Annotated in this window: 55 protein-coding genes and 1 pseudogene (2 of these 56 running past the window's edge); 22 read left to right on the top strand and 34 right to left on the bottom strand. The window is 70.7% G+C overall.

The window, feature by feature from the left end; genetic code table 11:
• Window positions 1-1095, top strand: the 3' portion of a protein-coding gene (locus SS2_RS01795; protein WP_066460674.1) for a ParB/RepB/Spo0J family partition protein. It extends 270 nt beyond the left edge of the window; the window shows 1095 of its 1365 coding nt (coding positions 271-1365); its start codon lies off the left edge, out of view; its stop codon occupies window positions 1093-1095.
• Window positions 1096-1275: 180 nt separating this feature from the next.
• On the opposite strand, the gene SS2_RS01790 is transcribed toward SS2_RS01795, so the two are convergent.
• The 8 genes from SS2_RS01790 to SS2_RS01755 form a co-directional block, all read right to left on the bottom strand.
• Window positions 1276-2220 (bottom strand): D-alanine--D-alanine ligase family protein, encoded by a 945-nt coding sequence (locus tag SS2_RS01790; protein ID WP_066460673.1) that lies wholly within the window; start codon window positions 2218-2220, stop codon window positions 1276-1278.
• The gene (locus SS2_RS01785) at window positions 2217-3527 is read right to left on the bottom strand and encodes an aminotransferase-like domain-containing protein (RefSeq protein ID WP_066460672.1); all 1311 of its coding nucleotides are present in this window, start codon (window positions 3525-3527) and stop codon (window positions 2217-2219) included. Before SS2_RS01785 ends, SS2_RS01790 begins: the two co-directional genes overlap by 4 nt.
• Window positions 3528-3575: 48 nt before the next feature.
• On the bottom strand, window positions 3576-3929 hold the full coding sequence (gene trxA / locus SS2_RS01780; protein WP_066460671.1) for a thioredoxin: 354 nt from the start codon (window positions 3927-3929) through the stop codon (window positions 3576-3578).
• A complete protein-coding gene (gene trxB, locus SS2_RS01775; protein WP_066460670.1) occupies window positions 3926-4927 on the bottom strand; it encodes a thioredoxin-disulfide reductase in 1002 nt (333 codons plus the stop codon). Before trxB ends, trxA begins: the two co-directional genes overlap by 4 nt.
• Window positions 4928-5048: 121 nt before the next feature.
• A complete protein-coding gene (locus SS2_RS17285) occupies window positions 5049-6959 on the bottom strand; it encodes a protein kinase family protein (RefSeq protein WP_066460669.1) in 1911 nt (636 codons plus the stop codon).
• Between the two features lie 147 nt (window positions 6960-7106).
• On the bottom strand, window positions 7107-8801 hold the full coding sequence (gene murJ / locus SS2_RS01765; RefSeq protein ID WP_066460800.1) for a murein biosynthesis integral membrane protein MurJ: 1695 nt from the start codon (window positions 8799-8801) through the stop codon (window positions 7107-7109).
• Window positions 8779-11007: a DUF6049 family protein gene (locus SS2_RS01760; protein WP_169796243.1), complete on the bottom strand. Its 2229-nt coding sequence runs from the start codon at window positions 11005-11007 to the stop codon at window positions 8779-8781. The genes murJ and SS2_RS01760 overlap by 23 nt, the downstream gene beginning before the upstream one ends.
• Window positions 11004-11612: an NUDIX hydrolase gene (locus tag SS2_RS01755; protein ID WP_083941568.1), complete on the bottom strand. Its 609-nt coding sequence runs from the start codon at window positions 11610-11612 to the stop codon at window positions 11004-11006. Before SS2_RS01755 ends, SS2_RS01760 begins: the two co-directional genes overlap by 4 nt.
• A 104-nt stretch (window positions 11613-11716) precedes the next feature.
• Here SS2_RS01755 and SS2_RS01750 point away from each other — a divergent pair, with 104 nt between their 5' ends.
• Window positions 11717-13177, top strand: a complete 1461-nt coding sequence (locus tag SS2_RS01750) for a CCA tRNA nucleotidyltransferase (RefSeq protein WP_066460798.1) — start codon at window positions 11717-11719, stop codon at window positions 13175-13177.
• A gap of 87 nt (window positions 13178-13264) precedes the next feature.
• On the opposite strand, the gene SS2_RS01745 is transcribed toward SS2_RS01750, so the two are convergent.
• Window positions 13265-14023, bottom strand: coding sequence for an SDR family NAD(P)-dependent oxidoreductase (locus SS2_RS01745; protein ID WP_245643279.1), 759 nt, complete (start codon window positions 14021-14023; stop codon window positions 13265-13267).
• 175 nt (window positions 14024-14198) lie between these two features.
• On the opposite strand from SS2_RS01745, the gene SS2_RS01740 reads away from it, so the two are divergent.
• A complete protein-coding gene (locus tag SS2_RS01740; RefSeq protein ID WP_066460666.1) occupies window positions 14199-14702 on the top strand; it encodes a MarR family winged helix-turn-helix transcriptional regulator in 504 nt (167 codons plus the stop codon).
• Window positions 14703-14709: 7 nt separating this feature from the next.
• On the opposite strand, the gene SS2_RS01735 is transcribed toward SS2_RS01740, so the two are convergent.
• The 4 genes from SS2_RS01735 to SS2_RS01720 all read right to left on the bottom strand — a co-directional run bounded on the left by SS2_RS01735 (window position 14710) and on the right by SS2_RS01720 (window position 18310).
• On the bottom strand, window positions 14710-16005 hold the full coding sequence (locus SS2_RS01735; protein WP_066460665.1) for an MFS transporter: 1296 nt from the start codon (window positions 16003-16005) through the stop codon (window positions 14710-14712).
• Window positions 16006-16050: 45 nt separating this feature from the next.
• Window positions 16051-16389, bottom strand: coding sequence for an Imm51 family immunity protein (locus SS2_RS01730; protein WP_066460664.1), 339 nt, complete (start codon window positions 16387-16389; stop codon window positions 16051-16053).
• 158 nt (window positions 16390-16547) lie between these two features.
• On the bottom strand, window positions 16548-17639 hold the full coding sequence (locus tag SS2_RS01725) for an inositol-3-phosphate synthase (protein WP_066460663.1): 1092 nt from the start codon (window positions 17637-17639) through the stop codon (window positions 16548-16550).
• Window positions 17636-18310, bottom strand: a complete 675-nt coding sequence (locus SS2_RS01720) for a PadR family transcriptional regulator (RefSeq protein WP_066460662.1) — start codon at window positions 18308-18310, stop codon at window positions 17636-17638. The genes SS2_RS01725 and SS2_RS01720 overlap by 4 nt, the downstream gene beginning before the upstream one ends.
• Window positions 18311-18629: 319 nt before the next feature.
• On the opposite strand from SS2_RS01720, the gene SS2_RS01715 reads away from it, so the two are divergent.
• The 6 genes and pseudogenes from SS2_RS01715 (at window position 18630) to SS2_RS01690 (ending at window position 24172) form a co-directional block, all read left to right on the top strand.
• Window positions 18630-21098 carry a penicillin-binding protein gene (locus SS2_RS01715; RefSeq protein WP_169796242.1) on the top strand — a complete coding sequence of 823 codons (2469 nt, stop codon included), beginning with the start codon at window positions 18630-18632 and terminating at the stop codon, window positions 21096-21098.
• Between the two features lie 173 nt (window positions 21099-21271).
• A pseudogene (gene rpsF, locus SS2_RS01710) lies at window positions 21272-21553 on the top strand (30S ribosomal protein S6); the annotation flags it as partial.
• Window positions 21554-21687: 134 nt separating this feature from the next.
• The gene (locus SS2_RS01705; RefSeq protein WP_066460659.1) at window positions 21688-22182 is read left to right on the top strand and encodes a single-stranded DNA-binding protein; all 495 of its coding nucleotides are present in this window, start codon (window positions 21688-21690) and stop codon (window positions 22180-22182) included.
• A 79-nt stretch (window positions 22183-22261) separates the two neighbouring features.
• On the top strand, window positions 22262-22498 hold the full coding sequence (gene rpsR, locus SS2_RS01700; RefSeq protein WP_066460658.1) for a 30S ribosomal protein S18: 237 nt from the start codon (window positions 22262-22264) through the stop codon (window positions 22496-22498).
• 16 nt (window positions 22499-22514) lie between these two features.
• Window positions 22515-22964: a 50S ribosomal protein L9 gene (gene rplI, locus SS2_RS01695; protein ID WP_066460657.1), complete on the top strand. Its 450-nt coding sequence runs from the start codon at window positions 22515-22517 to the stop codon at window positions 22962-22964.
• A 92-nt stretch (window positions 22965-23056) separates the two neighbouring features.
• Window positions 23057-24172, top strand: a complete 1116-nt coding sequence (locus tag SS2_RS01690) for a winged helix DNA-binding domain-containing protein (RefSeq protein ID WP_066460656.1) — start codon at window positions 23057-23059, stop codon at window positions 24170-24172.
• Window positions 24173-24190: 18 nt separating this feature from the next.
• Here SS2_RS01690 and SS2_RS01685 read toward each other — a convergent pair whose 3' ends face one another.
• Complete coding sequence (locus SS2_RS01685; RefSeq protein WP_245643278.1) at window positions 24191-25522, bottom strand: MATE family efflux transporter; 1332 nt, start codon at window positions 25520-25522, stop codon at window positions 24191-24193.
• 340 nt (window positions 25523-25862) lie between these two features.
• Between SS2_RS01685 and dnaB the strand changes: the two genes are divergently transcribed.
• Window positions 25863-27242: a replicative DNA helicase gene (gene dnaB / locus SS2_RS01680; RefSeq protein ID WP_066460654.1), complete on the top strand. Its 1380-nt coding sequence runs from the start codon at window positions 25863-25865 to the stop codon at window positions 27240-27242.
• On the opposite strand, the gene SS2_RS01675 is transcribed toward dnaB, so the two are convergent.
• The 5 genes from SS2_RS01675 to SS2_RS01655 all read right to left on the bottom strand — a co-directional run bounded on the left by SS2_RS01675 (window position 27243) and on the right by SS2_RS01655 (window position 30990).
• Window positions 27243-27623, bottom strand: a complete 381-nt coding sequence (locus tag SS2_RS01675) for a DUF2255 family protein (RefSeq protein WP_066460653.1) — start codon at window positions 27621-27623, stop codon at window positions 27243-27245.
• Window positions 27624-27745: 122 nt separating this feature from the next.
• Window positions 27746-28558 carry a cytochrome c oxidase assembly protein gene (locus SS2_RS01670; protein WP_066460652.1) on the bottom strand — a complete coding sequence of 271 codons (813 nt, stop codon included), beginning with the start codon at window positions 28556-28558 and terminating at the stop codon, window positions 27746-27748.
• A gap of 10 nt (window positions 28559-28568) precedes the next feature.
• Window positions 28569-29060: a DUF2243 domain-containing protein gene (locus SS2_RS01665; RefSeq protein ID WP_066460651.1), complete on the bottom strand. Its 492-nt coding sequence runs from the start codon at window positions 29058-29060 to the stop codon at window positions 28569-28571.
• A gap of 113 nt (window positions 29061-29173) precedes the next feature.
• Window positions 29174-30340, bottom strand: a complete 1167-nt coding sequence (locus SS2_RS01660; protein ID WP_066460650.1) for an SGNH/GDSL hydrolase family protein — start codon at window positions 30338-30340, stop codon at window positions 29174-29176.
• Between the two features lie 50 nt (window positions 30341-30390).
• Window positions 30391-30990, bottom strand: a complete 600-nt coding sequence (locus SS2_RS01655) for a TetR/AcrR family transcriptional regulator (RefSeq protein WP_066460649.1) — start codon at window positions 30988-30990, stop codon at window positions 30391-30393.
• 120 nt (window positions 30991-31110) lie between these two features.
• On the opposite strand from SS2_RS01655, the gene SS2_RS01650 reads away from it, so the two are divergent.
• Entirely contained in the window at window positions 31111-31617 is a 507-nt protein-coding gene (locus SS2_RS01650; RefSeq protein WP_157607151.1) for a GNAT family N-acetyltransferase, read from the top strand.
• A gap of 37 nt (window positions 31618-31654) precedes the next feature.
• Here the strand turns inward: SS2_RS01650 and SS2_RS01645 are convergent, their stop codons facing one another.
• Complete coding sequence (locus SS2_RS01645; protein WP_066460797.1) at window positions 31655-32224, bottom strand: dihydrofolate reductase family protein; 570 nt, start codon at window positions 32222-32224, stop codon at window positions 31655-31657.
• A gap of 92 nt (window positions 32225-32316) precedes the next feature.
• The gene (locus tag SS2_RS01640) at window positions 32317-32940 is read right to left on the bottom strand and encodes a LysE family translocator (protein ID WP_066460647.1); all 624 of its coding nucleotides are present in this window, start codon (window positions 32938-32940) and stop codon (window positions 32317-32319) included.
• A gap of 126 nt (window positions 32941-33066) precedes the next feature.
• On the opposite strand from SS2_RS01640, the gene SS2_RS01635 reads away from it, so the two are divergent.
• Complete coding sequence (locus tag SS2_RS01635) at window positions 33067-33519, top strand: Lrp/AsnC family transcriptional regulator (protein WP_066460646.1); 453 nt, start codon at window positions 33067-33069, stop codon at window positions 33517-33519.
• 42 nt (window positions 33520-33561) lie between these two features.
• Here the strand turns inward: SS2_RS01635 and SS2_RS01630 are convergent, their stop codons facing one another.
• Window positions 33562-34011, bottom strand: coding sequence for a GNAT family N-acetyltransferase (locus SS2_RS01630; RefSeq protein WP_066460796.1), 450 nt, complete (start codon window positions 34009-34011; stop codon window positions 33562-33564).
• Between the two features lie 165 nt (window positions 34012-34176).
• Here SS2_RS01630 and SS2_RS01625 point away from each other — a divergent pair, with 165 nt between their 5' ends.
• Entirely contained in the window at window positions 34177-34491 is a 315-nt protein-coding gene (locus tag SS2_RS01625; RefSeq protein ID WP_217995555.1) for a YbjQ family protein, read from the top strand.
• 9 nt (window positions 34492-34500) lie between these two features.
• Here the strand turns inward: SS2_RS01625 and SS2_RS01620 are convergent, their stop codons facing one another.
• Genes SS2_RS01620 through SS2_RS01610 form a run of 3 tightly spaced genes read right to left on the bottom strand, consistent with a single transcriptional unit; the run spans window position 34501 to window position 37322 of the window.
• On the bottom strand, window positions 34501-34881 hold the full coding sequence (locus SS2_RS01620) for an MFS transporter (protein WP_217995554.1): 381 nt from the start codon (window positions 34879-34881) through the stop codon (window positions 34501-34503).
• A 54-nt stretch (window positions 34882-34935) separates the two neighbouring features.
• Window positions 34936-36831 (bottom strand): alkyl/aryl-sulfatase, encoded by a 1896-nt coding sequence (locus SS2_RS01615; protein WP_066460643.1) that lies wholly within the window; start codon window positions 36829-36831, stop codon window positions 34936-34938.
• A 56-nt stretch (window positions 36832-36887) separates the two neighbouring features.
• A complete protein-coding gene (locus tag SS2_RS01610; RefSeq protein ID WP_066460642.1) occupies window positions 36888-37322 on the bottom strand; it encodes a DUF1622 domain-containing protein in 435 nt (144 codons plus the stop codon).
• Between the two features lie 146 nt (window positions 37323-37468).
• On the opposite strand from SS2_RS01610, the gene SS2_RS01605 reads away from it, so the two are divergent.
• Both SS2_RS01605 and pdxY read left to right on the top strand, forming a co-directional pair.
• Complete coding sequence (locus SS2_RS01605; protein ID WP_066460641.1) at window positions 37469-38752, top strand: M18 family aminopeptidase; 1284 nt, start codon at window positions 37469-37471, stop codon at window positions 38750-38752.
• Window positions 38753-38853: 101 nt separating this feature from the next.
• A complete protein-coding gene (gene pdxY / locus SS2_RS01600; RefSeq protein WP_066460640.1) occupies window positions 38854-39687 on the top strand; it encodes a pyridoxal kinase in 834 nt (277 codons plus the stop codon).
• Window positions 39688-39707: 20 nt separating this feature from the next.
• On the opposite strand, the gene SS2_RS01595 is transcribed toward pdxY, so the two are convergent.
• Window positions 39708-40520 carry a putative protein N(5)-glutamine methyltransferase gene (locus tag SS2_RS01595; protein ID WP_083941518.1) on the bottom strand — a complete coding sequence of 271 codons (813 nt, stop codon included), beginning with the start codon at window positions 40518-40520 and terminating at the stop codon, window positions 39708-39710.
• A gap of 160 nt (window positions 40521-40680) precedes the next feature.
• On the opposite strand from SS2_RS01595, the gene SS2_RS01590 reads away from it, so the two are divergent.
• Window positions 40681-41682: a tetratricopeptide repeat protein gene (locus SS2_RS01590; RefSeq protein WP_169796241.1), complete on the top strand. Its 1002-nt coding sequence runs from the start codon at window positions 40681-40683 to the stop codon at window positions 41680-41682.
• A gap of 25 nt (window positions 41683-41707) precedes the next feature.
• Window positions 41708-42298 (top strand): 1-acyl-sn-glycerol-3-phosphate acyltransferase, encoded by a 591-nt coding sequence (locus SS2_RS01585; protein ID WP_174523179.1) that lies wholly within the window; start codon window positions 41708-41710, stop codon window positions 42296-42298.
• Window positions 42299-42310: 12 nt separating this feature from the next.
• Here the strand turns inward: SS2_RS01585 and SS2_RS01580 are convergent, their stop codons facing one another.
• Complete coding sequence (locus SS2_RS01580; protein ID WP_083941514.1) at window positions 42311-43363, bottom strand: ABC transporter ATP-binding protein; 1053 nt, start codon at window positions 43361-43363, stop codon at window positions 42311-42313.
• Window positions 43364-43416: 53 nt separating this feature from the next.
• Here SS2_RS01580 and SS2_RS01575 point away from each other — a divergent pair, with 53 nt between their 5' ends.
• From SS2_RS01575 to SS2_RS01565, 3 genes are all read left to right on the top strand, one after another.
• Entirely contained in the window at window positions 43417-44088 is a 672-nt protein-coding gene (locus SS2_RS01575) for an ABC transporter permease (RefSeq protein WP_066460638.1), read from the top strand.
• Window positions 44085-44771, top strand: a complete 687-nt coding sequence (locus SS2_RS01570; RefSeq protein ID WP_217995553.1) for an ABC transporter permease — start codon at window positions 44085-44087, stop codon at window positions 44769-44771. Before SS2_RS01575 ends, SS2_RS01570 begins: the two co-directional genes overlap by 4 nt.
• 106 nt (window positions 44772-44877) lie before the next feature.
• Window positions 44878-45900 carry a glycine betaine ABC transporter substrate-binding protein gene (locus SS2_RS01565; RefSeq protein WP_066460636.1) on the top strand — a complete coding sequence of 341 codons (1023 nt, stop codon included), beginning with the start codon at window positions 44878-44880 and terminating at the stop codon, window positions 45898-45900.
• A 6-nt stretch (window positions 45901-45906) separates the two neighbouring features.
• Here the strand turns inward: SS2_RS01565 and SS2_RS01560 are convergent, their stop codons facing one another.
• The 7 genes from SS2_RS01560 to SS2_RS01530 form a co-directional block, all read right to left on the bottom strand.
• Window positions 45907-46530: a hypothetical protein gene (locus SS2_RS01560; protein WP_066460635.1), complete on the bottom strand. Its 624-nt coding sequence runs from the start codon at window positions 46528-46530 to the stop codon at window positions 45907-45909.
• A complete protein-coding gene (locus tag SS2_RS01555; RefSeq protein WP_066460634.1) occupies window positions 46527-47099 on the bottom strand; it encodes a TerD family protein in 573 nt (190 codons plus the stop codon). Before SS2_RS01555 ends, SS2_RS01560 begins: the two co-directional genes overlap by 4 nt.
• Before the next feature lie 11 nt (window positions 47100-47110).
• Window positions 47111-47566 (bottom strand): hypothetical protein, encoded by a 456-nt coding sequence (locus SS2_RS01550; RefSeq protein ID WP_066460633.1) that lies wholly within the window; start codon window positions 47564-47566, stop codon window positions 47111-47113.
• A gap of 61 nt (window positions 47567-47627) precedes the next feature.
• Window positions 47628-48827 (bottom strand): toxic anion resistance protein, encoded by a 1200-nt coding sequence (locus tag SS2_RS01545; protein WP_066460632.1) that lies wholly within the window; start codon window positions 48825-48827, stop codon window positions 47628-47630.
• Between the two features lie 160 nt (window positions 48828-48987).
• Window positions 48988-50505 (bottom strand): dihydrolipoyl dehydrogenase family protein, encoded by a 1518-nt coding sequence (locus SS2_RS01540; protein WP_066460631.1) that lies wholly within the window; start codon window positions 50503-50505, stop codon window positions 48988-48990.
• Window positions 50506-50620: 115 nt separating this feature from the next.
• The gene (locus tag SS2_RS01535) at window positions 50621-51397 is read right to left on the bottom strand and encodes a VOC family protein (RefSeq protein ID WP_066460630.1); all 777 of its coding nucleotides are present in this window, start codon (window positions 51395-51397) and stop codon (window positions 50621-50623) included.
• A 135-nt stretch (window positions 51398-51532) separates the two neighbouring features.
• Entirely contained in the window at window positions 51533-53134 is a 1602-nt protein-coding gene (locus tag SS2_RS01530; protein ID WP_066460629.1) for an MFS transporter, read from the bottom strand.
• Between the two features lie 75 nt (window positions 53135-53209).
• Between SS2_RS01530 and SS2_RS01525 the strand changes: the two genes are divergently transcribed.
• Together SS2_RS01525 and SS2_RS01520 are read left to right on the top strand one after the other, a co-directional pair.
• Entirely contained in the window at window positions 53210-53764 is a 555-nt protein-coding gene (locus tag SS2_RS01525) for a TetR/AcrR family transcriptional regulator (RefSeq protein ID WP_066460628.1), read from the top strand.
• A 198-nt stretch (window positions 53765-53962) separates the two neighbouring features.
• Window positions 53963-55212 carry the start of a glycoside hydrolase family 9 protein gene (locus SS2_RS01520; protein WP_245643277.1) on the top strand. Its footprint extends 2170 nt past the window's final position, so only the first 1250 of its 3420 coding nucleotides appear in the window; it begins with the start codon at window positions 53963-53965; its stop codon lies beyond the right edge, outside the window.

Here is a 55212-nt window from a genome sequence, read left to right as displayed (position 1 = left end):
GCGACAGAGCGCGGCGCGGAGCGCGATGCGGTGACAGCGCGGAGTGCGCCCGCCAGCCTCGGGGGAGCGATTGCCGGGCTCGACGGACCCGCGAGTGTCTCAGCCCCCGCCACAGCGGCACGGGTGAAGTCCGAGTCGAAGTCGGGCAGCACGCGGACCAGCATTCCCTCGCTCACTCAGCGTGAGCGCGGGACCATCCGGATCGACTCTGTTTCACGTGAAACCTACCTCGCGGCGACCGGAGCGGAACCAGCCTCCGACCTGGTCCCGGTGCCCGGTGCCACCTTCGCCGAGCTCCCCGTGGAGAGCATCCACCCGAACGCTCGTCAGCCGCGGACCGTCTTCGACGAGAACGACCTCGCTGAGCTCGTCGGGTCCATCACGGAGATCGGCGTGCTTCAGCCGATCGTCGTGCGCCCGTCCCGGGACACTGAGGGCTACGAGCTCATCATGGGGGAGCGGCGCTGGCGCGCGACCCAGCAGGCCGGCCTGTCCACCATCCCCGCGATCATCCGGGAGACCGAGGACGGGGACCTCCTGCGAGACGCCCTGCTCGAGAACCTCCACCGGTCTGCGCTCAACCCCCTCGAGGAGGCTGCCGCATACCGCCAGCTCCTCGACGACTTCGGCTGCACCCATGAAGAGCTCGCCACGCGGATCTCTCGATCGCGTCCGCAGATCTCCAACACGCTGCGTCTGCTCAAGCTGCCTCCGCTCGTCCAGCGCCGCGTCGCCGCAGGCGTCATCTCCGCCGGGCACGCGCGTGCCCTGCTCGGCCTGGCCGACGGGAGCGAGATCGAGCGACTGGCTCAGCGGATCGTCTCAGAAGGGCTCTCCGTCCGGGCGACCGAGGAAATAGTCGCGCTCGGGGGACTGGACGAGGAGAAGAAGGCCGCTCCGCGCCCCCGGGCCGGTGCTCGGATCCAGGCGATCGAGGAGCTGGCCACGCGCCTCTCTGACCGCTTCGAGACCCGCGTCAAGGTCGACCTCGGCAAGACCAAGGGCAAGGTGACCGTCGAGTTCGCCTCTGTGGAGGACCTCAACAGGATCCTCAACGTCATGGCACCGGAAGAACCGGGTCTGTTCAAGAAGTAGCCGAGCGCAGCAGACCAGGCTGCAGGCGATCAACGAGAGAAGGGCACCCGCTACGGCGCGGGTGCCCTTTCTCTCGTCTCCGGTGGCCTCTCGGCCAACCCTGGCAGGCCCTACCGGGCCTCAGCAGGCCTGGTCAGCGTCGCCTGACCACCCCGGACCGACCACCCCGGACCGCCGCCCTCAGTGGGTGTCGGCGGTCTCCACGATGGAGCGGTAGAGCTCGGGGAGCGTGTGGCCACCGGCGAGGGCGGCCTGGGGGAAGAGCGACGTCTCGGTCATGCCCGGGGCGACGTTCACCTCGAGGAACTGGATCGTGCCGTCTGCCTCGAGGATGAGGTCCGTCCGGGAGATGTGTCGCAGTCCCAGCGCCTTGTGCGCGTCGATGGCGGTCTGGGCCACGGCCGCTGCCTGCTCGTCGCTCAGGCGCGCGGGGGCGAAGTACTCCGTGCGCCCGGGGTTGTAGCGTGCGTCGTAGTCGTAGGGTCCCTCGGTGACGATCTCCACCGAGGGCAGCGCCTGGCAGCCGTCCGCTGTCTCGATGACCGACGTCGCCAGCTCGATCCCGGTCACCGCGCGCTCGAGCAGCGCGACCTCGCCGTAGGCGAAGCAGGTGACCATGGCGTGCGGAAGCTCGGCGGGGGTCTGGACGAGGGTGACTCCCAGCGCTGACCCGCCGCGGGAGGGCTTGACCACCAGCGGCAGCCCGAGCTTGGACACGACGGCGTTCATCACCGCCTGAGCTCCGAGCTCACGGAACAGGCTCTGCGGCAGCGTCACGTAGTCCGGGGTGGAGATCCCCGACCGCGCGACGACGGACTTGGCCACCGGCTTGCTCCAGGCGACGCGGGAGGCGCGGGGCCCGGTGCCCACGTAGTTGATACCGAGCAGGCCCAGGACGTCGCGGATCGAGCCGTCCTCCCCGCTGGCACCGTGCAGGATGGGCCAGACGACGTCGGGCTGGACCTCGGCGAGCATGGGCATGAGGTCGGCGTCGACGTCGTGCACGGTCACCTCGACCTGAGCCAGCCGCAGGGCCTCGGCGACGCGGCGTCCAGAGCGCAGCGAGACGTCACGCTCGTGGGAGAGGCCACCGGCCAGGACCACGACGCGAGGGCTGTATGTCATAGGAGATCAGGTCCAGGGGTCTCGATGTCGGTCATGGCGTCAGGGGCAGGGGAGGTGCCGAAGATCTCGACGAGCTCGCGCTCGGCGTTGACGACGGCCGCAAGGCGCCGCACACCCTCGCGGATGCGGTCCGGGGTGGGGAAGCAGTACGACAGGCGCATGTGGTCGGCTCCGGAGCCGTCGGCGAAGAACGCCGTCCCGGGCACGTAGGCGACCCGTCCGGTGACTGCGCGCGGCAGCATGGACTTCGAGTCCAGCCCGGCGGGGAGCTTGACCCAGGTGTAGAACCCGCCGTCGGGAACGGTCCACGAGGCGTCGGGGAGGTGCTCGGCGAGAGCGCCGACCATCGCGTCACGCCGCTCGCGGTACAGCTCGCGGAAGGACTTGATCTGCCCCTTCCAGTCGCTCGTGGACAGGTAGGCGGAGATGGCCAGCTGCGAGGCGTTGGAGGGGCACAGGATGGCCGACTCCGAGGCGAGGACCAGCTTCTCGCGCACCGCGTGGGGCGCCACCACCCAGCCCACCCGGAAGCCGGGGGCGAAGGTCTTGGAGAAGGAACCGAGGTACAGCACGCCCTCGTCGTCGGTGCTGCGCATGGCCGGCAGCGGGTCGGAGCTGAAGCCGAGGAGCCCGTAGGGGTTGTCCTCGACCACGAGGACGCCGTGCCGGCGGGCGATCTCCAGCACCCGGGGACGCCGCTCGAGGCTGAGCGTGACGCCGGCCGGGTTGTGGAAGTTGGGGATGGTGTAGAGGAACTTCACGCGCCGGCCCTGGGCGGCCAACGACGTGAGCGTCTCGTCCAGAGCCTCAGGGATGAGGCCGTCCTCGTCGATCGGGACGTGGACGATGTCCGCCTGGTAGGAGCGGAAGACACCCAGCGCACCGACGTAGCTCGGGGCCTCGGCGACGATCACGTCACCGGGATCGATGAAGATCCGGGTGACGAGATCGAGCGCCTGCTGCGAGCCGGTCGTCACCACGACGTCGTCGGGGTGGGCGTCGATCCCCTCGAGCCGCATGACGTCCAGGATCTGCTCGCGCAGGTCCTGGTGCCCCTGGCCGGAGCCGTACTGCAGAGCTGTGGTGCCCTGGGTCGCGATGACCCGCTGCATGGTGTCCGCGATGGTGTCCAGCGGCAGGCCCTCGAGGTAGGGCATACCACCGGCCAGGGAGACGACCTCGGGCCGGTTCACCACCGCGAACAGCGCGCGGACCTCGGAGGCCCGCATGTTGTGCGCTCGCTGCGCGTACGCACCGAACCAAGGGTCGAGCCGAGTTCCGGGCGTGGGTGGTGTCGGTGAAGTCACAGCACTCAGTCTCCCACGACGTGTCGGGGGAAAGTGTGAAGGCCGTCCCTACGCGTCGAGACCAGCGAGGATCGAGTCGATCTCCTCCACGAGCGCCCGCTTGGGACGGGCGCCGAGGATGGACCGCACGAGCTCACCGCGGTGGTAGACGTTGAGCAGCGGGATCGAGACGACGCCGTAGGCCGCGGTGGTCTGCGGGTTCTCCTCGGTGTCGAGCTTGGCGATCTTCAGCCGGCCGGCGTAGTCACCGGCGATCTCGTCGAGGATCGGGGCGATCTGGCGGCACGGTCCGCACCACTCGGCCCAGAAGTCGACGAGGACGGGGACGTCGGACTCGAGGACCTCGGCGGCGAAGGTCGCGTCGGTGACGTGGACCGGGGCGGTCGCGGCGGTGGTGCTCACAGTGCCTCCAGGGATTCGATGGCCTCGACGAGCTCGGACGGGGAGTCCTGCGCGCCGACGAGGTCGGCCAGGTAGTGCTGAGCGTCCAGGGCGGCCGCGCAGCCGGAGCCGGCAGCGGTGATCGCCTGCCGGTAGGTGTGGTCGACGGCGTCGCCGCAGGCGAAGACGCCGGGAAGGTTGGTGCGGGTGGAGCGTCCCTCGACGGCGATGTAGCCCTCGTCGTCCAGCTCGACCTGGCCCTTGACGAGCTCGGTGCGCGGGTCGTGACCGATCGCCACGAACAGGCCGGTCGCGTCGATCTCGCGCTCCTCGCCGGTGATCGTGTCGCGCAGGCGCAGGCTCTCGACCTTGTTCTCTCCGTTGATGCCCACGACCTCGCTGTTCCAGGCGAACTCGATCTTGGGGTCGTTGGCGGCGCGCTCAGCCATGATCTTCGAGGCGCGCAGGGAGTCGCGACGGTGCACCAGGGTCACCTTGGAGGCGAAGCGCGTCAGGAAGGTCGCCTCCTCGACGGCGGAGTCGCCGCCGCCGACGACGACGATGTGCTGGTCGCGGAAGAAGAACCCGTCGCAGGTGGCGCACCAGGAGACGCCACGGCCGGACAGCCGCTTCTCGTCCTCCAGGCCCAGCTCACGGTAGGCAGACCCGGTGGCGAGGATGACCGCGCGGGCGGTGAACGTCTCGCCGTTGCCGGTGCGGATCGTCTTGATCGGGCTGTCCAGCTGGACCTCGGTCGCGTCGTCCCACTCGATGACCGCGCCGAACCGCTCGGCCTGCTTCTGCATGTTCTCCATGAGCTCTGGGCCCAGGATGCCGTCGGTGAACCCCGGGAAGTTCTCCACCTCGGTCGTGTTCATCAGGGCGCCACCGGCGGTGATGGAGCCAGCCAGGACCAGCGGGGCGAGGCCAGCACGCGCCGCGTAGACGGCAGCGGTGTACCCGGCCGGGCCGGAGCCGATGATGATGACGTCGTGCGTGGGGGCGGTCAGTTCGCTCACGGGGTGGTCAGTCCTTCTGTCGGAGGGGAGAGTGCGGGGACGGCTCGCGCTGTCACTAGAACGCTGCGGTGGGGTGCCTTGTTCCCATCCGCTGCCGTGCCGGGGTGCGGCGTGGAGGCCGTCAGGAGACGGCGATCTCGTAGATGTTGGCCCGGAACTCCCCGGGGGAGACCTGAGGCAGCTCGGTCAGCCAGACGACGATGGTCGAGGTCTCCACGGCCGGGTCGATGCTGAAGGACGTCTCCGGCTGCAGCGGGCCGGAGGCCAGCAGCGTCCCGCCCGCCGGGTCGCTCGCGCCGGCGGCGCGGATCTCCACGGCACCGCCGGTGTTGTTCGTCGAGAGGAAGACCGAGGAGATGGGGGCGGGCTTCTCGAGGGTCACCAGCAGCCCGACGCCGCGGTCGAACCCGCCGAAGTTGGCGGTCTTGTACGTCAGGGAGTACCAGGCGGTCTGGGCGTCGCTGTCGATCGCCCGGTCAGCGAGCTCGGGGTGGTCGTCCGCGACGCTGCCAGGCAGGGCCACCTCTTCGACGCTGAGCACGACGGGGGAGACCTGGGCCGGGGGCGCCACAGTCGGCGCGGGGTCGTCGGGGTTCTCGGGCGCGGGGGTCTCGTCCGCGGGTGGCGTCGCTCCGGGGCGTCCCTCCGGCTGGACGATGACGGGGGCGTAGTCGGTGAAGAGAGTGTTCTTGGCGAGCACCCCGCCCACCACGAGGAGGATCACCATGAGCGCCAGGATCACCGGCGTCGGGTTGAAGTGGAAACGCTTGGCGCGCTCCTTGGTCGACATGGGCGCGCCAGGCTCGGCCACAGGGCGCTGGGCCGTGGTCGCCGAGGACGTGTCACCGGAGAACATGCCGAACTGCGGCTGCGCGGCGGGTGCGGCAGACGTGGACGAGGCCGCGGACGACCCTGCGGGCAGCACGGTCGTGGCCGCAGCGCCCGTGGAGCCTGCGCCCGTGGAGCCGCCAGCAGCCTCGGACGCGCTCGCGGCGCCAGCACCGGCACCAGCAGCGCCCGCTGCGACCGCACCCAGGCCCACACCTGCGGCCTGACCAGCGGCGGTGACCCGAGGGATCCGGCCCGTGGACTGGCGCCGCACCGGGCCGGCCGGTGGCGGAGTGCCCGGCATCGTGGACCCTGCGGAGGGAGCCGCCGCCGACCCGAAGGCCCGCACAGACTGGCGGGTCACGCCGGTGGCCGGAGGGATGGCCGGGGGCGCCTGCACCACCGGCTCGGACGCGGAGACAGGGATGTCCTCCTCGTCCCAGGGAGCGAGCTCGTGGACGAGCTCACCGGGCGTGTGGGGTCCGTCGTCGTGCGGGCCGAGAGTGACCACGCACAGGGTGTCCAGGTCGTTGGGCACCCCCGGGACCAGGTCTCGCGGGGGCACGACCGGGTCGCCGGGCGCGAGGTGCGCGAGGGCGGGAGCCTCGGGATCGAGGGCGGCGGTGGGGTAGGCGGCTGCCGGGAGGACCCCGGTCAGGGCGTAGTACAGGAGCGCGACGAGGGCGAGGGAGTCTTCCCGGGACGCCTCGTCACCCGTCGAGGGTGTGCGCGTCTGGGGCACGGTGCCGTCGATGCCCAGGCCCGTCACTCGCACGACGCCGTCGCGGACCCGGATCGAGGAGGGGCGCAGGGCGCCGTGGTGCACACCTCGGCGGCGCGCGGCCTCCAGGGCCTTGGCGGCGCTGCCGATGATGGCGCGGGCAGCGCCCGCGCTGAGCGGGCCCGCCTCGACGAGGTCGGCCAAGGTGGTGCCGGTGTAGGGCTCGGTGACGATGACGTCCCGCCCACCGTCGTGGAGGACGTCCAGGACGCGGGTCAGGTGCGGGTCAGAGATGAGGGCGGCGCGCCGGGCGGCGTCGAGGGTCAGCGCGGTGTCTGAGCCCTCGATCACGCTCACCCGGACCGGCCGGTCGAGGATCTGGTCGGTGGCCGCCCATGACTGGACCCCGAGCAGGTCGGCTGCCAGCGGCTCCTCGAGCCGGTAGCGAGCGACGACGAGCAGGCCAGGTGTCAGGCTGTCCACGAACTGTCCCCCTTACAGGTTTGCCATGGTCTGACGACGTCAGATGGCATCGGGTAACATCGTACGCGGCTCGCCTCGGGGCTCACCGTGAGACCCACCGTGGGAGCCGCGCGGACCTGGGCGGACCTGACCAGAAGCCTGCGCGGATCAGTGCGCCCGACGACGACGGCGAACCTTCTTCAGCAGCGGCTTCACCAGGCCCTGGAGCTCGGAGACGTGCATGAGGCGCAGGGCGAGCACGTAGATCGCGGCCATGGTCACACCCACCAGGGCGGTGACGCCGAACGCGGCCCACCACGTGTCCTCGGGGTCGTATCCCCACACCGTGAGGATGCCCCACCCGACGAGCCCGGCGACCACGGCAGCAGCGACGAGCTGGACGTGCAGCCGCACGATCCGGGCCAGGTCCAGCCCGTCCAGGCGGCGGATCATCCCGCCCATCCGCAGCGCCAGCCCGACGAAGTTGGACAGGGACATGGCCGCCGCCACGCCCACCACCCACCAGCGACCGGGCAGCAGCAGCATGCCCGTCACGGCGCCGCCGACGAGCACGATGGTCATGGGGATCTGGATGAGGAAGACCGTCCGGCCGTCCTCGAAGGCGAAGTACACCCACTTCATGAGCACCATGGCCCCGAGGGGCACGAGCCCCAGGGCGAGCGCCGCGAGCACCTGTCCGACGACGACGACGTCGGCCGGGCGCAGCGTCGGGACCAGCACCTTCATCACGGGCTGGGCGACGACGAGGAAGAAGGCCGTGGCGAAGACGGTGAAGACGGCGATGACGCGCAGCCCGCGTGAGACGAGAGAGCGCACGGTGGCGAGGTCGCCCGCGGCGGCCGCCGCGCTCATCCCGGTGAACAGGGCGGTCGCGATGGACACCGTCACCAGGGAGTGGGGGAGCAGGTAGACCATGAGGGCCTGGGTGTAGGCACCGTTACCGGCGACGACGAGGGGATCAGCCCCGGAGTCGCACACCGCCTGGGTGTAGGCCTCCAGGCACGCGGCCATCGGGGCGGAGGTGGCGATCCGTGAGCTGACCAGGACTGCCGCCTGGTCCAGCAGCACTGCGGCGAAGGTCCACAGGCCCACCCGGCCGACCGACCGCAGGCCGACGCCGCGGAAGCCGAAGCGCAGGTGCCAGCGGAAGCCGGACCGGTACAGCGGGACGATGAGGATGAGCGCCTGGCAGATCACCCCGAAGGTGGTCACCCCACCGAGCATCGCGACCTCGGCGGTCGTCCACGACTCCACGACCGCCCCGCCCTTCGGCGCGCCGCCGAAGATGATGAGGAAGGCGCCCAGCCCGATGATCGAGATGACGTTGTTCAGGGCGGGCGCCCACATGAACGGCCCGAACTGGCCCCGGGCGTTGAGCACCTGGCCGAGCAGGGTGTACACCCCGTAGAAGAACAGCTGGGGGATGCACCAGAAGGCGAAGGAGACGGCCAGGGCCAGCTGGGCGGTGGTCCACTGGCTGCTGGAGTAGAAACCGACGAGGACGCTCGCTCCGAGGGTGCAGATGGTCGTCAGGACGAGCAGCAGGGTCCCTGTCAGGGTGAGGAGCTTGTCCAGGTACTCCTGGGCGTTGGGTGAGCGGTAGGCCCGGACCACCTGGGGCACGATCACCGCGTTGAGCATCCCGCCCGCGATGATCGCGAAGAGGATGTTGGGCACCTTGTTGGCGATGTCGAAGGCGTCTGCGATCGGGCCTGTCGCCCCGACGACCGCCACCAGCAGGAAGTTGCGAACCAGCCCGAGCCCGCGTGAGACCGCGGTCCCGGAGGCCATGATCAGGGAGCTGCGGCCCACCGACGTGCTAGTGCTCGCGGTGCTGCTCACGTGGTGCTCCATCGTTCGTGGTCTCAGGGGTGTTCGGGGTGACGGTGTCGTCGGGCGCTGCGGTCGTGGTGAGGAGGTCAGCAGGGAGGACGTCTCCCTGCTCGAGGTGCTCCAGCTGCTCGAGCTGCTCGACGACGGCCGCCGAGGCCCGGCGGTCCGAGCGCCCACGGTGGATGGTGCGCCAGATCCCTCCACCGAGCAGCAGCACGAGCACCCCGGCGATCACCGCGGTCCCGAGGTTCTCCCAGTCTGCCCGAACTTTGACCCCGATCGAGGCGGGGCTGGCGATGACCGTGCCGTCCGGGCTGAGGATCTGCACCGTCACGGTGACGTTACCGCGGCCGACGGCGCGCACGGGCACCCTGGCGGTGGCATCAGACCCTGCCGGCACCACGACCGTGACGGGTTCCTCGGCGACCAGGCGCGGGTCGTCGGGGCTGAGTGCGACGGTGACGCTGGCTTCCTGGTCGAGGGCGTTGTGAACCTTGATGGGCAGGCTGGACCCGGCGCTGATGAGCGTGAAGTCGCTCTGGCTGACGATCGACAGGGCGCTGGTCGTGGCGTCGGCTGCGGCGGTCAGCCGGTCGATGGCCGCGTTGCGCCCGGCCGGGTCCGTGCGCCAGGCGACCGACGTGGCGGCCAGGGTGGCGGCGTCGACCGGTGCGGTCAGCACGGTGGGGTCGGGGACCACCTGGGCGAAGAGCTGCACGCCCGTGCGGGTCTCGGCCAGGGCGACCAGGTCGTCCTGGGTGAGCTCGCCAGCGCTGGCCGCCGTCGTCGCGGGGGAGGTGCGGGGCAGGTCGGGGACGGGGGTGTCGACCAGGGTGGAGACCGGCATGAGGCGGGCCCACGGGATGGAGTCGATCCCCTCGAGCTGGGCGCGGGCGACCTCGGGCGTCGGCGTCCACGAGCGCGGAGCGGTGAGCAGGATCGCGCGTTCCTCGGCCGGGCGCTCACGGGCGACGATCGCGAGCTCGGCGGCGACCCGCTGACGGGCAGCGGCGGGGGACGTCTGTGACGGGGCGCTCAGCTGGGAGCTGAGCTCGGCGTCGGGCAGGAGGGCGGTGACGGCGCCGGTCGAGGTGGCCACGGTGGTCAGGCCGGTGGGGGTGTAGCTGATCTCGGGGTCCGGGGCGAGGGACCCGGGTGCGGCGACCACGATCGGCGCGTCCTGGGCTGCGGCCTGGCGCAGCACCGACGTCGACGGCGCGGCCTGGGCCGGCCAGCTGAGGTCGGTGCGCCAGGTGCTCAGCCCGGCGGGAAGGGCAGCGCGCTCTGGCGGGGCGAGGCCCGCTGCGGCGTAGGCGCTCCAGTCCTGGTCGAAGGCGGGCAGGGCGAACACCTCGCGCCCGTTGGCGGTGGCGAGGGTGTGCCTGGCCCAGGCGGTGGCGGCCGGTGAGGTGGCCGGCTCGTCGACGCCGCCGGTGGTCGGTCCCACGAGGGCGGGGTCGATCGCCCAGGACACAGCCGGGAAGCCTTCGGTGGCCGAGACCACTGCGGACAACCGGCCGTTCTTGTCGGTGTCCTCCGCCAGCGATGCGGCGGACGTCTCGGGGTCGAGCGGGTCGAAGGCGGGACCGACGACCGGCACGAGCACGCTGACGTCGACCGGGGTGACCTCCTCGTCGGCGACCGGGAACCACACGAGGTAGGTGCGCAGCACGCCGAGCGCCGTGGTGGTGGGGTAGTCGGTGCCTTCGCCGGTCACCGACACGCTCATCCCGCGTGGGCCCCAGCCGACCTGACCGGTGAGCAGCCCGAGGGAGTCGGCCTCGATGGTGAAGGTCACGCTGGTGGTCGCGCCGGCCGCGAGGATGTCTGGCAGCGGGACGGACTGCACGGTCGTGCCGAGCGGTGCGCTGGTCGGCAGTGCCTCCCAGGAGGAGAAGGCAGCCCGCGTGGAGTAGCGGTACTTGGCGACGGCGAGCTTGGCGACCGGGGAGGTGATGTCCTGCGTCCCGGTGTTCTCCAGCTGGGCGACGACGGTGAGGGTGTCGCCGGGGCGGGTCACCTCGGGGCTGAGGCTGATCAGCCGGACGCTCACCGGGCTCGTCGTGGACGACGTGGTGGAGTCCGGCGTGGGAGTGGTGGCGGCCCAGCCAGGCGTCGCCGCCAGGCCGGTGAGCACCCACACGAGGGTCAGGATCGCGAGCACACCCGCGAGGCGGGCTGCTGTGGGGCGAATCGGTCGAGCGGGTGAGGTCATCGTGAGGAGTGCGGGTTCCGGTCGGTGCCGCGGGCTTCGTTGAGCAGCTCGAGGGCGGCGGCAGCGAGACGGCGTTCGTTGGGGTAGCTCAAGGTGGCTGAGAGGTCGCCGAAGGCCACCCAGGCGACGTCCTCGGCCTCGGAGTCAGGGTCGCCCTCGACGGTGAGGAAGCCGCCGACGGCTTCCAGCAGGAAGTGGTGCACCACCTTGTGGACGCGGCGGTCGTCCCCGGTGAACCAGTAGTCGATCACCCCGAGGCGGCGCTGGACGGACCCCGAGATGCCGGTCTCCTCGGCGATCTCGCGGACGGCCGCCTCCTCGGCGGTCTCCGCTCCTTCGAGGTGGCCCTTCGGCAGGCACCACTCCAGGCGCCCGGCGCGGTTGCGGCGGGCGATGACAGCGGCGTGGAAGACGCCGTCGAAGGTCTTGACCACCAGGCCGCCCGCAGACGTCTCTTCGACGATGGGCAGATCCGAGGATCCATGGTGTGTGGGCGCGGTCGACCCGACCGTCGGGTGAGCGGCCTGCGGATCGATCCGCAGCGGGTGCCCGCCCGGCGGCGCAGGGACCGGAGAGCGGCCCGGAGAGTGCGCTGCGCTGGACATGTCGGCCACTTTATCTTTATCTGGCAGGCTTTGATGTTGTGCCTACGTCGACGAGTGCTGTAAACCCTGAGAATCCGCGCCAGGGCCACGATCCTGACGCTGTGCTGTCCGCGCAAGTCGCGCTGCTGCGGCGTCGGGCGACGACCGTCCTGGCCCACATGCCACCGGAGGCCATCGAGCTCGGTGAGCTGTTTGCGGCAGCCGGCCACGAGCTGGCGCTCGTCGGCGGGCCGGTGCGTGACGCCTTCCTGGGCCGCTCCAGCGCGGACCTGGACTTCGCCACCTCGGCCAGCCCCGACCAGACCCAGGCGATCTTGGCCCGGTGGGGAGATGCGCACTGGGACATCGGCAAGGAGTTCGGCACCATCGGTGCGAAGCGGTTCACCAAGGGGGCCGTGCCTGAGATCGTGGTGGAAGTCACCACCTACCGCACGGACGAGTACGACCCGGCCTCCCGCAAGCCGGTCGTGGCCTTCGGTGACACCCTCGACGGTGACCTGTCCCGGCGGGACTTCACCGTCAACGCGATGGCCGTGCGCCTGCCGGACCTCACCTTCGTCGACCCGCACGACGGGCTCGTCGACCTGGCCTCCCAGGTGCTGCGCACCCCGATCGCCGCGGTGCGGTCCTTCGACGACGACCCGCTGCGGATGATGCGTGCGGCGCGGTTCGCGGCCCAGCTGGGCTTCACGGTGGAGGAGTCGGCCCGTCAGGCGATCATCGACATGGCCGAGCGCATCACCATCGTCTCGGCCGAGCGGGTCCGTGACGAGCTGAGCAAGCTGCTGCTCGCCCCGTCGCCGCGGCTCGGGCTGGGCGTGCTCGTGGACTCCGGCCTGGCTGACTACGTGCTGCCGGAGCTGCCGGGGATGAAGCTCGCCGTCGACGAGCACCACCGGCACAAGGACGTCTATGAGCACTCCTTGACCGTCCTGGACCAGGCCATCGACCTGGAGACCGGTCCTGACGGCCCGGTGCCCGGGCCAGACCTCGTCCTGCGGCTGGCGGCGCTGCTGCACGACGTGGGCAAGCCAGCCACGCGCAAGTTCGAGGTGGGCGGGACGGTGAGCTTCCACCACCACGAGATCGTGGGGGCGAAGCTCGCGAGCAAGCGGCTCAAGGCCCTGCGCTACGACAAGGAGACGGTGGCGGCCGTCACTCGCCTCGTGGAGCTGCACCTGCGCTTCCACGGCTACGGGGAGGGGGCGTGGACGGACTCGGCGGTGCGCCGCTACGTGACCGACGCCGGTCCGCTGCTCGAGCGCTTGCACCGGTTGACCCGAGCGGACTGCACCACGCGCAACAAGCGCAAGGCGCAGCGGTTGTCTGCGGCCTATGACGACCTCGAGGCGCGCATCGAGAAGCTGCGGGGGGAGGAGGAGCTGGCCTCCATCCGCCCTGACCTCGACGGGGCGCAGATCATGGAGATCCTGGGCATCGCGCCCGGGCCGGCCGTGGGGGAGGCCTACCGGTTCCTCATGGAGCTGCGTCTGGACCGGGGGCCGCTGCCCCCGGAGGTCGCGCGCGACGAGCTGCTCGCGTGGTGGGGCACGAGGCAGTCCTAGGGACCGCCCGCTAGGCGCGGGCGACGTTTCACGTGGAACAGACCCCGAGGCGCACGCCGTGCACCTCGGGGCGGCGGACCCCGCTCCTCAGAGCATCGCGGTGAGGACTCCACCGTCGGCACGCAGGGCTGCCCCGTTCGTCGCGGAGGAGAGTGGGCTGGCCAGGTAGGTCGCGAGGTGAGCGATCTCCGCCGGGTCGATGAATCGCTGGAGGAGCGAGGTCTGGTTCTCCGCGATGATCGCGTCCCGGAGGGCATCCACCGGGATTCCTTGAGCCTGGGCGATCTGGGCGACAGTCTGCGAGACGCCGTCGGAGTAGGTGGGTCCGCCGAGGATCGTGTTCACGGTGACCTCCGTGCCGCCCGTCAGCTTGGAGAGGCCGTTGCTCAGAGCGAGGGTCGCCGCCTTGGTCACGCCGTAGTGGACCATGTCGGCCGGGACGTTCACGCCGGACTCGCTGCCGATGAAGATGATCCGCCCCCATCCCGTGGCGATCATGCGGCTCAGGGCGTGCCGCGAGAGTCGCACGCTGCTCATGAGGTTGACCTGGACGTAGTGCTCCCACTCCTCGTCCGAGATCTCGGCGAAGGCCTTGATCTCGAAGAGGCCGACGTTGTTGACGAGGATGTCGACCTCGCTCAAGGACTCCACCAGCCGGGCTACCTGCTCGACGTCGCCGAAGTCCGCGGCGATGCCGGACACCACTGCGCCGGGAACTGCCGTCGCCAGGCTGCCCACCGCCTCCTCGACCCGGACGGCGTCGCGTCCGTTGATGGTGACCGAGACCCCTTCCGTGAGGAGCTCCTTGGCGATCGCGTAGCCGATCCCTTGCGTCGACCCGCTCACGAATGCCGTCTTTCCTGCGAGGTGCAGATCCATCGTCGTCGCCGTTCCCATCGGTCTGCGGCGCGTCGCCGGCGCCGGTTATCACTTGCTCAGTCAAGTGAAACCTACGCGTATTCACTTGACTGAGCAAGTGACTTCGGTGTCACGGCGGTCCCTGGGCACGTACTGTGGTGCTATGCCTGACAGCACCGTTCCTGAAGCCCTGACCGGCGACGACCTCGAGACCTGGGCCGCGCTGGCCACCGTGCTGGAGTGGCTGCCCGCAGCCCTGGACACCCAGCTGCAGCGCGACGCGGAGGTCACATACTTCGAGTACGGCGTCCTCTATGCGCTCGCCGAGGCTCCCGAGCACACCCTCCGCATGAGCGTCCTGGCGAGCTACGCCAACAGCTCGCTGTCCCGGCTGTCTCGAGCGGCGTCGCGGTTGGAGGCCAAGGGATGGCTGGAGCGCACCACCGACCCCACCGACGGGCGTTATACCCGGGCCACCCTCACCGAGGCGGGGCTGCGCAAGGTGGGGGAGGCCACTCCCGGGCACGTGGCCACGGTCCACCGGCTCGTCCTCGATCCCTTGACCAAGGCCCAGGCCCGGCAGCTGCGCGAGATCAGCCGACGGATCACCCGCTCGATCCGCGACGAGGACGGCTGGCACCCGGCCACCGTCCCACCCGCGGGGTGAGGCCAGCTCAGCCCAGCACCACCGGGCGGGCCACCCGGGCACCCCAGCGCCCGAACACCACAGCGGTGATCGCGTAGGCCACCGCGAGCACGACGAACATCGGCCGCGAGTACCCGACGTCGGGCAGGGTCACCGCGGCGACCGCGGCGGCGCCGATGAAGGCGCAGTTGTACAGGACGTCGTAGAAGGCGAAGGCGCGCCCGCGGAACAGGTCCAGGGTGTCGCGCTGGACGATCGTGTCCACGGCGATCTTGGCGCCCTGCGCGGCCAGCCCCAGCGTCACCGCGCAGACGAGCATCGAGACGTAGGTCAGTGTCACGGCCAGGACGAGCTGGCTCGCCGATGCCAGGACCAGGCAGACGACGATCCACCCACGCGTGCCCAGCCGCGCGGCGACGACGGGCGTGAGCACGATGGCCGCGCCGAAGCCCACGGCCGTCGCCGCCAGCACCGTGGCGAAGACCCCCAGGCCGGTGTCAGACCCGTCCGAGAGCAGGTTGCGCGAGATGAGGATGCTGGCCACGAAGGTCATCCCGTAGAGGAAGCGGTGCACAGCCATGACCCCCAGGGCCTGCGCCGGGGTCTGGCGGCGGAGGAGGTAACCGGCGCCGTGCGCCAGGCCGCGGCCGAGGTGCGCCAGGTCAGACCGCAGCGTCGCCGCGCCGCGAGCCGGCACGTCCACCGGACCGAGCCGGGTCCGCGGGAAGCGGGCCGCGACGCCGCTCGCGCCGAGGAAGAAGACAGCAGCCGTGCCCAGGGAGGCGGCGTCGCGCCCGGTCCCCTCGGGGACAGCGAGGCTCAGCAGCAGCCCGACGAGGCCGCCGATCCCGGCCGACGCTGCCCCCAGCGTCGGCACGAGCGCGTTCGCGGTGAGCAGCTGTGGCCCGTCGACCACCTGCGGCAACGAGGCTGACAGCGCCGCGAGCAGGAAGCGGTTCAGGGACAGCAGGAGCAGAGCCAGGACGTAGACGGCGGGAGTGATGCCCCACACCAGGACGGTCCCGGCGACCACGAGGGTGAGCGCCACCCGGAGCAGGTTCACCACGACCAGCACTTGGCGCCGCTGCCAACGGTCGAGCAGCACACCGGCCCACGGACCCACGATGGTGAACGGCGCCAGCAGCACCGTGAAGGCCACCGCGATCGAGGCCGCGGTGCCCTGGCTCTGGGGAGAGAAGAAGAACAGGCTGGCAAGCCCGACCTGGAACATCCCGTCACCAGCCTGGCTCACCATCCGGACGGTGAACAACCGACGGAAGTCACGCAGGCGGAGCAGAAGACGGAGGTCGGCCAGGGCGGTCACCGTCTCAGGGTACGGGGGTTCCCGGTGCCGCCGTGGAGGCCGTGATCACTCCCACTCGGCGATCGTCGCGAGGTCCGCCAGCAGGTCAGCGTCGTTGTAGACCTCGAGCAGCAGCTCCCCGAGCTCGGTCAGCACGGTCGGGTCGGCGCCGTAGGCGACAAAGGCCTCGGCCTCCGGGTCGGTGCCGAACCGGCCCACCAGGTGCTCGGCGTCGCGCTCGACGAGGGCGAGGGCGATCGAGGCCCAGTCGTAGCCGTTGCCCTCGGCGCCGGCGGCCTCGAAGACCTCGGTGTGGACGGTGAGGTCGAGCTCACGCAGGACGAGGGACCAGCTGCCGGGGGTGGTCTCGACCAGCTCGAAGGGGTCAAGGTCTGCAGTGATCATGGCGGAAATCCTACGGGTCGCCGGGCGGGACGGTCCAGAGCGCAGCAGGGCCCCGACCGGGTGGTCGGGGCCCTGCTGTGACATGCGGTGCAGTGCCTCAGATCAACGTTCCACCAGGTGGTCGCGCCGATCCTCCGCTTGCTACGCGGCGCTGAGGATCAGCGCTCGTTGGTGCCGGCGATGAAGGCCTCGAGCTCGATGCGGCCCTGGGTGTCTTCCATCTGGACCGGCGGGGACTTCATGAAGTACGTCGACGCGGACAGGATCGGTCCACCGACGCCACGGTCCTTGGCGATCTTCGCGGCGCGCACGGCGTCGATGATGATGCCAGCGGAGTTGGGGGAGTCCCAGACCTCGAGCTTGTACTCGAGGTTGAGGGGAACCTCACCGAAGGCACGACCCTCGAGGCGGACGTAGGCCCACTTGCGGTCGTCGAGCCACGCCACGTAGTCCGACGGACCGATGTGGACGTTGCGGTCTTCCTTCTTGCCACCGAGGGGGCCAGACAGGTTGGACGTGACGGCCTGGGTCTTGGAGACCTTCTTGGACTCAAGACGCTCACGCTCGAGCATGTTCTTGAAGTCCATGTTGCCGCCGACGTTCAGCTGGTACGTGCGGTCCAGGATGACGCCGCGGTCCTCGAAGAGACGAGCGAGCACGCGGTGCGTGATGGTCGCGCCGACCTGGGACTTGATGTCGTCACCGACGATCGGGACGCCAGCGTCCTGGAACTTCTTGGCCCAGACGGGGTCCGAGGCGATGAAGACGGGGAGAGCGTTGACGAAGGCGACGTTGGCGTCGATGGCGGCCTGCGCGTAGAACTTCGCAGCCTTCTCCGAGCCGACGGGGAGGTAGCAGACGAGGACGTCGACCGCGTTGTCCTTGAGGGTCTGGACGACGTCCACAGCCTCGGCGTCGGACTCCTCGATCGTCTCGCGGTAGTACTTGCCCAGACCATCGAGGGTCGGGCCACGCAGCACGGTCACGCCGGTCGGCGGGACGTCGGCGATCTTGATGGTGTTGTTCTCCGACGCCTGCGTGGCGTCGGCGAGGTCGAAGCCGACCTTCTTCGCGTCCACGTCGAAGGCAGCGACGAACTGCAGGTCGGAGATGTGGTACTCACCGAACTGGACGTGCATGAGGCCGGGGACGGTCTCGTTCTTGTCGGCGTTCCGGTAGAACTCGACGCCCTGGATGAGGGACGTAGCGCAGTTGCCGACGCCTACGATGGCGACGCGGATGGCAGTCATCCGAGCTCCTTGCTGTGTGTGTCGCGACCTTCGCCGTCGACTGAGTGGGGATTGCTTCGTTCAGGTTGTGCGTCCGCCGTCAGGCTGGCGCCCGGGGTTTCCCCCGGTGTCCGGGCACGACGACGGTCGCGCTCGGTGTTGATGAGGCCGTCGAGCCATCGAACTTCACGTTCGACCTGCTCGAGGCCATGTCGCTGGAGCTCCAGGGTGTACTCGTCGAGGCGTTCCCGGGTCCGCGCGGAGGAGTCGCGCACGGTCTCGAGACGTTCGTTGAGCCGGCTGCGGCGTCCTTCGAGGATCCGGATGCGGGTCTCGGCGTCCGTCTGACCGAAGAAGGCGAACCGGACGTCGAAGCTGTCGTCCTCCCAGGCCGCGGGGCCCGACGACGCGAGGACGGACTGCAGGTGCTCCTTGCCCTCGGCCGTGAGCGTGTAGACGATCCGGGCCCGCTTGCCCGAGAGGGCGTGCGGGGGAGCCTCGGTCGACTCGGCTCCGACGATGAGGCCTTGGAGCGCGAGCGACTTCAGGCACGGGTACAGCGACCCGTAGGACAGTGCGCGGAACGCTCCCAGCCCGAGGTTGAGGCGCTTGCGCAGCTCATAGCCGTGCAGCGGCGAGTCGTTGAGGAGGCCGAGCACCGCCGTCTCCAAGACTGTCGACTTGCTGCGCATGGCACCTCCTCTGTCCTTCGTGACTCTTGAGCACGCTGTCGATGTATCGAACCGATACATCGACAGGTTAGGCACATCCAGACTCAGGTGCAAGCAAGCAGGGCCCGAGAAGTTGTGAAGGTCCGGCGTGTCTGGTGGGCAGGCGTGGCAGAGAGTTGGTTGACGACAGGCCTGGGGTATGGGGTACAAGGGATCGAACCCCTACAGTTTCGGTGGGAAGAGTTCCTCCGCCGTGCCCGCACGCCGGAGGCCACCCGTCTGGACCAGCTGGGCACGATCAGCAGGTCCGCATCTCTTGTCTCCTGTCGGAAGGTCCAACGTGGCGAGCACGAACAGTCGATCGACGCGCCCTGCGGCGAAGAATGGTGCCGCTGCGGCGCCACGCAGCACGGCCAAGAACGGTCGGCGTCGCGGCTTCAACTACCCCCGGGCCGGTAAAGGCCCGGTCCGCCGCTGGGTCCCGTCCTGGCGCTTCGTCGTCGGCTCCGTGCTCACCCTGGGTGCGCTCGCCTGCGGCGTGGTCATCGCCGCCTACGTGAGCATCAGCGTGCCGGACCCGAACGACATGCCGGCGCCGCCCCAGAGGTCGACCGTCTACTACTCCGACGGGACGACCGAGCTGGCGACCTTCGCCTCCCAGGACCGGATCCTCATCTCCGCCGACGAGATCCCCGAGGTGGTCAAGCACGCGGCCGTGGCCGCGGAGGACCGCACCTTCTACGAGAACTCCGGCATCGACGTCAAGGGCCTCGGCCGCGCGGCTGTCGGGAACGTCAAGGCGCTCTTCACCGGTGGCAAGAAGACCGGTGGGTCCTCGATCACCCAGCAGTACGCCGAGCGCTTCTACACCGAAGGGACGACGACCGACTACGTCGGCAAGTTCAAGGAAGTGCTCATGGCCGTCAAGATCGACAGCCAGCAGAGCAAGGACCAGATCCTCTCCAACTACCTCAACACGATCTACTTCGGCCGCGGTGCCTACGGGATCGAGACGGCTGCGCAGAAGTACTTCGGCATCTCCGCCTCTGAGCTCTCCCTCTCTCAGGCAGCGCTGATCGCCGGTGTCATCCCCTCTCCCACCAACTGGGACCCGCGGGTCAACGCGGAGAAGGCGGAGTCGCGCTGGAACTACGTCCTGGACGGCATGGTGCTGGGAGGGTTCATCACCCAGGAAGAGCGCGACGCGCAGGTCTTCCCGGAGACCATCGACTACGGCCAGACGAACTCTCTGGCGGGGCAGACCGGCTACCTCGTCGAGATGGTTAAGGCCGAGCTCGAGGCAAAGGCCGGCATCACCACCGCTGAGCTCAACAGCGGTGGTCTGCGGATCGTCACCACGATCGACAAGGGGGTCCAGGACGCGGCCGTGGCCGCCGTCGAGGCGATGCCTGAGGACACCCCGGCCAACCTCTCCACCTCGGTGGTCACGATCGACGCGGACAGTGGCGGCTACCTCGCTGTCTACGGCGGCAAGGACTACATCGAGAAGCAGTTCAACTCCGCCACCCAGGGCGCGGCCCAGGCCGGGTCGACCTTCAAGCCCTTCACGCTCATGGCCGGCCTGGAGGCGGGCAAGACCCTCAAGGACACCTTCGACGGCAACAGCCCCAAGTCCTTCGGCGACTACCAGGTCAACAACTTCGGCAGCACGGACTTCGGCCGAGTCACCCTCGAGAAGGCCACCGAGCAGTCGATCAACACCGCGTACGTCGAGCTCAACGAGGAAGTCGGTCCCGAGGCGACGGTCGACGTCGCCACCCGGGCGGGCATCCCGGCTGACACTCCCGACCTCACTGCGGTGCCGTCCAACGTGCTGGGCACCGCCACGGTGCACCCGGTCGACATGGCGGCGGCGTACACGACCTTCGCCACCAACGGGCAGACCCGCACGCCGCACATCGTCGACGAGGTCACCGAGGGGGCCGAGGTCCGGTACACCCCCGCTCTGAGCAGCGAGCAGGTCTTCACCCCTGAGAACACCGCGGAGGTCACCTACGCGCTGACGAAGGTCGTCGAGAACGGCTCGGGCAAGACCGTGAAGTCTCTCGGCGTCCCGGTCGCCGGCAAGACGGGTACCTCGAACGACAACAAGTCGGCGTGGTTCGTGGGCTACACCCCGAAGTACGTCACCGCCGTGGCCATGTACCAGTCCGGCCCCAACCAGGAGCAGGAGTCCATCACGCCCTTCGGGAAGTACGTGCGCACCGGGATCACCGGCGCCACCGCCCCGGCGGACGTGTGGACCGAGTACATGGGGACGGTGCTCGAGGGCAAGGACGTGCTCCAGTTCCCCTCTCGCGCCAAGGCGACCCCGACGCCGACCCCGACGCCGACCGTCACGCCGGAGCCCACCGAGGAGCCGACCGAGGAGGCGACCGAGGAGCCGGAAGAGGCCACTGTCACCGTGCCGGCCGGACTGGCCGGGCGCAGCGAGGCCGAGGTGCGCGGCGCCCTTGTCGCCGCCGGCCTCAACCCGTCGGTGACCACGCGCTACGACTCCAAGCCCAAGGGCACCGTGGTGAGCGTCTCGCCAGGGCCTGGGTCGGCGGTCGCGGCCGGGTCGACTGTGACGGTGGTGGTCTCCAACGGGCCTGACCCGGCGACCATCCCGACGCCGGAGCCGACGCCCGCCCCCACCACGCCGGCTCCTGCGCCGACCACACCGGCACCGACGCCGACCACGCCTGCTCCGACTCCGACCACGCCGACGGCGCCCAAGCCGGATCAGTCGAACGGCCAGGCGAACGGGCAGGGCTCGACCGGCCAGGGGGCGGGTGCGGCCCGCTGATCGGGGTCGCCCGCAGAGGGTTTCCAGGGACCCGCCTCGGCGGGTACTCTTGGACACTGTTGTGTGCTCACCTCCGGCCGCCTATCGGCCGGGACGGCACGCAGCTGATACACGCACAACCCTCCTGTCACGGAAAGACCGTGACCGCTGAGTCCGTAGGAGGTGGGTTACACATGCGTCAGTACGAATTGATGATCATCCTCGACCCTGAGGTTGAAGAGCGCACCGTCGCCCCGTCGCTGGACAAGTACCTCACGGTCGTCTCGACCGAGGGTGGTTCTGTTGACAAGGTCGACATCTGGGGCCGTCGTCGCCTCGCGTTCGAGATCCAGAAGAAGTCCGAGGGCATCTACGCGGTGGTGAACTTCACTGCTACGCCTGCGACCGCCAAGGAGCTGGACCGTCAGCTCGGCCTCAACGAGGTCGTCCTTCGCACCAAGGTCATGCGCGTAGACGTCAAGAACGAGCGTGCAGCAGCCAAGGTCCAGCGTGCAGACGCCAAGGCCAAGGCTGCAGACGCCTGAGATCCAGCGCTCGCTGATCGCCCCCTCACGACCTAGTACGAACCGCTCGAACAAGGAGAGATGCAATGGCTGGTGACACTGTCATCACGGTGATCGGGAACCTCACGGGGGACCCGGAGCTCCGCTTCACCCCGTCAGGTGCCGCCGTCGCGAACTTCACCGTGGCCAACACGCCGCGGACGTTCGACCGCCAGACCAACGAGTGGAAGGACGGCGACACGCTGTTCATGCGCTGCTCGATCTGGCGTGAAGCTGCCGAGAACGTGGCCGAGTCCCTGACCAAGGGGATGCGTGTCATCGCTCAGGGCCGGCTGGTGCAGCGTTCGTACGACACCCGTGAGGGCGAGAAGCGCACTGTTGTCGAGCTGCAGGTGGAGGAGATCGGTCCTTCCCTGAAGTACGCATCCGCCAAGGTCACCCGGGCCCAGCGCTCGGGCGGTACCGGAGGCGGCGGCGGTTTCGGCGCAAGCTCTGGGGCCAAGGCCGACGACCCGTGGGCAACCGCGGGACCGGCGTCCGCAGGCGGCGGAAGTTCCTTCGCGGACGAACCGCCGTTCTAGTCCCCACCCCGTAGATATTTCGCTTCCCGGTCGGCCGTGCGCGGCAGCCCGGGACAGCACCCTGTGAAGGAGTCTCGCAATGGCAAAGCCCGTTGTGCGCAAGCCCAAGAAGAAGTCAAACCCGCTGAAGTCAGCAAAGATCGAGACGGTGGACTACAAGGACACCGCTCTTCTGCGCAAGTTCATCTCCGACCGCGGGAAGATCCGCGCTCGCCGAGTGACCGGTGTGTCCGTCCAGGAGCAGCGTCAGATCGCGAAGGCCGTGAAGAACGCCCGCGAGATGGCTCTCCTTCCCTACTCGTCATCTGCACGCTGAGAAGGGACTGACTCACATGGCAAAGCTGATTCTCACCCACGAGGTCACCGGTCTCGGTGAACCTGGCGACGTCGTCGACGTCAAGGACGGGTACGCCCGTAACTACCTGATCCCCCGCAGCCTGGCCACCCCGTGGTCCAAGGGCGCGGAGTCTCAGGTGACCGCGATCCGCAAGGCTCGCAAGGCACGTGAGATTGCAACGCTCGACGAGGCCAAGGCCACGCGCGACTCGCTGCAGTCGAAGGCCGTCACCGTGAAGGCGAAGTCCGGCAACGGCGGACGTCTCTTCGGTGCCGTCACCACGGCGGAGATCGCTGCTGCGGTCGCCGAGCTCGGTGGCGTCACGGTCGACAAGCGCAAGATCGAGATCGCCCAGCCGATCAAGTCGACCGGAGAGTTCTCCGTGTCGGTTCGCCTGCACCCTGAGGTGTCGGCGAAGATCGCTGTGAACGTCGTCGCAGCCTGATCAGTTCCTGATCCAGCTCGGCCGCAGGGCCCGGTCCTCTCCTCGGAGGGGACCGGGCCCTGCGTCGTTCTAGGGATCGCTACGCTGACCCGATGGACCGACGTGAGGTGCTGACGCGCCGCCTGCACTCCCAGCTCGTGTGGGCGCCGGCCGCGCTCGAGCCGGCCGCCGTCGTCGGGCACTTCCTGGCGATGCAAGCGCAGGAGTACGTGCCCTCGCAGTGGGCGATCTCCCAACGCATCCAAGGTGCGCCGACGGCCGCGACCCTCGCTGCTGAGATCGACGCCGGGCGCGTCCTGCGCACCCACGTGCTGCGTCCCACCTGGCACTATGTCCTGCCCACCGACGTGCGCTGGTTGCTCGAGCTGACCGGTCCGCGGGTGCACCAGGTCAACGGGGCGCAGCTGCGCCTGATCGGCCTCACCGGGGCGGAGCTGGCCCGCGCCGTGGAGGTGATCGCCGGGTGCGTCTCCACGGGTCAGCATCGGGTGCGCGCCGAGCTCGGTGCGGCGCTCGGGGAGGCGGGACTGCCGTCGAGCGGCCAGGGGCTGACCTACGCGGTGATGACGGCGGAGATCGAGCGGGTGATCATCAGCGGCGCCTCGCGCGGCAAGCAGCGCACCTATGTCGCCTTCGACGACCGCGTGCCACCCGCCCACACGCCCCTCGACCGGCCGACGGCGCTGGCTGACCTCGCCTGGCGCTACCTGGCGGCCCGTGGTCCGGCCACGGCCCGGGACCTGGCCCTGTGGTCTGGGCTCACGCTGACCGACGCGCGTTCGGCCGTGCGTCTGGCCGTGGAGCGCGCGCCGGACGACCTGGTCGAGGTCGACGTCGAGGGCGTCGTGCACTGGATGCCGCGGGCGTCGTTCGAGCAGGTGCGCGTGCCCCCGCAGACGCCCCGGGCGGACCTGCTGCAGGCCTACGACGAGTACGTCATGGGCTACACCGAGACCCGCGGGTACTTCACACCGCCGGGCTACCGGGCGCCGACGGTGCCGACGCGCCTGCCCCATCACGTCGTCGTCGACGGCCTGCTGCGCGGGTCGTGGGGGCACAGCATCGGCGCGCGCTCGGTGACGGTGACCGTGCTGCCCTTCGCCGAGATGGGTACGCGTGAGCGTGCGGCCGTCGAGCAGGCCGCTGGGCGGTACGCAGACTTCCACGCACTGCCCCTCCAGCTGCGGTGGGAGGCGCCGGTGGGCTGAGCGGACCAGCTGCGCCGGTCAGTCCCCGACGACCATCCAGGCGTCGGTGCGCACCCGCAGCCCGGTGGTCACGGCACGAGCCATCATGAAGACACCGGCGAAGGCCACCCACAGCCAGGCCAGGCCCGCCGGTCCGTCGGGAGCCCAGGCGCGGATCGCGAGGGCGACCGGGACGTAGACGACGAGGGTGATCATCCCGGTCCAGGCGAGGTAACGGCCGTCGCCGGCGCCGATGAGCACGCCGTCGAGCACAAAGACCCAGCCGGCGATCGGCATGAGGACGCCGATGACGACCATCGCGGCGGTGATCGCGACCCGGACGTCAGGGTCGGAGGTGAACAGCGGCGCGAACCACCAGCCACCGGCCGCGATGACCAGCCCCAGCAGCGCGCCCGCGGCCACCCCCCACTGCAGGGTGCGCCGCAGGATCGCCCGCGTCTGGCCGACCTCACCGGCCCCCAGGCGGTGTCCGATGAGCGCCTGGGCAGCGATGGCGAGGGCGTCCAGGGCGAAGGCGGCCAGCCCCCAGATGCTGTTGACCACCTGGTACCCGGCGAGGTTGACCGCGCCCAGGCCGGTCGCCACGAAGACGGTGAGCAGGATCGCCAGGCGCAGGGAGAGGTTGCGCACGAGCAGCGGGGCGCCCGCGCGGGCGTTCGCCCAGATGCCACCGGCCCCCGGTCGCAGCCGTGCCCCCGCGCGGCGCGCACCGCGCACGACGACGGCGGACAGCACCGTCGCCATCCCGAGCTGGGTCAGGGCCGTGCCGAGTCCAGATCCGGCGATCCCCATCCCCACGCCGTAGACGAGCGCGATGTTGAGCACTGCGTTGGTCGCCGCGCCGCCGGCGGCGACCCACAGCGGGGTGCGGGTGTCCTGCAGCCCGCGCAGCACCCCGGTCGAGGCGAGGACGACGAGCATGCCGGGCAGCCCGGGTGTGGACCAGCGCAGGTAGGTCACCGCGTTCTCGGCGACGGCGCCGTCGGCACCCATCGCGGAGATCGCCCACGGCGCGGCGAGCCACAGGGCCGCCGCGAGGACGGTGCCCAGCCCGGCAGCCAGCCACATGCCGTCGACGCCGGCCTGCAGCGCCTGTGCGCGGCGCCCTGCCCCGACGCGTCGGGCGACGGAGGCGGTGGTCGCGTAGGCGAGGAAGACGCACAGCCCGACGACGGTGAGCAGCAGCGTGGAGGCGATGGACAGCCCCGCCAGCTCAGCGGTCCCCAGGTGCCCCACGACGGCGGAGTCCACGAGGACGAAGATGGGCTCGGCGACGAGGGCGCCGAGGGCGGGGACGGCCAGGGCGAGGATCTGGCGGTCTGTGGAGCGCCGGGTGGAGCGGTCGTCCAAGGAGTGATCCATTTCGGTTCCGAGGGGTGGATGGGCGTGGAAGAAATCTATCCGTCCACAGGAACTCTGGCGGAATCTGGCCCCTGCGGGACTGAAATTGCTTGGCGCCCCACCGTTATCCCCAGTTGTCCACATGCTTATCCACATTGTGGATGACTGTGGGGAGGCGTGTCGCGGACTTGTCCCCAGGGTTGTGGAGAAGCCTGTGGATAACGGATCTTGCGTGGCTTGAACCCGTGTGGTTAGCAGGCTAGCGTGCAGGAGGCGACCAGCAGTTGTCGACCGATTGTCGGTGGCGAGGTGTAGATCTGAGCCCAAGCACTACGTAGGGACGGAACACATGTCGATCGCGGAAATCGAGCCCGACTTCAGGTCAGGCGGATCTGGCTCCTCAGGACCAGGATTCGACCGGACCCCGCCCCAGGACATCGCCGCAGAGCAGAGCGTCCTGGGCGGCATGCTCATCTCCAAGGACGCCATCGCGGACGTCATCGAGCAGATCAAGGGCACCGACTTCTACCGGCCCGCCCACGAGGCCGTCTACGACGTCATCATCGACCTCTACGGTCGCGGCGAGCCCGCCGACGCGATCACCGTCGTCGCCGAGCTGACCAAGCGCGGGGAGATGAGCCGCATCGGCGGCGCCCCCTACATCCACGAGCTCATCTCGATGGTGCCCACGGCCGCCAACGCCGGGTACTACGCCCGCATCGTCCGCGAGCGTGCCGTGCTGCGCCGCCTCGTCCAGGCTGGCACCCGCATCGTCCAGCTCGGCTACGCGACCGACGGCGGCGACGTCGACGACCTCGTCAACAACGCCCAGGCCGAGGTGTACGCGGTCACCGAGACTCGCACGAGCGAGGACTACCACGTCCTCGGCGACGTCATCGGGGGAGCGGTCGACGAGATCGAGGCCGCCGGGCACCGCGGGGAGGGCATGGTCGGCGTGCCGACCGGCTTCGCCGACCTGGACCGCCTCACCAACGGGCTGCACCCGGGACAGATGATCGTCCTGGCGGCGCGCCCGGCCATCGGTAAGTCGACCCTCGGGATCGACATCGCCCGGTCCGCCTCCATCAAGCACGGCCTGACCTCGGTGGTCTTCTCCCTCGAGATGAGCCGCAACGAGATCACGATGCGTCTGCTCTCCGCCGAGGCGCGCATCCACCTGCAGAAGATGCGCAACGGGTCGATGGGCGAGGAGGACTGGCAGAAGCTCGCCGGGACCATGGGCAAGATCTCCGAGGCGCCGCTGTTCATCGACGACTCCCCGAACATGTCCCTCATGGAGATCCGGGCCAAGTGCCGCCGGCTGAAGCAGAAGCACGACCTCAAGCTCGTGGTCATCGACTACCTCCAGCTCATGACGTCCGGCAAGCGCGTGGAGTCCCGTCAGCAGGAGGTCTCGGAGTTCTCCCGTGCGCTCAAGCTCCTCGCCAAGGAGCTCGAGGTCCCGCTGATCGCCATCTCCCAGCTCAACCGTGGCGCCGAGCAGCGCACCGACAAGCGCCCCGCGATGAGCGACCTGCGTGAGTCCGGCTCCATCGAGCAGGACGCCGACATCGTCATCCTGCTGCACCGCGAGGACGCCTACGAGAAGGAGTCCCCGCGCGCCGGGGAGGCTGACCTCATCGTGGCCAAGCACCGTAACGGTCCGACGGACACGATCACCGTGGCGTTCCAGGGTCACTACTCGCGCTTCGTGGACATGCAGGCGTAGTCACGCCTCGCGCGGGTCGATGCGGAACGTCGCTGACGCGCCGTTGGGGCCCGTCACGGTGCCCACGATCGCCGGCCCGTAGCGGTCGTACTTCGCGTGGTACGCCTGGTCGATCGCCGTGTGGACGTCGCTCGCGGGCTCCACGAAGGTCACGTCCTTCTCGACGCCACCGGCTCGGATGTGACCGCGGGGGTAGGCCAGCGCACGGCGGAACCAGCCGTTGCCTCGGCCGTAGGCGGACCTGATGTAGATCTCGTCGCCGACCCGCACGACCCAGATGGTCACCGGTGGGCGCAGTGTGCCGTCTCGGCGCAGGGTGGAGACCTGGAGCTCTTCCGCCCGCCCGACCCTGCGCAGCTCGTCGTCCGTCCATGCGGTCATCGAGATCTCCTTCGGTCGCTCACGGCCGGTCGCGCAGGCGTGAGGATGGTCATCCTCACGATGACCCTCCGGGGGCTGTGGCGCGAGCGGGAGGCGCCGGTCGCACCTGCCTCGCCAGCGGACTAGGCATGTCCTGCCAAGGCCGCCGCGCGCGGCCGGGTGGCGGCGTAGTGACCGGCGAACAGCAGGACGATCATGATGACGTCGACCACGTCTCCGCCGTAGTACATCACCTGCGCACCCACCTCACCGTCGGCGATCGTGGTCCCGGCAGGGGGGTGGGCGTAGAGCCGCTTGGCGAGGATCGAGTGCACCGCGACGAACACGATCAGCACCGCAGACCGCATCCGCATGGAGGCCCGGTGGGGGGCTGGGTCGACCCCCACGATCGAGACGGTGAAGAGATAGCCGGCCAGGAAGATGTGGGCGTGGACGAGCGCGTAGATCAGGGTGGAGGAGTGCATCCGGAGGTAGAGATCGGTGGTGTAGAGCACCCACAGACCGCCGATGTTGAGGCCCGCCGCGACCACCGGATGGGTGAGGACGCGCACCACCGGGGTGCGCAGGAACCGGGTCAGTGACCGGGCCGCAGGCGCCGGCAGTGCGCGCAGGGCAACGGTGACCGGCGCAGCCAGGACCAGCAGCAACGGTCCGACCATGCCCAACAGCAGGTGCCCGACCATGTGGGCGGTGAAGCTGGTGTGCGCGGCCGTGGCCAAGGGGCCGACCAACGCGGCTCCGACACATCCGAGGCCCAGGTACCACATGACCGTGCGGCTCACCGGCCAGGGCCTGCGACCCCGAGACGCCCAGAGGGCGAGGGCGTACCCGATCGCAGCGCCGAGGAGCGCCAGGACGACGACGGACTCGAAGGTCACCCACGCGAAGGAGCCGTGACCGGCGCCGCCCATGTCAGAGTGATCGTGCTCGCCCATGCCCGGACACTCAGGGTGAGACAGGGGCCGGGCGGGTGCGCCACAGGATGACCAGCCCGATGAGCAGGATCACGAGGGCCGAGCCGATCCAGATCGCGTCGTAGGGCAGCAGGTCGACGTCGTAGCGGATCTGGTGGATGCGCAAGATCTTGTGGTCGACGATCCCGTCGAAGAGCTGGAAGAACCCCACCCCGACGATCACCGCACCGGTCCAGCGGCTCCACACCACTGCGCCCCGTCGACGGATGTCAGCGAGCAGGAACAGTCCCCAGATGGTGATGAACCAACCGAAGGCATGGAAGAAGCCGTCGGTGGTCAGTGCCACCTCAGGAGTGGACCGGTCATAGAAGTGATGCCACTGCAGGCCCAGGTGAAAGATGAACAGGTCGATCATCGACGCCGCGATGCCGCAGCCGAAGAGGAAGCCGGACCAGATCGTGCGCCGGTCCGGTCCTACCCTGGCCGTGGTCGCCGGGTTGGTGTCCGTCTCCCCACCAGACATGGCAAGCCCCTCAGCTGGTCCGCTCCGTTGCTTCCATTCTGCCGAAACCCGGCGATCCCACCAGCGGTGACGCCTCCTGCGTGACGCCGACCCGGTGTGAGGACTGGTCTTGGTCAGGCGAGCGGGCCGCGGGGACCGAAGGCCACCTGTGCGAAGCGCTCGCCGATGATCTCGTGGCTCGCGGCGTCCGGGTGCAGAGCGTCCGGCAGGGGGTGCGCTGCGGCATCGGCCTCCCCGTAGAGGACGCGGCCGTCGAGGTAGTGCAGCGCCGGGTCTTCCCTCTGACGGGCGGCGACCAGCCGGGCCATCTCCTCGCGGATCACGGACAGGGTGAGCTTGCCGTAGGCGACGTCGGCCGGGTTCCCGGTCGCCATGAACCGGACGGTGTCGGTCCCGAGGGTGGCTGGGTCGGGCATGCCGGGGCCGGGGGTGTCCTCGTGGATGGGGCACAGGATGGGGGAGGCGAGCAGCAGCGGGGTGTGCGGGTGGCCGTCACGGATGGTGTCGAGGAAGCCGTGCATCGCTGCGGTGAAGACGCGCAGGCGCATGCCGTCGAGGTTGACGAGGTTGATGCCCATCTTCACGCTGATGACGTCGGCCGGGGTGTCACGCAGGGTGCGTGCGGTGAGCGGGTCGAGCAGGGCGCTGCCCCCGAAGCCGAGGTTGACCAGCTCGACGCCTGCGGTGCGGGCGGCGATGGCGGGCCAGGTGCCGGTCGGGGTGAGGGCGTTGGACCCGTGGCTGATCGAGCTGCCGTGGTGCAGCCACACGCGCCGGTCCCCGGAGGGCGCCGGCCAGACGGCGGCGTCGGCGCGCAGGGCGACGAGCTCGGTGAGCTCGTTGTGCGGCAACCACAGCTCGACCGTCTTGTCCCGCGCGGGCAGGCCGCTGAAGGTCACGACGCCGGGTTCACCGGCGAGCATCGTCCGCTCCCCGGTGGTCATGTCGATGGACAGGACGTCACCGCCGTCGACCACGCCGGCGGCGGTCGGGACGCCGTCGACGAGCAGCTCGTACACGCCGCGGGGCCGGGCGGGGGCGCCGACGTAGGCGATGCGCGTCGGGCGGGTCTCGAGCTCGACGACGGTCGCCGTGGTCCGCAGGACCAGCCGGACGCCGGACGGTTGGGCCTCGGCCATGAGCAGCTGCGGGTCGGGCAGCTGGTGCCGGGCCCAGGCGGGGAGCCGGTGCGGCTGGACGCCCCGGGGAGTGTGCTCGAGCTCGATCGCGCCGCGGACCAGGTCGCTGGTGAGCGGGATGGTGTGGAGGGTGTCAGTCATGGGGGAAGTGCTCTCTCTGGGCGTGCTGGGGTGCTGGCCGTGCTGGGTGGTCAGGCGTGGGCTGTGGTGGCGTCATCCGGTGCGCTCGCGGGCCAGTTCCGCAGGGCGGTGTCCAGGGCCTGGGTCATCCGGGCCCACGACGTCTCGGGGTTGGGGTCGGAGTGGTCGAAGCTGCCGTTGGCCTGCAACCGGATGAAGCCGTTGACGGTGGATCCGACCAGGCGTACCGCGTGCGTCTGCTCCTGGGCGGGCAGACCATAGCCGACCATGATGCCCACCATGAGCGCCGAGACCTTGGCCCCGGCGGGGCCGGCCGCGGGGGTGGTGATGCGGACCTGCGTGGCGTGCCACCGCCCGGGGTGGTCCTGGGCGTAGGAGCGCATGACCGCTACGAGCGCGTCGAGCGCATCGCGGCCCGAGCGCCCGGCGAGGGCGATCGACAGCCGGTCGCCCAGCTCGGTGAGGGCGAGCACGCTCACGCGGCCGCGTAGATCATCTGATCCACGCAGGTGGGAGTAGAGGCTGGCGGGCTTCACCCCGACGCGACGGGCCACCTCGGACACGGTGACCTGCTCGAAGCCGACCTCGTCGGCGAGCTGGGCCGCGGAGAGGGTCAGCGACTCGGGGGTGAGACCTGCTCGCGCTGCCATCTGCACTCCAAACTATAGGCATGAGGTTATTGCCTACACATCATAGGCACACGGCTGGACGTGCGTCTCTCCCGGCGGTTCGTCGAGCCGTCCGGGCTGGTCCCGGCGACACTGGTCGTCATGACTGACCCCCGTTCCCCAGGCCACCTCATACGACCGGGCACAGTCGCCGACATCGGCGCCTGCCTGGCGTTATGGGTCCGGGCGTGCACCGTCCGCGACGGCCAGGCTGTCTCCGGGGTCGCCGAGCGTGCGCGGCCCAAGCTCGACCGCCCTGAGTCATGGGTCGTCGCGACAAGCCTGCAGGGAGTGCTCACCGGCTTCGCCGTCGCGACGGCGCCCGGCAGCGGCATCGCGACGGATCCGGTGGACGCCGCGGTGGTGGGGCTGCTCGCCGTCTCACCGAGCGCCCAGGGCGATGGGCTGGGCGGCCGGCTCCTGGCGGCGATGACGGACGATCTTGCCAGTCGGGGCCAGGTGCGCGCGGTGCTGCACGTCCTCGTCGACAACCACCGAGCCGTCCGGCTCTACGAGAGCCAGGGGTGGGTGCCGTGGGGGGAGGTGTTCCCGCACACGCTGCTCGGGCGCCCGGTGCAGTCGTACACCCTCGACCTCGCGCGAGCGTGATGAGGTGCCAACCCGCCGATGATCGGCGCGGAGGGCGTCAGGGCTGCGCGGGCTCGCCGGTCGCGCGGCGGTAGCGCTCGTAGACGATCCCCGAGCCGAAGGTCGTCGTCTCGCGGAGGACGAGAGGGACGTCGTCGGTGACCGGGGGCAGGTGCGGCGTGCCCCCGCCGACGATCACCGGGTTGCGGAACATCTGCAGCTCGTCGACGAGGCCGAGCTCGATCGCCTGCGCGGCCAGGGTGGCACCACCGATCGAGACGTCTTTGCTGGTCGCATCGAGCGCGGCCGCCACCTCCTGCTCGACCGACCCGGTGGCGAGCCGGGCGTTGCCCTCGACGCTGGTCAGCGTGCGGCTGAAGACGACCTTGGGGAGCGCGCACCAGATGTCAGCGAAGGCAGTCTGGATCTCGTTCGAGCGCATCGACGGATCCGTCTCCCAGGGGAGCATCGTCTCGTACAGCCGACGACCGCACAGGTACGTGCCGAGGGCGCCCACCAGGGCGTTGTGGAGCAGGAACTGTTCCTCGTCCGGGGCGGTCCACGCGAACCCGCCCTCGCGGTCGTTGATGAACCCGTCCACCGAGACACCCATCGAGTAGACCAGCATGGCAACCTCCATGTCTGCGCGGCAGAGCGACGACCGTCATGAGCGGTGAGCCCATGAGTTCCAGCGTATGCCGCTCGCGCCGCCCTCGCGGGCTAGATCTGGCCGGTCAGCTGCTGCACGACGAGCGTGACGCCGATGACCGTCATGGCCACCCCGGACGCCCGGGTCACGAGCTTCGCGGCAGTGGGGCGGGTGCGCAGCACTCTCCGGGCGCCGGTGCCCACGGCGAGGTAGACCACCGTGCAGGTGGCCAGGTGCACTGCCCCGAGCGTGAGGATCTGGATCCCCAGCGGCCAGTGCGAGGTGGAGTCGGTGAACTGGGGGAGCAGCACGAGGATGAGCAGGAACACCTTGGGGTTGAGGCCGCTGACCCCGGTCCCGGTGAGCAGTCGGCGGGCCCAGGACTCGGTGGGGAGCTCTTCTCCCGCCTGCGGGAGCCCCGGTCGCAGCAGGGTGAGGACACCCAGCCAGACGAGGTACGCAGCGCCGACGAGGGTGAGGACGGTCAGCGCCATGGGGAACCGGGCGACGAGCGCGGCGACCCCGGCTGCCACGATCACCACGTGCAGCGCGTGACCGCCGACCATCCCGGCCACGGCGGGGACGACAGTGCGGTGACGCAGCCCGGCGGAGATCGCGTAGGCCCAGTCCGCCCCGGGGGTCAGGGACAGCAGCACAGACACCGCCCAGAACCCCGTGATGCTCGCGGCGGCCATGCCCGCACCTCCTGTGACGACGAGGCGCGAGGCGTTCTCGAGCCGGGGTCGACAGTAGGCGGGATCAGCCCAAAAGTGCTTCCACGTTCTTGCCCACAACGGGCCTCGTGAGCAAAGATTGCGAGCATGGACGACGTTGACAGAGAGATTCTTGCGCAGGTGCAGCAGGACGGCCGTCTCACGGTCACCGAGCTCGCCTCTCGGGTGGGGCTGAGCGTGGCGCCCTGCCACCGGCGGCTGCGTGCGCTGGAGCGGTCCGGGGCGATCCTCGGCTACCGCGCCTACCTCGATGCCACAGCCCTGGGGCTCACCTTCGACGCCTTGGTGTTCGTCACCATGCGAGCCTCTGACCGGGACACCCTCGACGCCTTCGAGCGTGAGGTCGCCCTCGTCCCGCAGGTCCTGGAGGCGCAGCGCCTCTTCGGCGACCCCGACTTCCTGCTGCGCGTGACCACCCGAGACCTGCCGGCCTTCCAGACGCTCTACGACGACCGTCTTGCGACCCTCCCAGGGGTCCAGCGGCTCAGCTCGACCCTCGTCATGAAGACCATCGTGGAGAACCGGCCGCTGCCGCTGTGACCGTGCGGTGCGCAGCCGGGCACGGCGCACCAGCCGGTGGGCTCATACGCCGAGCGGCCTGTGCCACGCCTGCTCCACCTGCAGCTGGCCGGTCTGGGTGAACAGCTGGACCTGGTGGGTGCTCGCGAGGGTCTGGGCCAGCTCGTCGCGGCTCGCTGCGGCGAAGCCGAGGCGCTGCCAGAACGGGCCGGAGCGACGGGAGAACAACCACGCCGACTGCGCGCCGTCGTCGGCCGCCTGGCGGAGGGTGAACCGCGCCAGACGCGTCCCGAGGCCCAAGGACCGGTGCGCGGGGGACACGGCCACGCTGCGTAGCAGCGCGTGATGGGTGTCGTTGCTCAACTCGTAGCCCGTGCTGGCGATGATGGCTCCGTGCTCGTCGCGGGTGACCCACAGGTCCACGGTGCTGAGATCCAGCCCGCTGACCGTGAGGTCGGCCGCCCGCAGGAACCGCCGAAGCGCATCGACGTCGCCTGGTCCCACCCGTTCCATCTTCACGTCCCTACCGTAGGCACTCGCGGACGCCGTTGGCTGGGACGTCCGGACCTGATCAGCCGGCACGGGGCATGCCTGCCACCTGTGGTGACGACCCACCGACGGTTCTAGGGTGAAGATCACCGTCCGCACTGGGTGGGCGCTCGTGAGAGAAGGAATCCGGTGCTCGTCTCAACAATGAACGACGTCCCAGGACGCACGGTCCAGCAGGTCATCGGCGAGGTGACCGGCCTGACGGTCCGCTCGCGCAATGTCGGCGCCCAGCTCGGTGCAGGGCTCAAGTCGATCGTCGGCGGTGAGCTCAAGGGGCTGACCAAGCAGCTGCAGCAGAGCCGCGACGAAGCCGTCTCCCGCATGGTCGACGCCGCGTCGGCGATGGGCGCGAACGCCATCCTGGCCATGCGCTACGACAGCGACGAGGTGGGCAACGGGTACCAGGAGATCGTCGCGTACGGGACGGCGGTCGTGCTCGCCTGACGTCCCAGGTCAGGCGGGCACGGACACGGCGCCCGTGCGCTGACGCGTGGGCAGGACCCGGGCGCAGGCGATCACCAGCACACCGGCGACCGGCACGATGAGCAGCCCCACCCGCAGGCTGGTGACGTCCGCGATGGCCCCGACCAGCGGCGGTGCGACGAGGAAGCCCACGCGCAGCAGCCACCCGACGATGGTCAGCCCGGTGCCCGGCGCCAGGCCGGGGATCTCGTCGGCGCTGTGCATCGTGGCCGGGATGAGAGTGGCCACGCCGAGCCCTGCCAGACCGAAGCCGGCGATGGTCCCGGCCACCGTGGGGACGGCCAGGGCCAGTCCCATCGCGACGAACACCAGGGTGCCGCCCGCTCGCGCCACCGCCCAGCATCGAGGCACGGCGCGAGGCACCGGGGGGGTGTGAACGTTCACGGCCGCCCCACGCTAGCAGTCCTAGGGCAGCACGATCTGGAAGTCCGGGTCTGGGGAGTCAAGCAGGCTGAGCAGCGTGAGCCACACCCCGCCGTCCCCGTCGACCGTCAGCTCACCGGAGTCCACCCGGTCCTCGAACCGCTCGGGGATGATCAGGCACTCGAGGAAGACGCCCTTGGTCGAGGTGAGCGTCACGTTGGCCGGACCGGCCGCCACACCGGACCCCTCGTCGTCGATCACCTGGTGGACGAGGACGCCGTTGGTCAGGCGCGCGGCGTGACGCACGCCGTCGACCACCCAGTCCACCGCGATGCGCAGGCCCCAGGCCTGCGGCCCGTCCACCCGGATGGCGAGGGAGTCCAGCGCCTGCTCGATGGACAGGGCCGCGAGGAGGTCAGGGGAGCCCGGCTGGGTCGGGGTGCCGAAGCTGCCCTCGCGCAGCTCGGCCGCGCCGGAGAGGAAGAAGTTGCGCCACGTGCCGTTCTCGCTGCCGTACCCGAGCTGGGTGAACGCCCGGGCCTGCAGCTCACGGGCGCCTGCGTGGTCAGGCTCGGCGAACAGGACGTGGTTGAGCACCGTCACCACCCAGCGCAGGTCACCGGCGTCGAAGGAGGCCTGTGCCTTGCCGACCGTCGCGTCGGCACCGCCCATGAAGTCCACGTAGCGCCTGGCCTCCTCGACCGGGGGGTGCTCCCACAGGTGCGCGGGGTTGCCGTCGAACCAGCCCATGTACATCTGGTAGATCGCCTTGACGTTGTGGCTGACGCTCCCGTAGTAGCCGTGCGTGTGCCACACCTCCTCCAACGCGGGTGGCAGCACCATGGCCTCGGCGATCTCCCTGCCGGTCATGCCCTGGTTGAGCATCCGCAGGGTCTGGTCGTGGAGGTAGGCGTAGAGGTCGCGCTGCTGGGAGAGGAACTCCACCAGCTCGGTCCGTCCCCACGTGGGCCAGTGGTGGGAGGCGAAGAGGACGTCGGCCTGGTGGGCGAAGAGACTGATCGACTCCGTGAGGTACTGCGCCCACACGTGCGGGTCGCGGACCAGCGCGCCGCGCAGCGTCAGGGTGTTGTGCAGGGTGTGCGTGGCGTTCTCGGCCATGCACAGCGCGGCGTGGTCGGGGAAGAAGAAGTTCATCTCGCTCGGCGCCTCGGTGCCCGGCGTGAGCTGGAAGACGATCGGGATGCCGTCGACCACCTCGCGCTGGCCGGTGGCAGTGATCGTCCGGGTCGGCTGGATGAGCGAGGGGGTGCCGATGCTCGTCGTCTGGCCCAGCCCCGCCCCGACCTGCCCGGCCGGTCCCTTGGGCAGCGCGGCCCCGTACATGTACCCGGCGCGGCGGCCCATCGCGGTCCCGGCATAGACGTTCTCGGAGATCGCGTGCTCGAGGAATCCCGGCGGGGCGAAGACCGGGCAGTCCCCGGAGTCGACCGCGGCCTGCGTGGTCACGCCCTTGACGCCACCGAAGTGATCGATGTGGGAGTGGGAGTAGATGACGGCGGTGACCGGCCGGTCACCGCGCACGCTACGGAACAGCGCCAGGGCTGCCGCGGCGGTCTCCACGGTGATGAGCGGGTCGATGACGATCACACCGCGGTCGCCCTCGACGAAGGTGACGTTCGACAGGTCCAGCCCGCGCACCTGGTAGATGCCGGGGACCACCTCGAAGAGACCGGACCGGGCCGTGAGCCGGCTCTGGCGCCACAGGCTCGGGTGGACCGTCCCGGGGTTCTCCTCGTCGAGGAAGGCGTATCCGGCGGCGTCCCACGCCGGGGACCCGTCCGGACCGGCGATCACCGGGTCGGCGAGCTCAGCGAGGAGGCCGCGGCCGGCCGCCTCCTCATCCCGGGTGTCCGTGGGGAGGCGGGTGGCGGCCTCCCGGAGCGCTTCGGCGATGAAGGGGGTGACGTCGTCGGACATGGGGGCTCCCGTGGGCCGCGTGCCGGAAAGACTCGTGAGGGAGCCGTTTTCCTACGCTATACCGGGGTTTGCGCCCCCGCACCCGGCCCTGAGTCCGCCCCGGGGCCACCCGACCGGCGTGCCGCCGACGCCAGGACCTCCGGCCCGGTGACCAGCGCCCGCCGCCACGGAGCGACCCCGTCCATCTCGATCTGCAGGGAGAAGCTCAGCACCGTGCGGATGAGCACGATGAGCGCGAGGATCAGCGCCTCGTTCAGGGACGGCGTCGAGGTGATCGTGCGAACCAGGTCGGCAGCGACCAGCACCTCCAGCCCGAGCAGGATCACACCGCCGAACATCGTGCGCAGCGTGGTGAAGGCCAGCGCGCCGTCCCCGGTCCGCGCCCACCGCCGCGCTGCGAGGACGAGGCTCACGAGGAAGCCGATGACCATCACGGCGACTCCCACGACCTCGAAGGCCTCGGTGGTGACCTCGAAGAACCTCGTGCTCATCGCGCTCCTCCGGGGACGAGATGTGGCTGGCGGCCGCTGTGCGCGACCGGTGAGAGCGGGACGTCTGCTCTGACCCTAGCCGCGGGTCACCCGCCCGTCGCCCGGGCCGGGGCCGGGAGCTGATCAGCCCGTGATTGGATGGTCGTATGGCGCCTGCATCCCAGTACATCGACGACTTCGCCCGCTTCATCACCGACAGCCCGTCCTCCTACCACGCGGCCGCGGCCGCGGCGGAGCTCCTCGAGGAGGCCGGCTTCAGCCGCCTGGACGAGGCCGCAGAGTGGGCCTCGACCGCCGGACGGCGCTACCTCCTGCGCGACGGCGCGATCGTCGCCTGGGTGCAACCCACCGCCGCCGGCCCGACGACGCCCTTCCGCGTCCTCGGTGCCCACACCGACTCCCCGGGCTTCAAGCTCAAGCCGCGCCCCACGATCGGCGCGCACGGCTGGCTGCAGGCCGGCGTCGAGGTCTACGGCGGTCCGCTGCTCAACTCCTGGCTAGACCGTGAGCTCGAGCTCGCCGGGCGCCTGGTGACCCTGGACGGACGCGAGCACCTCGTGCGCACGGGGCCGTTCCTGCGGATCCCGCAGCTGGCCATCCACCTCGACCGGGACGCCAACGCCGGCCTCACCCTCGACCGCCAACGCCACACCACGCCCGTCTTCGGAGTCGGGGACCGGTCCCAGGCGGACGTCGTCGGGCACCTGGCTGCGCTCGCGGGGCTGCGCGGGGAGGAGGTCGCCGGCTACGACGTGATCACCGCGGACACCGCCGCGCCCACCCGCTTCGGGATCGACGGCGAGCTCTTCGCGGCGGGCCGGATGGACAACCTCACCTCGGTCTTCGCCGGCGTGACGGCGCTGATCGAGGTCGCCTCGAGCGGCTCCGCCGCAGACACGGAGCACATCAGCGTGCTGGCGGCCTTCGACCACGAGGAGCTCGGCTCCGAGACCCGGTCCGGGGCCAGCGGTCCGCTGCTCGACGACGTCCTCACCCGGATCGGTGCGACCCTCGGGGCCAGCACCTCGCAGCGGCTGCAGGCCTATGCCAGCTCCTGGTGCCTGTCCGCGGACGCCGGGCACAGCGTGCACCCCAACTACCCGGAGAAGCACGACGGCGCCAACCAGCCCGTCGCCGGGGGAGGGCCGCTGCTCAAGATCAACGCGAACCAGCGCTACGCGACCGACGCCCACGGGGCCGCGCTGTGGGCGCGGACCTGCGCCGCGGCCGGCGTGGAGTACCAGGAGTTCGTCTCCAACAACACGGTGCCGTGCGGGTCGACCATCGGTCCGCTCACCGCGACCCGGCTGGGGATCCGCACGGTCGACGTCGGCGTGCCGCTGCTGTCCATGCACTCCGCGCGCGAGCTCGCCCACACCGGGGACCTCGTCGCCCTCGAGCGCGCCGTCGCAGCCTTCTTCGCCGGCTAGCCGCGGGTCCTGGGGGCCGGGAGCGTCCTGACGGGACGGGCAGAGACCGTAGGCTCGACCGTGGCGAGCACGCCGACCGAGCAACCCCAGGAGCGCAGCAGGTGAGCAGCACGATCGTCTCGATCCAGAGCCAGGTGATCGCCGGGCACGTGGGCAACGCGGCGGCCGTGCCGCAGATGCGCGCCGCCGGGTTCACCGTGGCCGCCGTGCCGACGGTCTTGTTCTCCAACCACCCTGGTCACGGCCGTTTCCGCGGCCGGGCGACCGACCCCGAGCTCGTGGCCGAGCTGCTGCACGGCATCGAGGACCACGGCGTCCTGGCGGACACCGTGTGCATCGTCAGCGGGTACCTGGGCTCCGAGCAGACCGGTCAGGCGGTCGCCGCCTTCGTCGACCGGGCGCTCGCGGCACACCCGGACATCACCTACGTGTGCGACCCCGTCATGGGGGACACCGGCTCCGGCGTCTTCGTCGCCCCCGGCGTGGTCGACGTGCTGCGCCGCGAGCTGGTCGCCCGCGCGCACGTCCTGACCCCCAACCAGTTCGAGGCCGGGATCCTGGGCCAGGACCGTGTCCCCGGTGCAGACACCTCGACCCTGGAGGGGCTGCGCGCCGTCGCGGACGCGCTGCTGGGGGACCGTCAGCACGGCGTCGTGGTCACCGGCTGCGTCCTGCCCGACTCAGCTGCCGGCACCATCGAGACGCTCGTCTTCGAGGCGGACTCGGTGACCCGGCTCGTCTCGGTCAAGGAGGACGACGCCCCCAACGGGACCGGCGACATGTTCAACGGTGCCCTCACCGCCGGTCTCGCCTCCGGGCTGACCCTCGTCGAGTCGGCCCGCGCCGCGGCCGACGCCGTCACCCGGGCGCTGCGCTACACCGCGGCCCGCGGGTCGCGGGACCTGCTGCTGCCGCCGGAGACCGCGACCGCCTGAGCCGCGTGGGCGCGGTGCGCTCACTCCAGGTGCCCGACGACGACCGTCGCGTCGAGGGCGGCCGACCGCACGACCTGGGCCGCCAACCCGGCGACGGTCATCAGGGTGCGGGTCTGCTCTGCCTGCTCCCGGCTGGTCTCGATGAGCAGGTGACCACCAGGAACCAGCCAGCGCCGGGCGGACGCGACGACCCGGCGTTGCACGTCCAGCCCGTCCGGGCCGCCGTCCAGCGCGATGCGCGGCTCGTGCGTGCGGGCCTCGAGGGGCATGAGCGCGATGGCGTCGGTGGGCACGTACGGCGCGTTCACTGCCAGGACCGCCACCGCGCCGCGCAGTGCGGACGGGAGGGCGTCGTACAGGTCGCCGTGGTGCACACGAGCGGTAGGCCCGGCGTTCTCGCTGGCGCAGGCCACCGCCGCGGCGTCGACGTCGCTCAGGTGCAGGCGGACCCCGGCCACGGCGGCCGCGACCGCGACGCCCACCGCGCCGCTGCCGCAGCACAGGTCCACGACCACGTCGCCCGGGCGTGCCCGCCGGGCCGCCTCGCGGACCAGCAGCTCGGTGCGACGGCGCGGGACGAACACACCCGGCGCGACGACGACCCGCCGCCCGCAGAACTCCGCCCAGCCGAGGAGGTGCTCCAGCGGGATGCCCGCGCTGCGCGCGGCGACCAGGCGGTCCAGGTCGCGGGCAGACCGCGCAGCCTCCACCAGGAGCCGGGCCTCGTCCTCGGCGAAGACGCACCCCGCAGCGCGCAAGGCCGTGGTCACCGCGGGCAGAGCCTGCGGTCCGGGAGCGGAGAAGCCGCTGGTGGGACCGGGTGAATGTGCCATCGTCCGCTCTCGTGAAGCGTCGGTCCCGCCGGACCCGGGGGGCCTGTGGCGGTATGGGACGGTCAACCAATTGGGTGTACCGGTGGGTTCTGACGCGCCCATGATGGAATCACCCAGAACGTGCGAACAACCACCGCATCGTTACCGTACAGTCGTCGCCATGGACCGGACACCCGCACCTGTCGCGCGACGACGCGCTGCCGATGAATTGTTCCAGCGTGCCATCGTGGCCTTTGCTGACGGGGACCACCGCCAGGCGGAACATGACTGGTCGCTGGCCTGCCAGGAGTTCGCCGAGATGGGCCTCGAGGACCGGGTGATCGACTGCACCGTCAAGCTCGGTCTGGTCTACCGCGCGGTCCACCGCTTCGACGAGGCTGAGGCCGCATACACCCGGGCTCTCGCCTACTACTCCGCCCACGGGATGCACCGGCTCGTGGCGAACTGCACCGCGAACCTGGGCAACGTCTTCCAGTCCACCCGGCGCTTCGACGAGGCCGAGGCCGCCTTCACCCAGGCGCGGGCCTACTTCGCCGCCCACGACCTTCACCACGAGGCAGCGACCTGCGCCGTCAACCTCGGTGACCTCTTCTGGGACGCCGAGCGCGGAGAGGAGGCCCAGGCTGCCTACACCGCTGCCCTGGAGTACTACCGGGCGCACAACCTGCACCGTCAGGTCGCCGACTGCCAGATGAACCTCGGCCTGGTGCTGTGGGGCACTTCCCAGCTCGCCGAGGCGGAGGTGGCCTACTCCCGGGCCCGCGACTTCTACCGCGCGCAGAACCTGCAGCGCGAGGTGGCCAGCGCGACGGTGAGCCTCGGCGGCATCTATGCGACGTCGGAGCGCTACACCCTGGCCGAAGAGGCCTACATGTCCGCGATCGAGTACTACGAGGCGCACGACGTGCGTCAGCGCGTCGCCGACTGCGCCGTGGGACTGGCGCTGGTCTACCGCGAGACCGGCCGCCTCGCCGAGGCGGAGTCCGCCTACGGCGCCGCCCGGGACCTGTACTCCGAGCTGGAGCTGCCCCGCCAGGTCGCCGACTGCCTCGTCGCCCTCGCTGACATCTACGCCGAGGTCGGTCGCATCGAGGCGGCCGACTCCGCCTACACCCAGGCGCGCACCAACTACGCCTCGACCTCCCGCCCGGTCCAGCAGTGACCTGCCGTGCGGCGATAATCGAGGCATGACCACTGACGTGCTGCTCCGCCAACGCATTGCCCGGGTGTACTGGCGACTGAGCCGGTGGACGGTGGTCTCCGAGCCGCTCCCGCGCGACGGCGCGGGCATCCTCGTCGCGGCCCCGCACACCTCCAACTGGGACTTTGTGCACATGCTCGCGATCTCCGCCGAGGCGGGGATCTCGGTGAAGTACCTGGGCAAGAAGACACTGTTCACGCCACCCTTCGGCTGGCTCATGCGCGCACTGGGTGGCATCCCGGTGGACCGTTCGGCGCCGCAGGGCCTGGTGGAGGACCTCACCTCACGGGTCCGCGCCGGGGAGCGGTTCTACCTCGTGGTCACCCCCGAGGGCACCCGCAGCGCGGGCACCTACTGGAAGTCCGGCTTCTACCGGATCGCCATGGACACCGGCCTGCCCCTCACCCTGGGCTTCGTGGACCGCACCACCATGACCGCGGGCCTGGGGCCCACCTTCACCCCGACCGGAGACGTGCACGCGGACATGGACGTCATCCGGGCGTTCTACGCGGACAAGGCCGGGCACGACCCGGCGCGCCGCACCGAGCCACGGCTGCGCGAGGAAGACGCCGGCTGACCCGCGTCGCGGTCAGCCGTCCGCCAGGGAGGGCTGGTGACCGGGGGAGCCCGGGGTCTGTGGCGCGACCTCCGGCTCCTGCGCGGGAGCCGACTCCGCCAACCGGCGCAGCGCGGCGACCAGATCCGCGGCGCGCAGGCCGCCCACCGGGCGGCCGTCGTCGGTCACCGTGATGGCATCCATCCCGGAGGTGGCGAGGGCGGCGAAGGCCTCGTCGTAGGTCGCGCCGAGCGGCACCGAGCGTTCAGTCCGTGCGCCGAGGTCGGTCGACGCCACGAGGTCGGCCGCGCTCACCCGGCCCAGGCCGAGCAGCCTGACGCTGCGCCCGGCGCCGATGAACTGCTCCACCGCGGCGCTGGCCGGCCTGGTCAGCAGGGTCACCGGGTCGTCGATCTGCTGGACGACGCCGCCGCGACCGAGCACCACGACGCGGTCACCGAGCCGCACCGCCTCGTCGATGTCATGGGTGACGAACATGACGGTGGTGCCCAGGTCCTGCTGGATCCGTCGGAACTCCACCTGCAGGCGCCGCCGGCCCTCGGGGTCCACCGCGCCGAAGGGCTCGTCCATGAGCAGCACCGGCGGGTCGACCGCCAGAGCGCGGGCCACGCCCACGCGCTGACGCTCGCCGCCGGAGAGCTCATGGGGGTAACGGCGCCCGTGCACGTCCGGGTCCAGGCCCACCACCTCGAGCAGCTCAGAGACGCGCTGGCGGGTGCGCGTCCGGTCCCAGCCGAGCAGCCCGGGCACCGTCGCGACGTTCTGAGCCACGGTGCGGTGAGGGAACAGGCCGACGTCCTGGATGACGTAGCCGATACGCCGGCGCAGCCGGACCGGGTCGCTGGTCGCCACGTCCTCGCCCTCCAGCAGCACCCGGCCAGAGGTCGGTTCGACGAGACGGTTGACCATCCGCAGGGTCGTGGACTTCCCGCAGCCGGAAGGGCCGACCAGTGCCAGCAGCTCGTGGGGCAGCACGTCGAGATCGAGGTTCCCCACCGCCGTCGCGCCGCTCGGGAAGGTCTTGCTCACGCCCTCGAAGCGGATGAGGGGTTCGGCAGAAGTCATGGGTCGACCCTACTGTCGAGCGATGCCAGGTGCGCAGGGGTACTCTCGCACAGATGAATCCCGAGGCCGCCGCCAATCCCTGGCTCTCCTGGTCATACGTGCAGAACAACGCGCCGGAGATCCTCAGCTACCTCGGTCAGCACGCGGGGCTCACCCTCCAGGCGGTCCTGATCGCCGTCGTCGTCGCCATCCCGCTCGCCGCCCTCGCGCACGCGTGGCCGCGCCTGTCCGGACCGATCCTGGGTGCCACCGGTGTGCTCTACACGATCCCGTCGCTGGCGCTCTTCGCTGTGGTGTATCCCTTCCTGCGCGACCGCCGGGCGACCGTGCTGCTCGGGCTGGTGCTCTACGCGCTGCTGCTGCTCGTGCGCAACACCCTCGTCGGGCTGTCCACGGTGGACCCCTCCGTGCGCGACGCCGCCCGTGGCCTCGGGTACGGGCGGTGGCGGTTGCTGTTCCGCGTCGAGCTGCCCAACGCCCTGCCGAGCGTCATGACCGGGCTGCGCCTGGCCGCCGTGAGCACGGTGGCTCTTGTCACGGTCGGGGTGGTCATCGGCTACGGCGGGCTGGGGCAGCTGATGTTCCGGGGCTTCGCCAGCGGGTACCGCGCCCAGATCATGACCGCGACGCTGCTGTGCCTGGCCCTCGCCCTGGTCATCGACCTGCTGCTGTACCTGCTGGGCAGGGTCCTGACGCCGTGGGCCCGATCGGCGGGTGCGCCGTGAACGAGATCCAGGCAGCGATCACCTGGCTCAACGACCCCCTCAACTGGACCGGGCCGGGCGGGATCACCGACCTCACCATCGAGCACCTGGTCATGACGGTCCTGGCGGTCCTGCTCGCGGCGGTCGTGGCGCTCCCGGTCGGCGTGGTGCTCGGCCACGTCCCGGGGGCCGACCGGGCGGCGCGGGTCACGGTGGTGCTGACCAACGTCAGCCGCGCCCTGCCGACGCTGGCCCTCCTGACGATCTTCGCCTCGACTGCCATCGGGTTCGGCAACCGGCCCACGGTCCTGGCGGCGGCGATCTTCGCGCTGCCGGTGATCCTGGCGAACACCTACGCCGGTGTGCACGGGGTGGACGCCGGGGTCCGTGACGCCGCTCGCGGGATGGGTCTGTCCGGGGGGCGGGTGCTGGGCCAGGTGACGCTGCCGCTCGCGCTGCCGCTCATCGCCGCGGGGCTGCGGACCGCGACCGTCCAGGTCATCGCGACGATCCCGCTGGCCGCCCTGGTGGGTGGCGGCGGCCTGGGGGTCATCATCGTCCAGGGCTTCGGCACCCAGCGCTACGGGCAGGTGCTCGCCGGGGGCGTGCTCGTGGCCGCGCTCTGCCTCGTGGTCGAGGCGCTCCTGGCGGTCGTCCAGCGGCTGGCGACCCCAGCACCCGTGCGCGCGCTGCAGCGCGTCTAGGCGGAGCAGTCCCCGGCGCTGCAGATGTCGGCGCCCCGACGTAGTGTGCTTAGTTGTCGCTGGTCTGCCAGGCCGCCGCCGAACCGACTGACCCCGAGGAGCACACATGCAGCTACGGACCTCCACCCGCTCCCGGGTGGCACTCGCGTCGGGAGTCCTCCTGCTCGTGGCAGCCTGCGGGTCGCCCGGGTCGTCGGGCGGCGCCTCGACCTCCGCGACCAGCACCAGCAGCAGCGCCGCCGGCGCCCTGGAGACCTGCGAAGCCGTCCCAGGGGACTCCTTCGTGGCCCTGGTCGACGACCAGAACCTGCAGAACCCGGACAACGTCATCCCCGCCCTCAACGCCGAGGCCGCAGCCGCAGACCCCGACCTCGTCGCGGTGCTCGACACGGTCTCCGCCGTCCTCGACACCCCGGCGCTGATCGAGCTCAACAAGGCCGTCAGCGTCGACCGTCAGGCCCCGGCGCAGGCCGCAGCGGACTTCGTGGCGGCTCAGGGGCTGGACTCCCCGGAGGCGGTGGGCGAGGGGCGCTCGGTGGTCGTGGGAGCACCGAACTTCGACGAGGGCCAGGTGCTGGCCAACCTCTACGCGACCGTCCTGACCTCCGCGGGTTACTCGGTGACCGTCCAGGACATCGGCAACCGCGAGCTCTACCTGACCGACCTGGAGTCCGGCGCGCTGACCGTCGTCCCGGAGTACGTCAGTACGCTCACCGAGTTCCTCAACACGTCCGTCAACGGCGACGGCGCCACACCGGTCGCCTCGAGCGACCTCGATGCGACCCTCGGCGAGCTCACCACCCTCGGGGAGGGCGTCGGGCTGACCTTCGCCACACCGGCTGACGCGCAGGACCAGAACGCCTACGCCGTCACGTCCGGCTTCGCCGAGGAGCACGACGTCGCCACCATCTCCGAGCTGGCCGAGGCCTGCGGCGGGATCATCCTGGGCGGACCGCCCGAGTGCCCGGAGCGGCCGTTCTGCCAGATCGGGCTGGAAGACACCTACGGGCTGGACATCGCCAGCTTCGTCTCCCTGGACGCCGGCGGGAACCTCACCAAGCAGGCGCTCTCGCAGGGCGCGATCACCCTGGGCATGGTGCTCTCGAGCGACCCGGCGCTCGCCGGCTGACCGCGCTCAGAAGCCGTACGCCGCGCGCACCTCGTCGAGGTGGGCGTACGGCTCGGCGTCGTAGCGCAGGAACAGCTCGCCCCCGAGCTGGTAGATCGCCAGCGCGGTCATCTCCGCGTCGCAGCGGATGACCGTGTCGTCCACGAGGACCACCGAGACGGTGTCAGCGGCCGGGAACCAGAAGACCACCCGTCGCAACGACCTGGCGTGGCGCAGCCCCAGCACGAAGCCGGGCTCCTTGTCCGGGGAGACCAGCGGGCGCCGGCCCGCGTCGAGCGGCACCCGGTCCAGGGACCCGCGGCGCAGGTCGTCCAGCTCCCACAGGACGTCGCACCCGGTGGGGTCACCGTCGATGACCACCCGCAGGGAACCGACGGCGGACTGCAGCCGGGTCAGCGCGAGCATCGGGTGCGCGGCGTCCAGGTGACCGGCGGTCTGGACCCGGGCGACCCCGTAGGCGGCTGCCGCGTCCCGCGAGGCGCGCTCGGTGGCGGCCGCGGTCGGGGTCAGGCTCAGCGGCGTGGACGCCGGGACGCTGGTGGACGCCGGACGGCGCGGGGGGCGGCGCCGCAAGAAACCGTCGACGACCGTGCCGCGCCCGTCCGGGGTGGGGGACAGGCCGTGGCTCACAAGGTGAACCCGAAGTACTTCGCGACGTCGCGCACGCCGCCGGCGTAGCCCTGCCCCACGGCACGGAACTTCCACTCGTTGCCGCGGCGGTACAGCTCGGCGGCCACGACAGCGCTGGTGGGCCCGAGATCCTTGGTCTCGATCTCGTAGCGCAGCGCCTCGGCTCCGCTGCGGTCCAGGACGCGCACCACGGCGTCGCGCACGCCGTCGAAGGTTCCCGGGTTGCGCAGGTCCGGGTTGACGTAGAGGACGAAGGCGATGCTCATGACGTTGGACGGGATCTTCGCCAGGGACACGTCGATCTGCTCCTGGTCACCTCCCGGCAGCGAGCCGTCCGGCTCGTAGACGACCTCCTCGTCCGGGCTGAGCATCTGGTTGAAGAAGACCACGTGCTCACCAGAGACGGCCTTGCCGTCCTGGCCGCAGACGATGGCGCAGGCGACCACCTCGGTGGCCGGTCCGTTGCTCTGGACCACGGTCCAGGAGAAGCCGACAGTGACCTGGGAGACCGCCGGGAGGAGGTTGGTGACCGAGGCGTTCGCACCTCGGACGAGTGTGACTGGAGACATGTGTGCTTCGCTCACCCAAACTTCTCGCGGAGAAAACGGCCGTTGATCTCAAGCTGTGCGCTGTCGTGAGCGTAGACCGCCTCGGCCATCGCGTGCGCCCGGTCCAGGAGCAGCTGGAGCTGCGCCACGAGCTGAGCGTCCTTGACCTCGGGCGCGGCCCGTGAGGCGAGGTAGGCGTTGACCGTGGAGGGGATGTAGTCCTTGAGCATGAACTCGATCGCGATCTGCTCCTCCACCGTGGGCGGGGCCACCACGGTGTGATCGAGCAGCTCGGTCAGGTGGTCGAGCATGGCGAAGAGCTGGATCGAGGCCTGGACGGGCAGCTGCCCGCCGCTGCGACGGGTCGATGCCACGAGCGCGCGGACCCGCTCGGTCATGTCCTCGTGGAAGGACCGCTCCGGGGCGGGCGGCGAGGGTGGGGGGACCGGGGCTGCGGGCGCCTTGAAGCGTCCGAAGAGCCAGCTCATGGTCTCCCCTCCTCGTCAGTCGCGTGCGCGGTGCGGTCAGTGGTGCCCGGTGCCCGCTGGGTCAGGGCGTGATCTCGTTGCGGGACTGCGCCCGCTCGAGGTAGGGCTGGGCCCGCTCGATCTGGCCCTGCAAGGAGGTGATCGTCGTGGCCATGGACGTGGCGGCCTCGGCGCGGAAGGTGTCGATCGCGTCCATCGTGGCGAAGACGTCCTGGAAGGCCTTCTCGAGCTTCTCGACCTCGATCGTCGAGGCGGCGGCCTGACGGTGGATGTCAGCCGACTGCGTCTTGAGCATCTCGGCGTTGGAGGCGATGAGGTCGCTCGTGGTCTTGTTCAGCGCGGTGATCTGGTCCAGCACGAGCCGCTGGTTGGTCAGCGCCTGAGCGACGATCACCGCGGTGCGCAGCGCGGAGAGGGTCGTGGTGCGAGCCCGGTCCACTCCCTTGATGAGCTCGACGTTGTTGGCCCGGACCATGTCCATCGCGAGGTAGCCCTGGGCGGAGACGGCCAGCTGGGTGAGGATGTCCTCGTGGCGCTGGCGGACGGCGAAGAGCACGTCGGAGCGCATGGCCGTGGCCTTCTCCGGCGAGGTGGCCTCGACCTCGGTGATCTTGGCCTCGACGGCGCGGTCGAGGTTGGAGAGCAGGATCGCGTACTCCGAGAGGGTCCCCATGGTGTTCCACAGGTTCACCTTCTCCTGCTCGATGCTCGCGTTGTCCTTGCGCAGCTCGTCCTGGCCGGCCTCCAGGGCGCGGGTGATCGAGTCGAGCTGGGACTGTGCGGACTTGTACTTCTCGAAGTACCGGGCGATCTTGGACCCGCCGGGGATGAAGCCGAGGATCTTGCGGGCGCCGGTGAGGTCAGCCCGGTTGGGCGTGAGCTCCTCGACCTGGAACCGCAGGTCGGTGAGGGTCTTGGCGACCCGCGCCTGGGCGTCTCCGCCGTCGCCGTTGCCCTTGGCCGCGGCCAGCGCGGAGGCCGGACGCTCGAGCATCCGGTTGGAGGCGTTGGCCGCCGCGGAGATCTCGGTGCGACCGAGGTTGGTGATCTCGGTGATCTTGGCCTGCAGCTCGGGGCTGTTGGGAGTCATGGTCGCGAGCTCGGCCGCATACGCGGTGGCGGTCGCGGTGAGCTCTTGCTTGCGGGCGTCCTCGACCGGCAGCATCCCTTCGACCTGGGTCGGCTGCACTGCGGCGACCGGGGCTGGGGCCTGGAGCACGAGGGAGGCGCTGGGGGGCGTCAGGGACACGCTGTCGGTCATCGGGCTCTCACTTCTTCACATGGTGAGTGGCGCCCCCGGGCAACGGGTATGAACGCGCTGCGTCCGGGTGGCATCGGATTCCGCTTCAATCCGCGATTGTACCGTTCTTGGTGGGACCGTGGCGGGACGTCCGGCCCGGTGGACCGGCAGCACGCCGGGTCTAGAGGCCCGCTTCTTCGAGGAGGCGCAACCACACCTCGGAGACGGTCGGGTAGGCGGGGACGGCGTGCCAGAGCCGCTCCAGGGGCACCTCGCCGACGACGGCGATCGTGGCTGCGTGGAGCAGCTCCGCGGCCTCCGGCCCGACGAAGGTGGCGCCCACGACGAGTCGGGTGTCCGTGGTGACGACGAGCTGGGCGGTCCCGGCGTAGTCGTCGGACAGCAGGGAGGCCCCGGCGACCGAGGCCATGTCGTAGCGGACCGTGCGGACGTCGAGGCCGGCGTCGCGCGCCTGTTGCGCGGTCAGCCCGACGCTGGAGACCTCGGGTCGGGTGAAGACCACCTGCGGGACGGCGCCGTGGTCGGCGGTCGCCCGGAACCTGCTCCACGGTCCGGCGGCCTGCTCGCGCGCGCGGGCGTCGGTGCCCACGGGCCCAGGCCCCTCGGCCGGCGTCGGGCCGAAGCGCGCGGCGACGACGTCGCCGGCCACCCGTCCCTCGTACTTGCCCTGGTGCGTCGTGGCGACCCGCCCGGCCACGTCCCCGACGGCGAAGAGCCACCCGGTCCCGGCTCCGCCGGGCTCGACGAGCACCTCCATCGCGTCGTCGACCGCGAGCGGCACCCGCGGGTCCAGCCCCACGTGGTCCAGGCCCACCCCGGTGGTGGCGGGACGGCGGCCGGTCGCGACCAGGACCCGTGCGACGTCGAGGGTCGAGCCGTCGCTCAGGTGCAGGCGGGTGGTGTTCGCCGAGCCGTCCGACGCCGGTGGCGCGTCGTCGCTCGCGCGGGTCACCTCGGTGCCCAGGCGGACGTCGACGCCGAGGTCGGTGAGGGACGCGGCGACCGCCTCCCCGGCGAAGGGCTCGGCCCCGGTGAGCAGCCGGTCCCCCCGGGCTACGACGGTGACGCGGCTGCCGAGGTCGGTGAAGGCGGTCGCCATCTCGACCGCGACCACCCCGCCGCCGATGATCGCCAGGGACGGGGGCACCGCGGCGACGGAGGTCGCCTCGCGGCTGGTCCACACCTCGCTGGCGTCCAGGCCGGGGACGGAGGGGATGACCGGTGTGCTGCCGGTGGCCAGGATGACCGCGTGCCGGGCGGTGAGCGTGGTGCAGGCGCCGTCCGGGTCGGTCGTCACGGACATGGTCCGCGGTCCGGTGAAGCGGGCGCGGCCGCGGACCAGCGTGATCCCGGCGCTCTCGAGCCAGCTCACCTGGCTGTCGTCGTGCCAGTGCGAGGTGAAGCTGTCACGCCGGGCGAGGACGGGCTCGGGTTCCAGGGTCCCGGCGACCATCTCCGCGACCCCGGGGACGCCGCGCGCCGCAGCCAGCACGGCCCCTGGGCGCAGCAGCGCCTTCGAGGGCATGCACGCCCAGTAGGAGCACTCGCCGCCGACCAGCGCCTCCTCCACGATCGCGACGCTCAGCCCGGTGCGCCCGGCACGGTCGGCGGCGTTCTCACCCACCGCACCGGCGCCGATGACGACGACGTCGAAGGTCTGGTCGCTCGTTGCGTTCACGGTGCTCCCTGGTCTCGTGCCTGTTCCGCTCTGGTCTCCATCGTCGGTCCCTGAGGGCGGCGGCGCAGCCCGAGGGGCCTGGTGGGGGAGAGGGTCGGGAGCGGGGAGGAGAAGGTCAGGACGGCAGGGACTTGAGCTTGAACTTGGCGCCGGTGGGGTCCGCCGCCGTGGCCAGCTGCCCGTAGGGCGTCTCCTCGAGCTCTTGCACCACGCTCCCGCCGAGCGAGGTGACCTGCTCGAGCGTGGCTGCGACGTCCTCGGCACCGAAGTAGACCTGCCAGGCGGAGGGGGCGCCGCTGGGCAGCAGCCAGGCCGAGCCGTCCATGATGCCCGCGCGCTGGACGCCGTCGACGAGCAGCACGGAGTAGCGGAAGTCGTCGGAGTCGCCCATGACCTGGGTGTCCCAGTTGAAGACCCGGCGGTAGAAGGCGACCGCCTCGGTGTAGCTCGTGGTGTGCAGCTCGTGCCACACGGGGGCGCCGTGCTCCTCCAGGACCCGGTACCCGGTGTGCTCAACGGCCTGCCACGCGCCGATCTCCGCGCCGGAGGGGTCGGTGAGGACGGCCATCGTGCCCTGCGTGCCGACCTGCATCGGGTCGACGCGGACCTGCGCGCCGGCGGCCAGCGCCGCGGTGGTGGTGGCTGCGGCGTCGGGGGTGGCCAGGTAGGTGGTCCACGCGTCGCGGTGGCCGGACCCGGCCGCGTTCTGCATCATCCCCGCGACCGGCAGGCCACCGCGGAAGCACGTGATGTACCCGCCGTAACCGGGGCCGGCGTCGACGGCGTCCCAGCCGAAGATCTCGCCGTAGAAGGCGGTCGCCCGGGACGGGTCGGAGGTGGCCAGGTCGATCCAGCAGGGAGCACCCAGGGGCGCGGACTCACGAGTGGGCATGGCGGTCTCTCCGTCGGGCTGCGCTCACCGGAGCCGGGCCGGCGTCTGGCCGGGGGAGCGGCGTCGACACCAGCGTCGTCGCATGGCCAGCGTAGATCGGTGCGCCCTCCCCGTCGCGGGGAGGGCGCACCGTCCTCAGCGCTCAGGCGCGGGGACGGTGGCCGTCGCCCGGCGCGAGCCGGAGCGCAGGGCCAGCCCGACGCCGAGCGCCGCGGCGACCATGAGCGCCAACCCGATGCCCGACGTCGCCACGACACCCTGGGAGAAGGCGTCGCGCGCGGCGTCGACGAGGGGACCGGCGACGCCGGAGGGGAGGCTCTCAGCCACGTGCACCGCCCCGCCCAGGGTCTGGGAGGCGGCGTCGGTCGTGGCGGCGTCGAGCCCGGCAGGCAGCTCCAGGTGGGTGCGGTAGAACACCGCGAGGACGCTGCCGAGCACCGCGACGCCGAGGGAGGCGCCGAGCTCGTAGGCAGTCTCGGAGATGCCCGACGCCGCACCGGCGCGCTCGGGCGGCACCGAGGCGAGGATGGCGTCGTTGGTGAGCGTCTCGGCGAGCCCCGCCCCGCTCCCGACCAGCACGAAGAGCGCCACGATGACGCCGACCGAGGAGGACCCGGTGATGGTGGTGCCCACGGCGTAGCCCCCGGCGGCCAGCAGCAGACCGGCCGGGACGAGGACCCACATCGGGGCCATCTTGGCCAGGGCGACCGCGGCCAGGCCCATGACGACCGAGGCCACCGCGCCGGGCAGCAGGTACCAGCCGGCGGTCATGGGCGAGAGCCCCAGGACGAGCTGGAGGTACTGGGAGACGAAGAAGACCAGGCCAGAGAAGGCGAAGACGGCCATGAAGTTCGCCGTGACCGACGCCGAGAACACCCGGCTGCGGAAGAGGCGGATGTCGAGCAGCGGGTCGGAGCGCCCGATCTGGCGGCGGACGAAGACGATCCCCAGGACCACGCCGGTGGCCAGCGAGGCCAGGGCGAGCGGGGTGGCTCCGTGGGTGGAGACGGTCTTGATGCCGAAGACGAAGGGCAGCATCGTCGAGATGGACAGCACGACGCTGAGCGGGTCCAGCCGGGCGGCGAGGGGGTTGCGGGACTCGGGGATGAGGAACGGTGCGGCCACGAGCAGGGCGACCAGCACCGGGACGTTGAGCAGGAACACCGAGCCCCACCAGAAGTGTTCGAGCAGCCAGCCGCCGACGATCGGGCCGAGGGCCGCCCCGGCGGAGAACCCAGACGCCCAGACGGCGATCGCCAGGCGGCGCTGGTTGTCGTCGATGAAGAGGTTGCGCAGCAGCGACAGGGTGGAGGGCATGAGCATCGCGCCGAAGAAGCCGAGCAGGGCGCGGGCAGCGATGAGGTGGGAGGCGTCTGCGGCGAAGGCGGCGTACACGCTGACCACGCCGAATCCGGCGGCGCCCAGGAGCAGCAGGCGACGGCGTCCGACGCGGTCGCCGAGGGTGCCCATGGTGACGAGCAGGCCGGCGAGCATGAGCGGGTAGATGTCGACGATCCACAGCAGCTGGGTGGCGCTCGGGGAGAGCGCGAGGCTGAGCTGAGGGATGGCGAAGGACAGCACCGTGTTGTCGATGCTGACCAGGAGCACCGGCAGCATGAGTACTGCGAGAGCGAGCCACGCGCGCTTCCCGGCGCGTGCGGGGGTGTGCTCCGCAGTGCTGGTCGCGGCGCTGTGGGCAGGGCGCGGCGCGGTGGTGGGGGACTGGGTGTCGGGCATGGCTTCGCCTCCTTCGTGAGTTGGGCCGCGGACTACTGTACCGGCTGGACGGTACTGTTGACCTAGGATGAGGCTGTGTCTTCCACCACCAGGCGTTCGTCCACCCGCCCCCCGGCCACCCGTGACCTCATCCTGGACGCGCTGGAGGCGCTGCTCCTGGAGGGTGGGTCGTCGGCGGCCACCCTCGAGGCGGTCGCCGCCCGCGCCGGCGTCTCCAAGGGCGGGCTGCTCTATCACTTCGGCTCCAAGGAAGCGCTCTACGAGGGCTTCCTCGCCCGGCTGCGCTCCCACGCGCAGGAGGATGCCGAGCGCACCCGCACGGCTCCGCAGGGTCCGATCGCCGCCTACCTCGACGTCTCCACCGTCCCCGACGACCCCGGTACCCGGTCCGTCCTGGCGGCGCTGCGCCTGGTCGGTGTCCAGGAGGTGGACGTGGAGCAGGCGCTCGCTGACACCTTCGAGTTCTGGTACGCCGTGATCGCCCGGGAGATCCCTGACCCGACGCTGGCCCGGCTCGTCCAGCTCGTGGGGGACGGGCTCTACCTGCACGCGCTCATCGGTTCGGTCCGGCCCCACGCCGACCAGCTCGTCATCACGCGGATCATCGAGCTCGTCGCCGACTCGCGCTGAGCGTCCCCCTGCGCGCTGCTCTGCTCCTGGCCCGGTAGCTCGGGCTCGGGAGGCGACCGATCGTCGCACCCAGAACTGGAAGCGCTTCCAGCCCTTGTCCAGTCGTGCAGACTAGTGTTTACTACGGAGCACCTCATCGAGCGGCGAGCGCCGTCCCCTCACGCGTGGTAGCGCTCCCATGAAATGTCTGGAGACATCGTGGTTTCCCTTCGTCAGGCGCTCCGTGCGCGCACCGGCCCAGTGGCGGGAGCGGCGGCATCAGCCCTCCTGCTCGCCGTCGCAGTGGTTCCCGTCGCGGCAGCGGCACCCCTCACCTCAGTGCACGACTTCACCGGCGGCGACACGCACGGCTGGTTCGCGTACGCGAACGCCGGCACCGTCAGCACCTCCGCCACCGACGGGGAGTTCTGCGTCGTGGCTCAAGGGGGCAGCGTCCCGTGGGAGATCGCGGCCCAGCTCGACGACGTCACCTACGACCGCGACGCCACCTACTCGGTGTCCTTCGACGCCCACGCGGACAGCCCGGTCAGCATCCCGATGCAGGGCGGTGCGGGGTACCCCGCAGCCTTCGGGCACACCGTCACGCTGGACGGCACGTCGACGCCGCAGCGCGTGAGCTTCACCTTCTCGCCGGCACAGTGGCCCACCAAGGCGCAGGACCCGGCCTCCCCACTGGAGGAGTCGTGGACGACGACGGACACCGGGACCATCTCCTTCCAGCTGGGCGCCCAGGCGGCGCCGTACACCTTCTGCTTCGACAACGTCGCGGTCACCAGCACCACCACGCCGCCCACCACACCACCCACCACGCCTCCCACGACGCCTCCCACCACGCCGCCGTCGCCCACCCCGGAGCAGGTGGTGGGCGGTGACTTCGAGGACGGCACGATCGCGCCCTTGTACGCGACGGGCCCCGGGGTCACGGCGTCGGTGACCGATGGCGTCCTGTGCACGGCTCTCGAGCCCGGCACCACCAACCGCTGGGACCAGATCATCGGCTACGGCGGCGTCGTCCTCGAGCCGGGCACCACCTACACGGTCTCCTTCCGCGCCAGCGCCTCGACCGACCGGCCGATCCGCCTGGTCCTGGGTGACGACGACCCCCCCTACGGGGTGCTGTTCGAGCAGAATCCGCCGCTCACCTCCACGATGACGGCGTACTCGTACACCTTCACCGCCTCTGCGGGCTTCCCGCAGACACCCGGAGAGACCCCGCCGAGCGGTGACCTGGGCTTCCAGGTGGGCGGCGCGACCGAGGCCTGGACGTTCTGCCTCGACGACGTGTCCCTGCGGAGCGGGACGTCGGCCGGTCCCTACGTCCCCGAGACCGGTCCCCGGGTCCGGGTGAACCAGGTCGGCTACCTCCCCCAGGGTCCCAAGCGCGCAACCCTCGTCACCGAGAAGACCGAGCCGATCGGCTGGGAGCTCCAGGACGCCGCCGGCACGCC

Source organism: Sanguibacter suarezii NBRC 16159, from assembly GCF_001552735.1.
Classification (GTDB): domain Bacteria; phylum Actinomycetota; class Actinomycetes; order Actinomycetales; family Cellulomonadaceae; genus Sanguibacter; species Sanguibacter suarezii.
Note: the sequence above shows the minus strand (reverse complement) of the source record. Positions and strands in the feature narration are given on the sequence as shown.

What these genes read in the sequence shown, in the direction of transcription:
- SS2_RS01790 (WP_066460673.1), bottom strand. Translation starts at nt 2,220, where the DNA reads ATGACATACAGCCCTCGCGTCGTGGTCCTGGCCGGTGGCCTCTCCCAC.
- SS2_RS01760 (WP_169796243.1), bottom strand. Translation starts at nt 11,007, where the DNA reads ATGACCTCACCCGCTCGACCGATTCGCCCCACAGCAGCCCGCCTCGCG.
- SS2_RS01755 (WP_083941568.1), bottom strand. Translation starts at nt 11,612, where the DNA reads ATGTCCAGCGCAGCGCACTCTCCGGGCCGCTCTCCGGTCCCTGCGCCG.
- SS2_RS01740 (WP_066460666.1), top strand. Translation starts at nt 14,199, where the DNA reads ATGCCTGACAGCACCGTTCCTGAAGCCCTGACCGGCGACGACCTCGAG.
- SS2_RS01730 (WP_066460664.1), bottom strand. Translation starts at nt 16,389, where the DNA reads ATGATCACTGCAGACCTTGACCCCTTCGAGCTGGTCGAGACCACCCCC.
- SS2_RS01725 (WP_066460663.1), bottom strand. Translation starts at nt 17,639, where the DNA reads ATGACTGCCATCCGCGTCGCCATCGTAGGCGTCGGCAACTGCGCTACG.
- SS2_RS01720 (WP_066460662.1), bottom strand. Translation starts at nt 18,310, where the DNA reads ATGCGCAGCAAGTCGACAGTCTTGGAGACGGCGGTGCTCGGCCTCCTC.
- SS2_RS01705 (WP_066460659.1), top strand. Translation starts at nt 21,688, where the DNA reads ATGGCTGGTGACACTGTCATCACGGTGATCGGGAACCTCACGGGGGAC.
- rpsR (WP_066460658.1), top strand. Translation starts at nt 22,262, where the DNA reads ATGGCAAAGCCCGTTGTGCGCAAGCCCAAGAAGAAGTCAAACCCGCTG.
- rplI (WP_066460657.1), top strand. Translation starts at nt 22,515, where the DNA reads ATGGCAAAGCTGATTCTCACCCACGAGGTCACCGGTCTCGGTGAACCT.
- SS2_RS01690 (WP_066460656.1), top strand. Translation starts at nt 23,057, where the DNA reads ATGGACCGACGTGAGGTGCTGACGCGCCGCCTGCACTCCCAGCTCGTG.
- dnaB (WP_066460654.1), top strand. Translation starts at nt 25,863, where the DNA reads ATGTCGATCGCGGAAATCGAGCCCGACTTCAGGTCAGGCGGATCTGGC.
- SS2_RS01675 (WP_066460653.1), bottom strand. Translation starts at nt 27,623, where the DNA reads ATGACCGCATGGACGGACGACGAGCTGCGCAGGGTCGGGCGGGCGGAA.
- SS2_RS01670 (WP_066460652.1), bottom strand. Translation starts at nt 28,558, where the DNA reads ATGGGCGAGCACGATCACTCTGACATGGGCGGCGCCGGTCACGGCTCC.
- SS2_RS01665 (WP_066460651.1), bottom strand. Translation starts at nt 29,060, where the DNA reads ATGTCTGGTGGGGAGACGGACACCAACCCGGCGACCACGGCCAGGGTA.
- SS2_RS01660 (WP_066460650.1), bottom strand. Translation starts at nt 30,340, where the DNA reads ATGACTGACACCCTCCACACCATCCCGCTCACCAGCGACCTGGTCCGC.
- SS2_RS01655 (WP_066460649.1), bottom strand. Translation starts at nt 30,990, where the DNA reads ATGGCAGCGCGAGCAGGTCTCACCCCCGAGTCGCTGACCCTCTCCGCG.
- SS2_RS01650 (WP_157607151.1), top strand. Translation starts at nt 31,111, where the DNA reads ATGACTGACCCCCGTTCCCCAGGCCACCTCATACGACCGGGCACAGTC.
- SS2_RS01645 (WP_066460797.1), bottom strand. Translation starts at nt 32,224, where the DNA reads ATGCTGGTCTACTCGATGGGTGTCTCGGTGGACGGGTTCATCAACGAC.
- SS2_RS01640 (WP_066460647.1), bottom strand. Translation starts at nt 32,940, where the DNA reads ATGGCCGCCGCGAGCATCACGGGGTTCTGGGCGGTGTCTGTGCTGCTG.
- SS2_RS01635 (WP_066460646.1), top strand. Translation starts at nt 33,067, where the DNA reads ATGGACGACGTTGACAGAGAGATTCTTGCGCAGGTGCAGCAGGACGGC.
- SS2_RS01630 (WP_066460796.1), bottom strand. Translation starts at nt 34,011, where the DNA reads ATGGAACGGGTGGGACCAGGCGACGTCGATGCGCTTCGGCGGTTCCTG.
- SS2_RS01615 (WP_066460643.1), bottom strand. Translation starts at nt 36,831, where the DNA reads ATGTCCGACGACGTCACCCCCTTCATCGCCGAAGCGCTCCGGGAGGCC.
- SS2_RS01610 (WP_066460642.1), bottom strand. Translation starts at nt 37,322, where the DNA reads ATGAGCACGAGGTTCTTCGAGGTCACCACCGAGGCCTTCGAGGTCGTG.
- SS2_RS01605 (WP_066460641.1), top strand. Translation starts at nt 37,469, where the DNA reads ATGGCGCCTGCATCCCAGTACATCGACGACTTCGCCCGCTTCATCACC.
- SS2_RS01595 (WP_083941518.1), bottom strand. Translation starts at nt 40,520, where the DNA reads ATGGCACATTCACCCGGTCCCACCAGCGGCTTCTCCGCTCCCGGACCG.
- SS2_RS01590 (WP_169796241.1), top strand. Translation starts at nt 40,681, where the DNA reads ATGGACCGGACACCCGCACCTGTCGCGCGACGACGCGCTGCCGATGAA.
- SS2_RS01585 (WP_174523179.1), top strand. Translation starts at nt 41,708, where the DNA reads ATGACCACTGACGTGCTGCTCCGCCAACGCATTGCCCGGGTGTACTGG.
- SS2_RS01580 (WP_083941514.1), bottom strand. Translation starts at nt 43,363, where the DNA reads ATGACTTCTGCCGAACCCCTCATCCGCTTCGAGGGCGTGAGCAAGACC.
- SS2_RS01575 (WP_066460638.1), top strand. Translation starts at nt 43,417, where the DNA reads ATGAATCCCGAGGCCGCCGCCAATCCCTGGCTCTCCTGGTCATACGTG.
- SS2_RS01565 (WP_066460636.1), top strand. Translation starts at nt 44,878, where the DNA reads ATGCAGCTACGGACCTCCACCCGCTCCCGGGTGGCACTCGCGTCGGGA.
- SS2_RS01555 (WP_066460634.1), bottom strand. Translation starts at nt 47,099, where the DNA reads ATGTCTCCAGTCACACTCGTCCGAGGTGCGAACGCCTCGGTCACCAAC.
- SS2_RS01550 (WP_066460633.1), bottom strand. Translation starts at nt 47,566, where the DNA reads ATGAGCTGGCTCTTCGGACGCTTCAAGGCGCCCGCAGCCCCGGTCCCC.
- SS2_RS01545 (WP_066460632.1), bottom strand. Translation starts at nt 48,827, where the DNA reads ATGACCGACAGCGTGTCCCTGACGCCCCCCAGCGCCTCCCTCGTGCTC.
- SS2_RS01535 (WP_066460630.1), bottom strand. Translation starts at nt 51,397, where the DNA reads ATGCCCACTCGTGAGTCCGCGCCCCTGGGTGCTCCCTGCTGGATCGAC.
- SS2_RS01530 (WP_066460629.1), bottom strand. Translation starts at nt 53,134, where the DNA reads ATGCCCGACACCCAGTCCCCCACCACCGCGCCGCGCCCTGCCCACAGC.